The following is a 57,671-nucleotide window of genomic DNA, read 5'->3' as shown; positions in this document are numbered from 1 at the left end:
GCCCGTCGTCGCGGAGGCGAGCGGAGAGGCGAGGTACGTGACCATGTTGGCGATCTCCTCCGGCTCGACGAGCCGCTGGAGCAGCGACTGCGGTCGGTGCAACCGCATGAACTCCCGCTGGGCCTCCTCCCACGGGAGGCTGTCGCCCACGAGATCGGCGACGAGGTCCTCCACGCCGCCGGTGTGGGTCGGCCCGGCGAGCACCGAGTTGACGGTCACGCCGGTGCCGGCCGCGGCCTTCGCGAACCCGCGCGAGACGCCGAGCAGGGCGGTCTTCGAGACGCCGTAGTGGATCATCTCGGCGGGGATGACGACGGCCGAGTCACTGGCGATGTACTGCACCCGTCCCCAACCGCGGTCCATCATCGCCGGCAGGTAGGCGCGGGTCAGCCGGACACCGGCCAGCACGTTCACCTCGAAGTAGCGACGCCACTCGTCGTCCGAGATCTCCAACGGCTCGGTCGGTCCGAAGATGCCGAGGTTGTTGACCAGGATGTCGACGCTGGGCAGCAGGTCGAGCGTGCGAGCCGTACCCTCGTCGGTCGACACGTCCGCGTCCACCTCGACGACCTCCGCGCCGGGGACCTCGTCGCGCAGCGCCTTCGCCGCGCGCTCCACGCTGGCGGCGGTACGGCCGTTCACGGCCACCCGCGCCCCCGCCCGCGCGAGCCCGAGGGTGATGGCCGCGCCGATGCCCTGGGTCGAGCCGGTGACCAGCGCGGTCTTACCGGCGAGGTCGATCTGAACCGTCATGTCGCGTCCCCGTCCTTGCGCACCGCACCTGCTTACCGCAGCCTCGACCGTAACGGTGTCGGCCGCACCCGGCAGGGTGAGTCGGACAGATCACGCCCGACGGCCGCGGCCGGTGTCCGGTCCGAGCAGAAAACCGTAATGTGACCTGCCACCGCTCGTCTCCGATCAGGAGGCGGTCAGCGCGCACAGGCGCTGTTCGGACCGAGCGCACAAGGAGTGGAACCCATGTCGTCAGCCGGTCGGGCAGTTGCCGATCCCGGGTTGGTCGTCGCGGCGCGACAGGGCGACCGGCGCGCTCTCGACGACCTCGTGGCGGCCTCGCTTCCGCTGGTCTACAACATCGTCGGGCGCGCGCTGCACGGTCACGCCGACGTCGACGACGTCGTCCAGGAGACCCTGGTACGGGTGATCCGGCACCTGCCCACCCTCAACGACCCGGCGGCGTACCGGTCCTGGCTGGTGGCCATCACCATCCGGCAGGTGCGCGACTGGGACCAGCGCCGACGGCTCGCCCTCAACCGGGACGCCGGGCTGGACGCGATCCACAACGTGCCCGACCCCGCCTCCGACTTCGCCGGGATGACGATTCTCCGGCTCGGCCTCACCGACCAGCGACGTGAGGTCGCCGAGGCCACCCGGTGGCTCGATCCGGACGACCAGGACCTGCTGTCGCTGTGGTGGTTGGAGGAGACCGGCGAGCTGACGCGTACCGAGATCGCCGAGGCGGCCAATCTGTCGCCGGGGCACGTCGCGGTACGCATCCACCGGATGAAGGAGCAGATCCAGAGCGCCCGCGGGGTCGTCCGCGCGCTACACGAACGACCCGGGTGTCCGGACCTGCACGCCGTGACGGCCGAGTGGGACGGCAACCCGAGCCCGCTGTGGCGTAAGCGGTTGGGCCGCCACGTCCGTGACTGTGCGTTCTGCGGTCACCTGGGCGCCGCCTTCCTGCCGATCGACCGGCTGCTCGCGGGGATGTCGCTGCTGCCGTTGCCGGCCGGCCTCAGCGCCCACATCCCGCAGGCGACCGCGCCCATGACCGTCGCACCGGCTGTCGGGTCGTCGTCGAAGGTCGCCGGCCTGGCGGCGCACGCGCCCAGTGGCCTGCTGCCGTCCCTCGCGGCTTCGGTGGCGGTGGCGGTCACCGCGGTCACCGCGTTGGTGGTGCTCCTGCCGGCTGATCCGGCCGCCGCGCCACAGGCCACGCCCTCCTGGGCCGCAGCGCCGCCCGCCTCGCCCACTGTCGTCGCCTCGCCGAGCAAGGCTCCGTCACCGAGCGTTCGTCCGTCGCCCTCCAAGGCGCCGGTGGTGCCGGCGGTCAGCTCCGCGCGCAAGGGCGTCGGGGTGTGGAACTTCGCGGGCGCGAGTCAGGCGTTGGCCAACTCGATGGCCGGTTGGTACTACACCTGGGGCACCCAGCATCCCGGCATCACCACTCCCAAGGGGGCGGCGTTCGTTCCCATGATCCGCAGCGCGGAGAACGTCAACGCCGGAGAGCTGGCCCGGGCCCGGGCCGCCGGGCCCTACCTGCTCGGCTTCAACGAGCCGGACCTGCCCGAGCAGGCCAACATGACCGTCGACCAGGCACTGGACCTGTGGCCGCAGCTGATGGCGACCGGCAGCAAACTGAGCAGTCCGGCGGTCGCCTGGGGCGGCGCGGATCCGCAGGGTTGGCTGGGCAGGTTCATGGCCGGCGCCCAGGCCCGGGGTCACCGCGTCGACTTCATCGCCCTGCACTGGTACGGCGGCGACTTCACGACGGCCGCCGCCGTGGACCAGCTCCGGCAGTACCTGCAAGCCGTCTACCAGCGGTACAAGAAGCCGATCTGGCTGACCGAGTTCGCGCTGATCCGCTACGACGGCGGGGGTCAGGTGTTCCCCACCCAGGAGCAACAGGCCGCCTTCCTCACCGCGGCCACCAGCATGCTCGGCCAACTCTCGTACGTGCAGCGGTACGCCTGGTTCGGCCTGCCCGCGACCAACAAGGACAGATCCGGGTTGTTCAGCGACGGTTCCAAGGCGACGGCGGTCGGCCGCGCGTTCCAGGCCGCGCGCTGATGACCGGTTCCGCGCTCAAGACCCCCGCCTGGCGGATCGCCGGCGTCGCCGTGACCCTGGCCGCGACGACGCTGGCCGTCGGTCTGACCTGGAACGCGGGCCGTCCGGAGCAACCCGCCGCGCCCGCGTCATCGACTCCCGCGCCTGCCGCGTCGGTGCTGCTCAACGGCACCGACGACGCCTTCATCCAACTGCTGCTCCCGATGGACGATGGTGCCCTCGCGCTCATCGACCACGTCGACACCCGTCCGTCGGCCACCGACCCCGCGCTGCGCGCCATCCTCGGTGACATCCGGACGGCGCACCGGGCCGAGGCGTCGGAGCTGCGGCGCCTGCTGGCCGCCGGCAACGTCCCGGAACAGAACATCCACGAGGGGCATCAGATGCCCGGCATGGTGACGGACGACCGCCTCACCGAGCTGCGCGCCGCCCCCGACACCGAGGTGCCGTCCCGGGCCGTCGGTCTGCTCCGGGCGCACCTCGAGCAGACAGTCGTGCTGTGTCGAGGGGAGCAGAACGCCGGAGGCAGCCCGGAGGTGAGAGCGCTTGCCGGCCGGATCCAGGCGACGCGGGCTGCCGAGCTGAGCGCTCTGGCGGGTCGCCCCGGCGATGCGGACCACTGACCTGTACGACACCGTCGGCGGTCGGACGCGGGTGTCGCGGGCTGCCCATCGTGCCGCGACGACCGGGTACCCGGACAGCGTCCGGCGAGGTCGTACCGGTGGGGCAGTGCCGGCCGGCCGAGGTGCGGCGACCACACCGGCGGCGGGTTGGCGTGGTGGCCACCGCCGTGCCACGGGCCACCACACCCTGGTCGGAGCGAGCGCGCTGGTGGGCCTCGGGTGGCTCCTCGCGATCCTCGCCGCGCCGCACGTCACCCTCTCCCCGGGCGGGCGGATGCTCGCCCTCTTCTGTCACCTGACCAGCCTGGTGGTGGGCTTCGGCGCGGTGTTGACGGTGGACTGGTTCAGTCTGCGTTGGCTGCTGCGCCGCGAACCGCTCGACGCCGTGCTGAACGCGGCACGAGCAGCTCACCCGCTCATCTGGCTGGGCCTGGTCGGTCTCGTCGTCAGCGGCACGGCGTTGGGACCCGACACGTCCTCCGCGCTGGTGTGGGTCAAGCTCGTCGCGGTGCTCGTGGTCGGCGTCAACGGGCTCTTCCTCGGCCGGGTACGGGATCGACTCGTCGCGGTCCAGGACGACCCGCGCTGGTCCGCTCTGCTGCCCGGTGTCGCCGCCGCCCTCACCTCGCAGCTCGGCTGGTGGGCCGCGACACTGATCGGCTTCCTCAGCGCGAACCGCTGATCCGGTGGTCAGGCGGCCGGGTGGTCGGCCTCGAAGCGGGACCGGGTGAGGAACGCGAGCTGGGCGCGCTTGTCCGGCATGTCGATCTCGGCATCGAAGGTGAACCCCTCCAGCACGAGGCGGCGCAGCGCGAGGCGGTTGCGGACGTCCGGCTCGACGACGATCCGCTGCGCGGTCGGGTCGCGGAACAGGAACCGCGCCAGGGCCGGACCGACCGCGTCGGTGAGGCCACGGGCGAGGTGTCGGGCCGGGCTGAGCAGCAGGTGCATCCCGATGTCGCCGGGCTGTACGGCGTACCGCTCGCCGACCGGGTCGGCGTCGGGTTGGTAGGTCTGGAACAGGCCGACCGGCTCCCCGTCGATGCGGATCAGGTACGCGTGGTGCGTGGGCAGGCCGTCGACGAAGGTGTAGATCTCGTGGACCTGGTCGAGGGTGTGCGACACCATCCCCCAGAACGAGTTCCGGGGCAGCGTGACCCACCGGTGCAGGAGCGCCGCGTCCCGGTCGGGTGCGACGGGTGTCAGGGTGAACTCGCCGAGGCCGGTGATCTTCTCCTGGTATGTCATGTCGTGCTCCTTTGCTGCTGCGGGCTGGGGTGACGCGAGGGGGACACGCGTTCCGCCTGCGGCGAGGGTAGGTTAGCCTGCCCTAACGAAGGCTCGCCTTACCTGGAGGGGTGCGTGAAGCGGAACTGGGAAGCCCTGGTCCTCAAGGCCATGGGAGGCCGGGACTTTCAGTTGACGGTGCGGGCCACCGAGTCGGTGGACGGGCATTACCAGCGGCTGCTCCTGGACGACGGCGGCCTGCTGGCGGCGTGCGGCGTCCACCCCACGATGTGGGTACGACTGTGGTTCGACAACGACGGGCGGGCGCACCAGCGGGCGTACACGCTCGTCGACCCCGACCCGGCCACCGGCCGGCTCAGTCTCGAATTCGCCCTCCACGACGGCTGCGCCGCCCGCTGGGCGACGTCGGCGCGGGTGGGCGACACCATCGTCGCCACCGTGCAGGGCAGCGCCTTCGCACTGCCCGACCCCGCGCCGGAGCACCTCTACCTCGTCGGCGACGCGGCTTCCCTGCCGGCGGTCAACAGCCTGCTCGACGCCGGCGCCGACATCCCGGCGACGGTCTGGATCGAGTACGCCCACGAGGGCGAGAAGGCCCTCGCGCCGCGCGCCCGGGCACACCACGACGTCACCTGGGTGCCCCGGGACGCCGACGGCCAGCACCTCGTCGACACCGTCCGCTCCGATCTGCCCGCCAACGACGCGGCCCACTACTGGGTCGCCTGCGAGGCGGCCACCACCCGGGGCATCACCCGGCACATCCGCCGGACGTTGGGCGTGGACAAGGACCGGCTGACCTCGCTCGGCTACTGGAGAGCCCCGTGAGAGGCCGGCTCGGCACCCTCACCGCGCTGTACGTCACCCAGTACCTCGGCATCGGCTTCATCACCGTCGGCCTCACCGCCATCCTGCGCGACGGCGGCACGTCGCTGGACACGCTGGCGCTGCTCCAGGTCGTCGGCGTGATCTGGCCCGTCAAGTTCCTCTGGGCGCCCATCCTCGACCGGTACGGCTCGCGTCGTCGTGGCCACTACCGGTCCTGGCTGCTCGTCCTCCAGAGCGCCCTGGTGCTGGCCCTGTTGGCCCTGCTGCCGTTTCCCCGTCCGGCCGACGCGCTCGGTCCGGTCATCGCCATCTGCGCCGCGTACGTCTTCTTCTCCGCCACCCAGGACATCGCCGTGGACGCCGTCGCCGTCCGGATGCTCCAGGAGGCGGACCGGGGGACCGGCAACGGCATCCAGGTGGCGGCGAGCTACCTCGGCAACCTGCTCGGCGGCGGCGCCTGCGTACTGGTCTACGACCGGTTCGGCTGGGTGCCGGCGGTCGGCCTGCTGGCCGCGATGACCGCGGTCGGGCTGCTGGTGGTGTGGCGGTTCTCCGAGCCGGCCCGTACCGATCGGGTCGACCGCGTCGGTACCGCCTACCGGGCGCTGCTGTCGGTGTTCGGCCAGCCCGGTTGCCGACGGTGGACCTTCGGCGTCGTGCCACTGGTCTACGTCGGCGCGGGCATGGCGTACGCGCTGGTCACGCCCGCCCTGGTGGACGCGGGATGGTCGCTGGGCCGGATCGGGGTGGTCACCGGCGTGGTGACCAGCGCGCCGGCCATCGTGGCCGGTCTGGTCGCCGGGTTCGGCATCGGGCGGTTCGGTCGCGGCACGATGCTCGTGGCCGGCGGGGTGGCCCTCGTGGTGTCGACGACGATGCTGCTGCCACTGCTGAACGGCCGGGCCCCACTGGGCGGGACCGTCACCGCGCTCTGCTGCTTCATGGTGGCCTACACGATCGCCAACGTCGTGCTCTACACGGTGAACATGGACTACTCGCGTCCGGGAACCGGCGGCACGGACTTCACCGTCCTGTCGTCGTTCGGCCTGGTGTGCTCATTCGTGGCCTCCTCGGTGGGCCTGGCGGCCGCGGACCGGGTCGGCTACCCGCCGGTGGCGGTCGCCGCCGTCGTGCTGGTGGCCGCCGGGGTCGCCCTGGGTCTGGCGCACCAGCGTCGGTTCCCGCGTACACCCCATGCCGTTTCCGAGGCGGCGACCGCGCGCAGTTCGACCGGCGTACGGGCGTCCGTGTGACGCTCACCCAGCCGGTCGCCGTTCCCACGGCGTCGGTCCGACCACCACACCGCTGGCTCGTCCTGGCCGTGCTCTGCGTCGCCCAGCTCGTCGTGGTGCTGGACAACACGGTGCTGACCGTGGCGGTGCCGGTGCTCACCAGCGAGTTGGGCGCCAGCACGGCCGACGCGCAGTGGATGATCAACGCGTACGCCCTGGCCCTGTCGGGGCTGCTGCTCACGGCCGGCGCGGCCGCGGACCGGTACGGCCGACGCCGGATGCTGCTCGCCGGGCTCGTCCTGTTCGGACTCGGCTCGCTGGCGGCGGGCCTCGCGAGCAGCAGCGGTCAGTTGATCGCCGCTCGGGCGGGGATGGGCGTCGGCGGGGCGCTGCTGGTCACGTCGACGCTCGCGGTGGCGATGCAGGTCTTCGACGGGCCCGAACGCTCCCGGGCCATCGGCATCTGGGCCGCCACCAGCGCGTTCGGCTTCGCGGTCGGGCCGCCGATCGGTGGCACCATCCTGGCCCACCTGCCGTGGGGCGCCATCTTCCTGCTGAACGTCCCCATCGTGCTCGTCTGCCTGCTCGTCGGGCGGGCACTCGTGCCGGAGTCCCGCGGCACGGCCGGGGGCCGCCTCGACGTGTGGGGCGCCGCGCTCTCCACCGCGGGGCTGACCGCGGTCGTCTTCGCGATCATCGCCGGGCCGGAACGGGGCTGGGCCTCGATCGAGGTGGTCGGCACGGCCGGTGCCGGCGTACTCCTGCTCGGCTGGTTCGTCCGCTGGGAGCGACGGATCGCCCACCCCATGCTGGACATGCACTTCTTCCGGAACCGGCAGTTCGTCGGCGCGGTGTCCGGGGTCGTCCTGGTCACCTTCGGGGCGACCGGCGCGCTGTTCCTGCTGACCCAGCACCTCCAGTTCGTCCGTGGCTATCCGGCCTGGGAGGCGGGCCTGCGCATGGCACCCTTCGCGCTGTCCATCGTGCTGCTCAACGTCAGTGGGGTGGCGGCCGCCGTGATCCGCCGTCTCGGGCTGGCCGCCGCGATCGCCGTCGGCATGACCCTGCTCGCGGCCGGCCTCGCGGCGGTGACCCTCCGGTCCGACGACGGGTACGGGGTGCTGCTCGCCGGTCTGCTCGTCATGGGCGTCGGCTGCGCACTGGCCAACCCGGCGATCGTGGAGGCGGTGATGAGCGCGATCCCGGCCGAGAAGGCCGGTGCCGGCGCCGGCGTGGACGGGACCATGACCGAGGTCGGCAGCAGCCTCGGCATTGCCGTACTCGGCGCCGTTCTGAACGCTCGGTTCGCGGCGCTGCTGCCCGCCGCGCTGGTCGGCGCGGACTCGTTCCCGGCGGCGCTCGCCGCCGCGCGGGAGGGACCGCAGCGGACGGCCGTGACCAGCGCGTTCGCCTCGGCGCTGGAGACCGGGCAACTGGTCGGCGCCGCCGCGGTGCTGGCCGGTGGTCTGCTCGCCGCCGCGCTGCTGCGCCGCGCGGGCACCGCCCGGACGTCGACGGCCGGCGGCTAGGCCGGCGGCTCGACCGCCTCGGCGAGCACCTCCAGCACGTGCCGGTACGGCTGCCCGGTGGCCCGACTCATGCCCATCTCGCAGGTGCGGTTGCAGGAGGCGTACGCGTCGTGCTGGCGCTGGTTGACCTCGGCGGCCTGGGCGGCGGTCGCGCCGGCAGTGACCTCGGGGTGCAGCAGTCCCCGGTCACCCGCGAAGGCGCAGCAGCCCCAACTGTCCGGCACGGTCACCGTGTCGGCGACCGCCCGGGCCACCGTGCGCAGGTCGTCGACGCCGTCGAGGTGCACGGTCGAGCAGGTGGGGTGCAGCGCGAGCGAACCGAGTCGCCGGGGCTCGGGCAGCGCCGGCAGCAGGTGCTGCGCGGTGAAGGTGACGCTGTCGACGAAGCGCGGCCCGGCGTACCGCGCCCGGTCTTCCTCGGCGAGCGCGGCGGTCAATCGGGTGAGGCCGTGGGTGCAGGACGACGCGTCGCACACGACGGGCAGCCGGCCCTGATCGCTGGCGGCCCAGAGCACGGCCAGGGTGCGCTCGGCCATCTCGCGCTGCCCGGCCGGGTAGCCCTTGGACTGCCAGGGCGTCCCGCAGCACAGACCCGCCGTGTCGGCCGGTACGACCACCGGCACCCCGGCCAGCTCACACAGGCGCAGGAACGCCGCCGCCGAGCCGCCGGACGGACCGTCCTGGGCCGCGAAGACGCTGCCGATACAGGCCGCGAAGAACACCGCCTGGGCGTCCGGCGCGCTGCGCGGCGTCGGACGGGACGCGCCGGCCCGGGGGATGTCGTCGCTCCACTGTGGTACGAGTTCGGTGCCGCCGAGGGACCGGATCACCCCGGTGGCGGCGCGGACCACCGGCGTCGGGGTGACGTGCGCGGCGTTCAGCCCGACCCGGACGCCGGTCACGGCGGCCTTCCAGTGCCGCGCGACACCGGCGGCGGTGCGCTGCGCGCGCGGGCTGTGCCGCTCGGCGCGTAGCCGCTTCATCGCCGCCCCGGTGTCGATGCCGACCGGGCAGGCGGTGACGCAGAGGCTGTCGGCGGCGCAGGTGTCCACCGCCGCGTACGCGTAGTCGTCGGTCAACTCTCGGCGGCGCTCCTCGTCACCGGCGGCGGTGGCCAGGGCGATCTGCCGTTGCAGCACGATGCGCTGCCGGGGCGTGGTGGTGACGTCGGCGGTGGGGCAGACCGGCTCGCAGTAGCCGCACTCCACGCAGGCGTCCAACTCCTCGTCGACCGTCGGGACGGCCTTGAGCTGCCGCAGGTGCACGCTCGGATCGTCGTTGAGCAGCACGCCCGGGTTGAGCAGGCCGGTCGGGTCGCACAGCCGCTTGAGTTCGCGCATGACGTCGTACAGCTCGTCGCCGTACTGCCGGCGGACGAAGGGTGCCATGGCCCGGCCGGTGCCGTGTTCGGCCTTGAGGGTGCCGCCCTCGGCGAGCACGAGATCGACCATGTCGTCGGTGAACCGCGCGTAGCGGTCGATCTCGGCCGGTGTGTCGAAGGACTGGGTGAGCATGAAGTGCAGGTTGCCGTCGCGCGCGTGTCCGAAGATCACCGCGTCGGCGTACCCGTGCCGCTCGAACAGGTCGATCAGGCCGTCGCAGGTGCCGGTCAGGCGGGGCATCGGCACCGCGATGTCCTCGAGCAGGGCCGTGGTGCCGGGCGGGCGGGCCCCGGCCACCGCCGTGTAGAGGCCCTTGCGCAGGTGCCAGAGCTTGGCCCGCTCGCGCGGGTCACGGGTCAGCTCGGTGTCGGTGACGGCCGGCAGCCGGTCGAGCACTGCACGGGCGTCGGCGAGCGTCGCGGCCAGGTGCTCCGCGCTGTCCTCGGCGAACTCCACCAGCAGCGCCGCGTGACCGGTGACGGTCAGCCCGCGCAGGGTCGCGCTCGCGCCGGGGTCGCGCTGGCTGACCCGCAGCGCGGCCGCGTCCAGCAGCTCGGCGGTACGCGCGCCTGCGGAGAGCAGGGCGGGCAGCGCGTCGGTGGCGTCGGTGAGACCGGGCAGGATGAGCAGCCCGGTGGCGGCATGGGGGTGGATCTCGACGGTGCGGAAGACGGCCTCGGCCACGAAGCCGAGCGTGCCCTCGCTGCCGATCATCAGGTGAGCGAGCATGTCGACCGGGTTGCTGTGGTCGAGCAGCGAGTTCAGCCCGTACCCCATCGTGTTCTTCATCGCGAACAGCCGCTCGACGGTGGCCCGCGAGCCGGGGTCGGACCGCACCCGGTCGCGCAGCCGCAGCAGCCCGGCGTGCAGCTCGGGTTCGGCGGCCCGCAGCCGCTCGTCGGCGTCGCGGGCGGCGGAGTCGACGACCGTGCCGGACGGCAGCACGAAACGCAGCGACTCCATCGTGCGGTACGCGTTGTCGGTGGTGCCGCAGTTCATGCCGCTGGAGTTGTTGGCGACCATGCCACCCACGGTGCAGGCGGCCTCGCTGGCCGGGTCCGGGCCGAGCCGACGGCCGTAGCGGGCCAGCCGGGCGTTGGCCTGCCGGATCGTCAGCCCCGGTTGGAGCCGGATGCGCCGCCCGTCGTCGAGCACCTCCGCGTCGCGCCAGTCGGTGCGCACGTCGACCAGGACCCCCGCGCCGCCGGCCTGCCCGGCGAGGCTGGTGCCGCCGCCGCGCAGGGTCAGCGGCACCCCGGCCTCCCGCGCGCCGGCCATCAGCGCGCCCACCTCGGCCGCCGAGGCGGCGCGGACCACCGCCTGCGGCTCGAACAGGTAGGGCGAGGCGTCGTGCGCCGCCGCGAGCCGCCGGGGCAGCTCGGCGCTGGCCCGGCTCGGGTCGTCGAGCCGGGAGCGCAGCAGGTCGGCGACCTCGCGGGCGCGGACGCCGGCGGCGGTCGGCGCGGGTACGACGGTGCTCATGGGCGGATCCTCCCGTGCGGGTGAGGTCAGTCGGACGCGACGATCAGCAGCCTGGTCGAGGCGGTGCCGCCCGGCGCGGGCAGCCGCAGCGGCTCGCGGCCGGGGGTGATGCTGCCGAGCACCGAGGCGTGCCGCGCGCCGGTGCCCGAGGGCAGGGTGCCCGGCAGACCGTGCACGGTCAGGTAGCCCAGCAGCGCGAACGCCAGCGCCTCCTTGGCGTCCGACGGGACACCCACCTCGTCGCTGGACGTCAGGTCGACGCCCGGCAGCTCGTCGACGAGCATGCCCATCAGCGTCGGGTTGTGCGCCCCGCCGCCCGAGACCACGAGCCGCGTGACACCGTGCGCGCGGCAGGCGTCGGCCACCGTGACCGCCGTCAGCCGGGTGAGCGTGGCCAGCACGTCCCGCGAATCCGGGGTGGGCACGTCGGCCAGGGCGGCGAGCAGGTACGGCAGGTGGAACAGCTCCTTGCCGGTGCTCTTCGGGCCGGGCAGCCGGTAGTACGGCTCGTCGAGCAGCCGCCGCAGCAGCGCCGGGCTCACCTGCCCGGCGGCTGCCCCGCGCCCGTCCCGGTCGTACTCCTCGACGCCGCCGCTGAAGTGGCGTACGGCGGCGTCGAGAAGCGCGTTGGCCGGCCCGGTGTCGAACGCGAGCGGGTCGGCGTCCGGCGCGACGACCGTGATGTTGGCGATCCCGCCCAGGTTGAGGGCGGCCGGGATGCCCGGCAGACCGCGTAGCAGCAGCGTGTCGAAGAGGGCGACGAGCGGTGCGCCCTGTCCACCGGCCGCGACGTCGCGGCTGCGCAGATCGGCCACGACCGGAAGCCCGGTTGCCTCGGCGATCCAGGCCGGCTGACCCAGTTGGAGGGTGCCCCGGACCACGCCGCCCTCAACCCAGTGGTGCATGGTCTGGCCGTGCGAGACGACCAGGTCGGCCCGCCCCTCGCACAGCTCGGCGAGGGCTCGCGTGCCGGCCTCGGCGAACGCCTGGCCGATGCCGGCGTCCAGCACGCAGATCGCCTCGGTGGTGGTCGGCGCGGGTGGCAGGGCGGCGGCGATCCGGGCGCGCAGCTCATCCGGGTACGGGTGGCTGAGCCGGCCCAGCGGGCGCATCCGCAGGGTGTCGCCGTTCAGCTCGAACTCGGCGGCGGCGGCTTCGATGCCGTCGTAGGAGGTGCCGGACATCAGGCCGATCACGCGCATCGCGGTCTCCTTCATGCCCGGCCCACGGGTGCCGCCGTCGTCTCGTCGTCATCGTCGACGCGGCTGTGGTCGTACGGCGTCGGGGCCGGGTGGAACCAGCTCGACACCACGCCGACGGCCAGGGTGATCAGGACGCCGATCGGCACCAGCCACTGGGCGGCGATGGCGGTCGCGGTGGTGGTGCCGGCCGTCGTCACATCGATCTTGACGTAGCGGACGATGTAGGTCATCACCGCGATCGTGACGAGGAAGGCGATCACCGCGTCGATCTGGTTGGCCCGCTTCACCAGGCGGCCGAGCAGGAACGCGCCGAGCAGCGCTCCGTAGGTGTAGCCGGCGATGGTCAGACCGGTCAGGTAGACGTTTCCGGTGCTGGAGCTGAACGCGCAGGCGAAGATCGCCATGAACACCGCCCAGACCAGGGTCATCACCCGGGCCAGTCGGAGCATGACGTCGTCCGACGGCGCCTTCTTGAAGAAGCTGTGGATGAAGTCCGCGACGGTGGAGTTCGACATCGAGTTCAGCGCCGACGACAGCGATCCCATCGCCGCGCCGAGGATGCCGGCGACCAGCAGGCCCGAGATGCCCACCGGCAGGGCGTGCAGGATGAAGTTCGGGTACAGGTTGTCGGTGCTGTTCAGGCCCAGTTCCTTGAAGGTCTGGCCCTTGTTGTACGACCACAGCAGCGCCCCGACCAGCGAGAACGCCGCGAACTGGATGACCACGAAGATGCCCGAGGAGACCATCGCGAGCTGACCCTCGCGCAGCGTGCGGGTCGACAGGATGCGCTGGACGATGAGCTGGTCCGAGCCGTGGCTGGCCATCGCGAAGATGGCGCCACCGATGATCGCGGTCGGCAGGGCGAACGGGCTGGTGAGCACGTGCGCGAGGTCGAAGTTGGTGTCGAAGAGCTGGAACTTGCCGGCGTCCAACGCCTGCGAGTAGCCGTCGAACCCGATGGCGTGGCTGAGCACCGCGACGGCCAGGATCGCCCCGCCGAGGTAGAGGCCCATCTGGATGGCGTCGGTCCAGATGACCGCCTTGATGCCACCGAGGTAGGTGTAGACCACCGTGATCAGCGTCAGCACGACGATGATCGCCTGGTAGCCGACGTTCAGCCCGAACTCGTCGAGGAGCAGCTTGATCGGGATGGCCGAGGCGAACAGTCGTACGCCCTCGGCGAGCAGGCGGGTGAAGACGAAGGTGATCGACGCCAGGCCCTGGAGTTTCAGGCCGAACCGCTCACCGAGGTACTGGTAGGCGCTGACGAAGCCACCGCGCTTGTAGAGCGGGATGAGCACCGCGGCCACGATCACGCGGCCGATCACGTAACCGAGAGCCAGTTCGACGTTGCCGAAGCCCTGACTGCTGTACGCGCCGCCGGGCACGCTGATCACGGTCAGCACGCTGGTCTCGGTGGCGACCACGGAGAACGACACGGTCCACCACGGCAGTTTTCCCTCGCCCACGAAGTAGTCCTTGGACGACTTCTGTTTACCGGACAGGCGTAGTCCGACGGCGGCGATCACCACGAGGTACAGCACGATCACGACAAGGTCGAGTTGACGCACGGTTCACTCCCAACCAGCGGGGTTGTCAATAAGTGACGTTGGCCCACACTAACCCGAAACTTTTTGCCAGTGCCCGTCCGGTCTGGTTACGCTGTGGTCTCAGCCTGCCGATACGGGCGGACGCGAGGCCCAAACGGTGCGTTGCCGGCGGATTCTCAACGATCTGGCGCGCGTCGCCGAACTGGTCAGGGAGCACTCGCCCGGTCGGCGACTGAGTCACCAGCGAGAGGAACGAACACCCCGTGGACCTCAGCACCCTCGGCACCGAGACCCGCAACGACAACACCACCGACCTCGACCGCATGTCGCCCACCGAGATGCTCCTCGCCATGAACGACGAGGACCACACGGTCGCGGACGCCGTCCGCCGGGCCGTGCCGGACATCGCGGCCGCCGTCGACGTCGTCGTGGCATCGCTGCGCCGAGGCGGTCGGTTGATCTACCTGGGCGCCGGCACCAGCGGCCGGATCGGCATGCTCGACGCCGTCGAGTGCCCACCGACCTTCGGTACGCCGCCCGAGCGGGTCGTCGGTCTGCTCGCCGGCGGGGCGGGCGCGTTCGGCGTCGCCGTCGAGGGCGCGGAGGACGACCCGGACCGTGCCGTCGCCGATCTCGACGCGATCGGCGTCAGCGACCGCGACACGGTGGTGGGGCTCGCGGCCAGCGGTCGTACCCCGTATGTGGTGGGTGGGTTGGCACACGCCCGCGCGCGGGGAGCGAGCACCGTCTCCGTCGCCTGCAACACCGACGCGGTGATCAGCCGGCACGCCGACGTCGCCATCGAGGTGCCCACCGGCCCCGAGGTGCTCACCGGCTCGACCCGCCTCAAGGCCGGCACCGCCGAGAAGCTCGTCTGCAACATGCTCTCGACCGCCACGATGGCCCGGCTCGGCAAGGTCTACGGCAACCTGATGGTCGACATGAACGCCACCAACGCCAAGCTCGTCGACCGCGCGCGTCGCATCGTCGCCGAGGCCGCCGACACCGATCTCGACACGGCCGCGGGGGCGTTGGCCGCGGCGGGCGGCCACGCCAAGACGGCCATCGTGCTGCTGCTCGCGCACTGCACCGCCGAGGAGGCCGCGGCACGGCTGCGCGAGGCCAACGACGACGTCCGGGCGGCCGTCGCGGCCTGACCGGCCATCGCGCCGGCGCGGTCAGCGGTTGACGTACGCGGCGAGGCCGCCGAGCTCCTCGCTGGCGATGAACACCGACCGCACGTTGAGGATGGCCTCCTCCACGTGCGTGTCGCAGCCCCAGGCCGAGTCGCCCCACGAATCGGCGATCTTGATCCTGGCGGGTGCTGAGCAGCCCTGAACCCCGCCGAGCTGGCAGTGCTCCGGATGCGGTCGGGCGGCCTGGGCGGCCGCGGCGTTACGCATCCGCTCGGTGAGCTCCGCGGCGGCGGCCGCACGCTGCTCCGCCTCGGCGCGCAACTGCCGCTCCGCGCGTACCGCCTTCGCCAGCTCCTCGTGGGCTGCCCTGGCGCGCGCCTCGGCGGCCGTCTTCGCCTGCTCGACATGGTGACGCTCGATGGCCAGGGCCGCGGTGTCGGCGAAGACCCGGGCCAGGGCCAGGTCGGTGTCCTGCGGCACGCGCGGCGCGCGGTGGTACATGGCGAAGGTGCCCAACAGGCCGCCGTCGCGGGCCAGGATCGGCATCGACCAGCAGGCGGCGAGGCCGGCCCGCCCCGCCAGATCCCGGAAGTCCGCCCAGAAGGGGTCGGTGGCGATGTCGGTGACGATGACCGGCTCCCGCCGGTACGCGGCGGTGCCGCACGAGCCGACACCCTCGCCGGTGGCGATCCCGTCGATGGCCTCGTTGTAGAACTCGGGCAGGCTCGGCGCGGCCCCGTGGCGCAGGTGCCGGCCGTCCTCGTCAGCGAGTAGTACGGACACGAGCACCTGCTCGGGCGTCAGATCCTCGATGCAGCGGGCCATCCCGTCCAGCACCTCGGTCAGCGGCGCCTGACGGGCGATCTGCTCCAGCAGGGCGCGGTGCTCGGCCATCAACCGCTGGGCGTGCTTGACCTGGGTGATCTCCACGCCGATCACCCGGATGCCGGTCACCGTGCCGTCGGCGTCGCGGCGCGGCTCGTAGGTGAAGTCGAAGAACGCCTCCCGCGCGTGCGGCCCGACACCCAGCATGATCCGGGCGTCCCGACCGGTGTACGGCTCACCCGTGCGGTAGACCTCGTCCAGCAGGTCGAGGAAGCCCTGACCGGCCAACTCGGGCAGCATCTCGGCGACCGTGATCCCGGTGCGCGCGCGTTCGGAACCGATGGCGGCGAAGAACGCCGGGTTCGCCGCCTCCACCACGTGCGTGGGCCCCACAAGGGACGCGAACACCGCGATGGACTGCCCGAACAGCGTCCGCAGATCCTCCTGCGCCGCCTGCCCGGCGTCCGGAGCCCGTACGGCGGTCGCCCGCTGGTCTGGTACCGCCGTCATGCTTCGGTCGCCCCTCTCCGACACGCCTTCCGCCGCCGCACCGCTGGATCGCGGTCCGCTCACCCTGGCCAGGATACGAAAAGGGCCGCGAAGCCGCCGGGTAGGGCGTGGGTCAGGCGCTCTCGTCCACGAACTTGTAGTAGCTCATGCGGAACCGTTGCAGCAACGCGCGCATGAACTCCGGGCCGGCCTCCGGCGACACCCGCTGCGCGCCGACCGGCACGCCGTTGTCGTAGAAGTCCTGTGCGAGCGCCCCCCACTCCGGATCGAGGACGGTCAGCGACACCGGTTGGCCGGGCTGCCAATTGAACTCGGCCACCCGACGATTGGTGTGCTGGGCGAACGTGTACAGCGCCACCCTGGTCGCCGCCTGCTCGGTCATGCCTGCCTCCTGGTTCACCACGGCCCACTCACCACGGGCTCGGCGGGCGGAAGGCGTTCCACGCCTCGCCCGTGATCGTGCCCCGGGCACGGATCTCGCTGAAGCGGTCCATCGCACCGGACAACGCCTGCTCGCTCAGGCCGGTGCCGCGCAGCCGGTCGGCCAGCACCGCCGGGTCGGTGTCCTGGAGCCGGGCCATCGTCTCCGGGCTCAACGGCCGGTTCATCTGCTGTGTCACGAAGTCCGAGCGCAACGGTTCGGCGTTCGACTCGGGGAACGAGTAACCGTGGTCGATGGCGACCAGCCGGCCGTCCGGCCCGGTCAGGTAGTTACCCATGTGCCGGTCGGTGTTGCCGCTGATGTAGTCGAGGACCGCCATCCGTTCGCCCTCGGCGGCCGAATAGGCGTTGGTGGGGCGGCCCGGGCTCGCGTTCTCCACGAACTCCTGCATCGACCCGGCCCCGTGCGGCCCGTCCCAGCGCGCCGTCGTCGGCACCAGGCCGAAGCCCAGATCCTCGTCCAGGCGCGAGGCGGCGACCTCACGCGCGGCCAACTCGTTCTCCGGGATGGTGGAACGCACCTGGACGAACTCGTTCTCCGGCACGTTCGGCTTGTAGACGCCGTGCGTACCGTCGGTGAACGTGACGTCGTACGCGTCGTTGACGTGTCCGCCGGGGTCGAGTTCGGTCATGCTGTGCACCTCTCTGCCGAGCAGCCGCAACTCGGCCTCGCTCGCATGATCGGGCATCAGTGGATCGGCGTTGGAGCCGGAGTCCGGTGCGGCACTCCCGTCGGGGTCCGTCGGCTCTTCACCACCGTGCGACGTGCCACCGTCGTGCGACGTGCCGCCATCGTGGCCCGACCCGCCACCGCCTGGTCCGCCGCCGCCGGGCCCGCCGCCGCCGGGCCCGCCGCCGCCGGGCCCGCCGCCGCCGGGCCCGCCACCGCCTGGTCCGCCGCCGCCCGGCCCTGGCCCGCGGTCGACGTCGGGTGGCCAGTCGTCCTGCCGGGCCCATGGCGGCTGGCCGCCGCCCGCCGGGTCGGTGTAGCCGCGCGCGCCCGGACCGGGGGCCGGCATGTCGGTGGAGCGCGACCCGCCCGGGGTACGCCGCAGGCCCCGCAACGCCGTGCGCAGAGCGTCGAGCAGTTCGCCGAGCTTGGAGAGGATCGGCCGCAGGCGGCTGACGCTGCGGGCCAGCGCCGTGAGGAGCCCGGCAACCTTGGCGGCCCACTTGGCGACCAGCGAGGAGACCTGCGCCGCCACCAGGGGAGTGGCCGCGCCCAGGGTCAGTCCGGCCTCGGCCAGCCACACCCACAGCCGGACGGCGAGGACCGAGACGAAGTCGGCGATGAGTTCCCGGACCAGTTCCCGGACCAGCGCCACCAGCAGGCCCGCGCCCTCGACGACGGTGCCGATCAGATCGGTGGCGTCGGCCAGGCCGGCGAGGTGACGCAGGTGCTGGTCGCTGTAGCGGCGGTATGCCTCGGACGCGGGGCCCGTCCAGGTGGCGATCTCGGTGCGGACCGCCTCGGACAGGGCGAGGGCCTGGTCGTTGACCTGCCGGGAGACGTTGTGCCACGTCTGCGCGTACGCGGTGATCTGGTCCGGGTCGCCGGCCAGCCAGTCGAGGGCGTCGGAGAGCGGCTTGACGTGCTCGATGAGCCAGGCCACGCCCCACGAGACGATCGACCCGATCGGGTCGACGCAGGTCGCCAGCACCTCCATCGACGTACCGAAGCCGCCGATGGTCAGGTCGACCCAGGAGCCGCTCTCGATGCCATTGCGCAGGTCGACCAGGCTCTCGACGAGACCGAGGCCGCTGTACGAGGTGGTGGTGTCCTGCCGGGCCGCGATCAGCGGGTTCGCCACGTCGGTGCTCACCGGTGCATCTGCCCGAGGGAGGCGGAGATCGTCGCGTCGGTGTCGTGGTAGGCGTCCGCCGTCTCGTCGAGCGCCCCGGCCGCGCTGTGCAACGCCTCCTGCGCCGCCGCGAGCGCCTCGGTGGCCGGGCCCTGGAGGAAGTCCAGCAGGAAGGGGAGCGCCTGACAGACGGGCAGGTGCCCGTACGCGCCGGCACCCATCCGGACGTACGCCGCCGCGTCGTGTGCGACGCCGATCCCCGTGGAGATCCGATCGACGGAACGGGCGTGGGTGGTCACCGCCGCCGTGGTGACCTCGAAGCCGGCTGCCTCAGCGCCCACGGTCACCCCACGGGCCGTACCCCTGCTCGTCCTCCTCGGGCACCTCCGGGAAGCGCGACTCGTAGCTGCCCACGACGGCGCGGGCGGTCTCGGAGTCGGCGCCGACGGTCTCGGCAGCCGCCTCGGCCACCTGCGGCGCCAACCGGCCCTGCGCCCGGCGCATCACGGCCAGCACCTCGGCGGCGATCTCGTCCGCCCGCCAGCGCAGCACCCGGTCGTCGAGCCGCAGGTCGGTCATGGCGCCGGACGCGGCGACGGTGACCTGGACCGCGCCGTCCGCGCCTTCGGCGGTCGCCGACATCGCCGCCACGCGCTCGGACAACTCGTGCGCACGGGCGGCCCGCTCGGAGATGCCCGCCGTCCAGGAAGCGACGAAGTCTTCGGTCGCCGCGCCGAAGTCCGCGTTCGGGAACTGCGCCATCAGACCTCCCCCGTGTGACGGCCGCCGGCCGCACCCGGGATGGGCCCGAGGCGGCGCAGCCAGCACACGATACGCCCTCACCCTCCGACGTGGAGCCCGCGCCGGCCGCCCGAACGGCGACTCCCGGCCGCTCGGGTGAGCGGCCGGGAGCCATCGATCGGGGGTACGGGTCTCGCGTGGACCCGCTACCCGCTCAGCCGCGGATCCACTGCTGGTTGCTGCCGCCGGTGCACGTCCAGATCTGCACGGCGGTGCCGTTGGCCGTGCCCGCGCCGTTGACGTCCAGGCAGAGCCCCGAGGCGACGCCGGTGATCGTGCCGTCGCTGTTGACGCGCCACTGCTGGCCGCCGCCGCCGTTGCAGGTCATGATCCGCGCGCGGCTCCCCGTCGAGCTGCTGGCCACGTCGAGGCACTTGTTGCCGTAGACGGTGAGCTGGTTGCTGCTGGTGAGCGTCCACTGCTGGTTGGCGCCGCTGTTGCAGTCCCAGATCTGCACGACCGAGCCGTCGGCCTGGCTCTGGCCGTTGACGTCCAGGCACCGGTTGGAGCCCGCGCCTCGGATGGTCCCGGTCGGGGCCGGCTCACCGGAGTTGCCGACCGGCGTGACGGAGAGGTTGTCGAACTGGGCGCTGACTCCCTGACCCGTGCCGTAACCGATCTGGCCGGCGACCCAGGTCGAGTCGGAGGCCGTGCCGACGGTGGTGCCGTCGATGCTCGCCGTGAGGGTGCTCCCGATGAGCGTCAACGCCAGGGTGTGCCAGCGCCCGGTGCCCAGCGCCGAGGTGTTTCCGCTGGCCAGCGTGCGCCAGTTGCCGCTGGTGTTGTTGCTCCGGATCGACCACGCGCCACCGTCGGTCACCCGGAAGTAGTAGCCGTTCAGGTTCTGCGGCCCCTGGTGGTTGTACGTGTTCGCCCGCCCGATGAGCTGCGCGTAGCCGGACTTCTCCAGCATGACGTCGGAGGAGAGCGTGTAGTTGCGCCAGCTCAGGTCACCCAACAGCGTGTACGGCTCGGCCTGGCCGGACGTCCAGAAGATCGGCGTCTGCTCGGACATCTGCCGGACGCACCGGCCCGAGTGGCCGCCCCCGCAGGTGGCGATCTCGAACGAACCCTGCTGGTCCATGAGGTACTTGGCCTCACGCCCGACGTCGTAGCTGTCGAACGTGTCGCTGTACGGCAGCTTCAGGGTGCCCTGCGCCGGGCTGGTCGCCGTGCCCTTGCCCTGCCCGCTGGTGGTGGTGATGCTGTAGACGTAGCCGGGCTGGACGGTGAGCGAGAAGCGGCCCCCGCTCGGCGTGAGGTCGCTGCCCCGGACGAAGTGGTCGGCGGTGTTGTTCGACCTGACGTTCGTCGACCAGACGCGGACGGTGCCGGTGGACAGTCCGCCGGTGACGGTGAAGTCGAGGGTCTGCGCCGATCCGGCGTCCATCGTCTCGATGATGGTGCTGTAGTCGCTGTTGTTGGTGGACTTGAGCGACACATAGCTGCCGTTGTTGCGGTTGCCGCCGAGGTAGCCGCTCGATCCGTCGAGGTAGCGCCAGCCCGGTGCGGTGAACTGCGTGGTCTGTGCCATGACCCAGGCGCTCTTGCCGATCGAGTAGGCGCCGGACCAGGGCTGCTGGGCCACCGCGACGCCCGTGGTCGCCCACGGGATGTTGGGGGTGATGGCGGCGATGGCGGGCCAGTTGATGTAGCCGGTCATCTTGCCGTCGATGTAGCCACGGTTGATGCCCCGGGCGAGCGCCTGCGCTCCGGCGTTGTAGTCGTCGGAGCCGTTCTCGCTGGCCCAGAGCGCCTTGCCGGTGGAGATCGCGTTGTTCGAGCTGGGGCAGCTGGACTGGGCGCTGCGGTAGCCGCAGACGTAGTGGCTGCCGAAGACCTGTACGGCGTTGGCGAACGCCGGGTCGCGCAGCGACTCGTCGGCGGCACCCCAGCCGAAGTCGTCCGAGGCCACGATCTTGACGTTGCTGTAGCCACGGGAGTTGAGGGTGGACCGCAGGTTCTTGTACCAGGTGGCGTTGTAGCCCTTTTCGTTCCACCCGCCGAGGTAGTTGATGGTCAGCCCGTGGGTGCCCGCGCAGTCCAGCCAGGCGACCAGGTACTCGATCGAGTCGTTAGACCAGAAGTTGCCGTTGCCGATCCAGCCCGGTGCTCCCCAGGCCAGGCCCGCCAGGGCGATGTTGGGGTTGCGCGTCCGCGCCTGCTCCATCAGCCACCACTCGTAGCCCCGGTTGCAGTTGATGCTGCCCCGGGTGTGCTCGTGGCTGGGCTCGGCGCCGGAGGTGGAGTTGGTGTCGCCGCCGATCTCCGTCTTGAGCAGCTGCATCGCAGCGCCACGGCCCGGCTTGAACAGGTAGTCCAGGATGTCACTGCGCTGCGGCTCCGGGTAGTCGATCAGCAGCCTGCTGTTGCCACCGCCGCCGCTGACCGCGCCGATCCCGTCGAGGGCCCGTCCGCCGGATCCGCCGTTGATCGTGATGGCGGTCGCCGCCTGAGCGGGGGAGGCGACGGCGGTCAGCACGGCTGCCGCCCCCATGAGCGCCCCCACCAGCGCGGCGGTTAACCGACGTGGACGCCGTGTGTGTCGCCATGACCGGCGTCGTGCCGCCTCGCCAGCACCGCGCTGACGACTCTCTCTACCGAACATCTGATTCGCCTCCCGGACCGTCCCGACACCCGAAGCCGTACGGCAGGTTGTCGAGCTGTCGCAAGGCACTGGGGCCGATGATCGAAGATCGTTGATGAGCAGACGTCATATGTTAAGCACCGCATAGATCGACGGTCAATGCCGCAGCCACGCCCAATTACCGCCATTTGCATCGACGGACTTCGAGTAGCGGTCGAAAAAGATTTGATGAATGCGGTCTGTTGAGGAGAGTGCCCGGGTGACCCGGCGGCGGAGCAGTCAGGCTCCGCCGCCGGGTCGGACCGTGGTGCGGCAGCACCACGGTCCTACCGTCGCGCGACCGCCGGGCTCAGCTCCGGGTCCACCGCTGGTTGGCGGCGCCGTTGCAGTCCCGGATCTCGGCGCGCGTGCCGTTGGCGGTCCCGTTGTTGACCAGGGCGAGGCACCGACCGGACCCGACCCCGGTGATCGAGCCGTCGGAGTTGAACCGCCAATGCTGGTTGGACTGGCCATTGCAGTCCCAGATGATCACCGAGCTGCCGTTCGCCGTGGCGGCGCCGTTGACGTCGAGACACTTGCCGCCGAACACCCGCAGTTCCTGCGACGCCGTCGAGGTCCAGCTCTGGTTGCTCTGGCCGTGGCAGTCCCAGATGATCGCCGCCGAGCCGTTCGTCTGCGAAGCGCCGTTGACGTCCAGGCAGCGGCCGGAGGCGGTGTTGCGCACCGCCGACGTGCTGCTCGGTGGCGGGGTGGTCGGTGGCGGGGTGGTCGGATTGCCGGTGGGCGACACGGTCGGGCTCGGCGTCGGGTCGGTGCTGCTGAACTGCGTGAAGAACCGCCACACCTCGCCCTTGGTCCAGGTCCGCGCGCCGCTGTCCCCGCCGCCGTCCACCGGGCCGGGGGTGTGCCCGCCGTCGAAGGCGGCCCAGACCACCGGATAGCCGGACCGGCAGCCGGAGTACGTGGTGGTGATGTGGGTCAGGCTGCCCGCTCTCGGCTCGGGAGGGCTCTGTGCCGTACATCCGTTGTTCCGCACGAACGTGTCGCGCAGGGAACGTCCGGCGGAGACGTTGAGCACCGGGTCCCCGATGCCGTGGATGCCCATGTACGCGATCGGCTGGGTGCCGCCGCCGCAACCGCTGAGCTGGCCGCCGGAGTAGACGGCGACAGCGCGGAAGACGTTGGCGCGGGAGCAGGCCAGCGAGTAGCTCATGCCTCCGCCGTAGCTGAAGCCGAGCGCGAAGAGCTGCGACGTGTCGACGCAGAGGTCGGCCTCGATCTGGCTGATCATGTTGTCGACGAAGGTGACGTCCTGGCCGCCAGGGTTGGCCCAGCCGTTTCCGTTGCCCTGGGGGGCGACGAAGATCGTGCTGTTGTTGGCCTGCTGGCGCAGGCCGTAGTAGGACCAGGCCGCACCGTCCGACCCGCCGCCGTCGACGTCGTTCATGGTGCCGCCGTTCCAGTGGAATCCGAAGATCAGCCGGTACGGGTGGTTCCGGTCGTAGTTGTCGGGGATCCGCAGGATGAAACTACGGTTCTGACCGCTGCTCTGGATGGACCGTTGACCGCTGGTCAGCGTGGGCGCCTTGCCGCACCCGGCGGTTGCTGCGGCCGCTGCGACGTTCGCGGCCGACGCGGTGGTGCTCACGCCACCGGTCACTATCGCCGCACCCACGGTCGCGACGACGAGCGCCGCCGTCGCAAGAGAACCGAGGATGGGTCTACGTCCTGTCATGATGGGCTCCCGCCAATCGGCACGAAGTGATAGGTGAGGGGATCCACGGCGACCACGACACGCCACCGCTCACCGCTGCCGACGCCGCTCGGCGCGGACGAAACCCCGATGCGGTGTGCCCACGGACCGACCGGCTCGTCGTCACGGGTCTGCACCGCTGGTTCCGCCGCCCAAGCGGGACCAGAGGGTCGTCGAATCGTCGGTGGCCACGTCGTACGCCCGAACGCCACGCCCGGCCGTCGATCGGAGCACCCGGTCCACGGCCGAATCGATTCGGCCCCGACGCTAGATCTGGCAGTGAAATATGTCAATGCCGTGTCGAGTGGGTTGCGGCCCGACGCGAGGGGTCGGCGCTACGGCGCTGCTCGTACCTCGCCGAGGTTCTTGGTGATGCGCAGCAGCACCTGGTCCGGTGGCCCGTCGACGAAGGTGGCCACGTCGGAGAGCGCGGCGATCAGCGGTAGTCCACGGCCGCCGATGGTCAGCGGCGCGGGAAGGTCGGCGTCGAGTTTGGCGGCGTCCGGGGTGCTGCCCCGGTTGCCGACTTCGAGGACACAGACGTCGCCGTCGATGCTGATCGTGAGGTCGACGGCGCTGCTGGGATCGGCGTGGATCACCGCGTTCGAGCACGCCTCGCTGATCACGACCGCCAGGTTGGCGCGAACGTCATCGCCGATGTCGGTCAGGCTCAGCAGGGTGGCGAGTAGGTGCCGGGCTCGGGCCACCGCCGACGGCTGGCGCGGGAGCGACACTGTCAGGTCCACCCGCATCGCTCAGCCCCCTCGCAGACCCGTGCGTCGCCAGCCCGGATCACCCTGTCATACCCACGGCCGGGGGCCCCGATACCCGTGCCGCCACGACGGATCGGGAACCTTGGAAGGCGTTCGGCGTCGGCATCTGGCACGGTAGGGGGCGAGCAGGCACCGCGCAGCGGGTCGGCGCACGTGAGGGGGAGTGGTGGAGTTCGCGTTGGCAACCCGGCGAGGGCGCGTCGGCACGGTGGTGGAGGTCGCCGGCGATCTGGACATGAGCACGACACCGCGTCTGCGGGACGGGCTGCTGGAGGCGGTCGAGAGCGGCGCCGGGGTGGTGGTGGTCGACCTCGCCGCCGTCGGGTTCATGGACTCCAGCGGCCTGGGCGCGCTCGTGATCGCCTACAAGGCGATGCGGGCGCGGGACGGCTGGCTCCGCCTGGCCGGAGCTCAGCCGCCGGTACGCAAGGTGCTGTCGATCACATCGGTGGATCGGGTCATCGAATCCTTCGACACCGTCGAGGCGGCCGAGGAGGCTTCTTCGGCGGCGTCCTGAGCGTCGTTTCAGTCCGCGCTGGCGCGGGTGATGTCAGCGCCGGCGGCGGTACGGCGTGGCCCGTGGCCGTCGTACCAGTCGATGATGAGCAGGGTCGCGTCGTCGGTCAGCACCGGGCCGGCGATCGCCAACACCCGGTCCGAGAGCGCCCGGACGGCCTCGCGCGGATGCAGGTGGGCGATCTCGACCAGCGCCGCAACCAGGTCAAGGTCGGCGGCGTTGCGTTCGCGCATCCCGTCGGTGACGATCACCAGCCGGTCGCCGGGGAGCAGGGAGACCTCCCCGCTGCGGTAGCGCTCCTCGGGAAACATGCCCAGCGGGAAGTTTCTGGGCAGCTCCACCGGTACGACCCGGTCGCCCCGGACCAGCAGCGGCGGGACGTGCCCGGCGTTGAGCAGTTCGCAGTGACCGGTACGCAGGTCCATCCGGCCGAGCACGGCGGTCACGTACGCGCCGGGCACGTTGGCGTTGTCCGCGATGGCCCGGCTGGCCTGGTCGGCCTGCGCGACGAGGCTGTCGCCACGACGGCGGGTGTTCCGCAGGCTGCCCACCCCGAGGGTGGCGGTCAGCGCGCTGGCCACGCCGTGCCCCATCGCGTCGGTGACGCTGACGTGCAGCAGGTCCCGGGCCAGGCTGTAGTCGAAGGTGTCGCCACCGACACTGGCCGCCGGTTCCAGCCATCCGGACAGCGCGAAGGCGCCGGCCTCGCAGGTGAACGCGGCGGGCAGCAGCCGACGCTGGATCTCCGCGGAGAGGGTGAACGGGCTGCTGCGCTGACCCCACTCGAACAGGTCGGTGTGCCGGCGGTTGGCGATGACCACGAACGCCAGCGCGTGCGCGGTCCGGGCGATCTGCGTGATGACCGACTCGTCCGGCTCCTCCGGAAGGGCGATCTCCAGCAGACCGATGGCCTCGCCGCGTTCGGTGACCGGCGCCAGCACGGTCCACCGGCCGTCGCCCGTGAGCACCTGGGTGCCCTGCTGACGAAGGACCTGCTCGTAGGGGCCGCCGTCGAACGGCAGGACCTCGGCGGCCTCCTCGTCCTGGCGACGGCCCGGACTGTCGGTGGTCGGTTGGTGGGTCAGCCGGACCAGCGCGCGACCGCTGAGGTCGGCGATCAGCAGCGAGACACTGGACGCGTGCAGCGCCGCGGCGATGGTGCCCGTGACGGCCTCGACCGCCTCCACCGGGGCGGCGTCCTCGGCCGCCTGCAACACCCCGGTCAGTATCGCCCGTCCGCTGTCGTCCACCCGTCGAGCATAGGCACTCGCGGCGGCGATCAGCTCCCGGCCGGCGGACGTGACGGTGACATCGCACGGTAGTCACACAACTACTTGTCCAGCCCATGCAACTTCCCGGTACGGCGATTCCGTTCTACCTCCGGCACGAGGAGGCAGTCGACGTGAAAGCCGAAGACGAGCAGGCATTCCGCGAGTTTGTGACGTCAGAGATGGCGTCACTGCGCAAGCTGGCGTACGTGACCTGCGGCGACTGGCACACGGCAGAGGACGCCGTCGCCAACGCGCTGATCAAGCTCTACCCACGGTGGCGTGGGCTGGACCGTCCCGATCTGTACGTCAAGACCATGGTCTACCGGGCCGCGATCGACGAGACCCGTCGGCCGTGGCGGCGCGAGCGACCGACCGGTGATGCCATGCCGGACGTGGTGGTGCGGGATCCGGCCGCCGCGACGGACGAGCGGATGCGCCTGCGGGTGGCGCTCGACGCGGTGCCGGCCCGGCAGCGGGCCGCGGTCGTGCTCCGGCACTACCTGGGTCTGAGCCTGGAGGACACGGCCGGCGTCCTCAACTGCACGGTCGGCGCGGCCAAGAGTCAGGCCTCGCGGGGGCTGGCGAAGCTGCGCGAGTCACTCGCCGGCGAACGCGTCAATCTCACCGGGAAGCCGATGGAGGAGTGGACCAATGCAGTTGCGTGACCTGGTGGACACGGTGACGGGCGACGAACCGCCGATGGCCCGTACCGTCGACGACATCATCGCGTCGGGGCGGCGGGCCGAGCGGCGTCGCCGGGCGGGGTTCGCGTCGGCCGGCGCGGCGGGCCTGGTCGCGGTCGCGGTCGCCGGCGTGCTCGTCCTGCCCGCACTGAGCGCCGAACAGAACACCACTCCGGCTCCGGGACCGGCCGCCGCGACGATGTCCAAGCCCGGCCCGGCCGCGTGGTCCGACGCCGAGCCGTTCACCTTCACCTTCACCGGGTACGACGCCGGCACGCTGCACGTGCAGGACCCGATCGTCGCGTCCACCGCGTACCAGATCGCCTCCGTCTACTCCGGCCGTCACGACTCGAACGACAGGCCGGTGAGCGAGGAGGAGGCGGGCGTTGGCACCGAGATGGAGAGCAAGAAGGGGGCCGCCGACGACAAGCCGAACCTGTGGGCCTACCTGACCGTCTACCGACCGGGCGCTTTCGACGCCGCCGGCATCAAGGGCGGCACGAACGTCACCGTGGCGGGGCGCAAGGCCGTGCGGGCGACCCTGCCGGTCGGCCTCGACCCGCGCAACGAGCCGGACACGCGCAACAAGCTGTTCGCCTGGGAGTACACCGACAACGCCTGGGCCGCTGTCACGTCGGTCTCCTCGGACGAGGCCACGCCAACCTTCGAGGACCTGAGCGGCCTGGTCGAGGGCCTGAAGCCGAGCAGGCCGACGCCGGCCCTGGTGCCGTTCACGGTGGGCTACGTTCCGGCCGGCTACCAGCCGCTGCAGATCGGCACGCACGCGATGCCCGGCCTCGACGGCATCGCGGCGGCCCGCGCCGGTGACTACGGGGGCGCGACGTACACCAAGCCCGCCGCGCCCACCTCGGGTCTGACCGCGCCCTACGACTCGGCCGAGGACGGCATCGAGAACGGGTTCAACATCTTCGTCACCCCGAACACCAGCTCGAACCAGTCGCCCGAGCCCGGTGCCACCAGGTGCTACGCCGCGTCCGACCGAGGCGGCCGCAACGCCGGCGGTGGCTTCTGCAACATCTGGAGCGCCGACGGCACGGTCGTCCTCCAGGTCAGCTCCGGGGGTCTCGGTGACCAGCTGCCCCAGGCCGAGCTGAAGAAGATCGCCAAGGGGATCACGGTGGCCGACGTCCGCAACGAGTCGACCTGGACCCCCGCCGCGGCGGCCCTCCGCCCGTAGCCCTGGTTCCGCTGTGCCCCGGCGGTGACCGCACCCTCGGGCGCGGTCACCGCCGGGGTCGGCTCGCATCAGGCGTCGGGTACGTCCCGGGCCTGGCGCTGGACCGCTCCTACCGGTGTTCGACGTGGTAGGCGCCGTCGCCGCGCGCCGCGCGTTCGCCGAGGTCCTTCCAGGCGGCGCCGTCGAGCCCGAAAACATCCAGGAGGTACGCGGAGACGGCGTCGGCGACGAGCGCTACGCGCGCCGGGTCCTCGTCGGTGGTCTCGGCGACACTCTCGCCGGCGATGCCACCGAGCGTGTGTTGACCTTCGGCGATGGTCAGCATGCTCTTGGGCGCGGGGCTCAAGTGATAGGCGTCGGTGAACCAGTCTGGCCCGCGGGTCGACATCGCCGATTTGTCCTCGCCACCTGTGATGACGAGGGCCTGCGTGGTCATGGTGGAGTAGTCAGGTCGCATGAACGGCAGGTGCTCGGCCGCGAACGGGGTGAGACTGTCGCCGGTGCCGGTCGCCGCGATGAGGACCCCGGCCCTGACCGCGTGGTGCGAGAAGTCCTCGCCCGGCGTGCCGCCGGTGTCGAGCACGCGAGCGCCCAGAAGGGTGCCCACGGTCTGGCCGCCCCAGGAGTGCCCGACGGCGGCTACCCGTCCCTCGTCGACGCGGCCGCGCAGGCCCGCCTGGTCGAGGATGTCCCCGAGGTTGTCGAGGATCGCGTGCAGGTCGGCGATCCGTACGCGCCAGATCGTGCCGAACCGTGGGTCGTCGAACCCGATGCCGTTGCGCCGGGAGTCGAGGTGGGTCGGCTGGACGACGACGAAGCCGGCTGCCGCCCAGCGGTCGACGAGGGGTTCGTAGCCGTCCATCGACCAGGCGTTGCCGTGCGAGAAGACGATCAGCGGTAGGTCCCGGCCGGACTCCGGCGTGGTGACCTTGACCTGGAGGTCGATGCCGCGTCCCTCAGTGGGCACTCGGATGGGCTTGATCGCGACGAGTCGCTGTAGGGCCTGTTCGGTACGCATGGTGCGGTGCTTCCTCTGCGGTGAGGTCGGTCTGCCATAGTTGCGGAACACTGTTCCGGTAACCGTAGCGGAACAATGTTCCGCCAACAAGGAAGGGCTGGTCGATTGCCGCCGCTGGCCCTGGCTGGTGCGTCACTTGACCGTTTTGGCTAATGCCACTAGCCATAATGCTATGGCTGATAGCCGAGGCTCCGTCGAGATTAAAGCGTTGACCGGCGGGTCGGGGTTGCGAGGCGTGATTCGTGGGTTCGGGCTCCTCTTGGTCTTGCTCCTGGAGTTGACCGTGCTCGCCATCGGCGCCCGCTGGGGGTGGGCGCTGGACGCGCCCGCGGCGGCCCGGCTGCTCACCGCGGTCGCGGTGCCGTTGCTGCTCGCCGGGCTCTGGGGCGTGCTCGGTTCGCCGCGTGCCCGGGTGGCGCTCCGTCCACCGGTCAAGCGGGCGTTCCAGGCTGGGTGGTTCGTGCTCGGCGGCGGGATGCTCGCACTGCTCGGGCAGCCGTGGTTCGGCGTCTGGCTGGTCGCCGCCTGGGTCGCCGTCGCCATCCTGCTGCGCCGCGAGGCGCGAGGCGTGAGGCGGCACCCGCGTCCGGCCAGGAACGCCCGCCGGTGGCCGGACACCGGAAGTTTCGCGCACCTTGGCAGCGGCGCGCGCCTCCGCTACCTTCATGGGAACGCTCCCATGAACTTAGATACATCGATGTGATCAGGAGGAAACACGACGTGGCTATCCTCTCCCTCCGGCGACGCAGATCCACGGCCCTCAGCGTGGCCGCGGTCGCGGGCGCTGCCGCCGCCGGCGTATGCCTCGCCGTCAGCAGCGCGTCTGCCGGCACCATCTCCGGCCCGCTCTACCGCGACCCGAGTTCGGCGGTCGTACGCTGGGTCGCCGCAAACCCCGGCGACTCGCGCGCAGGCGTCATCCGCGACAAGATCGCGAGCCAGCCGCAGACCCGCTGGTTCGCCAACTTCAACATCTCGACCGCGCAGTCCGAGGCAGCCGCGTACGTGGGCGCCGCCAACGCCGCGCAGCAGATCCCGGTGATCGCGGTGTACCAGATCACCAACCGGGACTGCGGCGGCGCCAGCGCCGGTGGCGCGCCGGACCTCAACCAGTACCAGAGCTGGGTGTCCAACTTCTCCCGGGGGCTGGGCAACCAGACCGTGATCATCATCCTGGAGACCGACTCGCTCGCCCTGCTGACCTGCCTGAACACCAACGAGATCAACGCCCGTAGCCAGGCGATCTCGACGGCCACGCGCACCATCAAGTCGGCCAACCCCAACGCCAAGGTCTACCTCGACGCCGGCCACTCCACCTGGAACAGTGCGGGTGAGACCGCCAACCGGCTGCGGGCAGCCGGCGTGCAGTACGCCGACGGCTTCTTCAGCAACGTGTCGAACTACAACTCGACCTCCAACGAGGCCAACTTCGGTCGAGCGGTCATCTCCTCCCTCAACGGCATGGGCATCTCGGGCAAGCGCCAGGTGATCGACACCAGCCGCAACGGTGGCGCCAGCGGAGACTGGTGCGGCGACGACAACACCGACCGGCGTATCGGTATGTACCCGACGACGAACACCGGCGACAGCAACATCGACGCGTACCTCTGGGTTAAGCCTCCGGGCGAGGCGGACGGCTGCCGCTACACCGCCGGTTCGTTCCAGCCCGACCTGGCCTACAGCCTGGCCAACGGCGTGCCCAACCCGCCCACGACGGCCCCGCCGACGACCCCGCCGCCGACGTCCACCCCGCCGACCACGCCGCCTCCGACCACGCCTCCGCCGACGACCCCGCCGCCCACCACGCCCCCGCCCACCACGCCCCCGCCCACCACGCCCCCGCCCACCACGCCTCCGCCGACTGGTAACGGCTGCTCCGCGTCGGTGGCGCTCAACCAGTGGTCCGGTGGCTTCACCGCGAGCGTGACGGTCACCGCCGGTTCTGCGGACATCAACGGCTGGACCGTGACGATCACGCTGCCCAGCGGCGCCGCGGTCACCGGCGTCTGGAACGCGCAGGCCAGCGGCACGAGCGGAACCGTCCGGTACACCAACGTGGGCTACAACGGACACGTGGGCGCCGGGCAGTCGACCAACTTCGGCTTCCAGGGCACCGGCACCGGCCCGGGTGCGACGGCCAGCTGCGCGGCCGCCTGACCCGGACCGAATTCACGGCCCGGCGCGGAGGACCACCTCCGCGCCGGGCCAGCACCATCGGGGGTACGGGCCGGACCGGCCAGCGGCGGAGTGACGAGTCAGCGACCGACACCGTACGGCGGCTCGCCGCCCGCAGACTCAAGCGTGAGCTGCGGACTGTCCGATCGGTTGCGGGTCGGGATCGCGACGGGCCGTTCCGTTCGCTCGGCTTCGCCGACGGGACATCTCGTGGCCGGCGAGCAATGCCAACGCGACGGCCGAGCGCCGCCGGGCAGCCCGATCCTCGCCCTCGTAGACATCGGGCGACTTCCTCTAGCCGCGCCGCTGATCCGGCCCCGTCAGTCAGACCGCGCCACGGTCGACCAGACTGAACGTGGTGTCGATCGGGGCGTCACCGAGCTGCTCGACGTAGATCGCTTTCTTCGTCGGGCTCCACTGCACGACTCCGTACTCGTCGCTGATGATCGAGTAGGAGGTACGTCCCTTGTCGTCCTTGCCCTCGCGGGACAGCGCGAACACGGTTGCGGCGGAGGCGTAACACTCGGCTCCCACCAACGACGCGTACTGTTTTGAATCGATCTTGACTCCGAGGCACGGTCGGTGGGAGACGTCCGGATTCAATGACTTGATCATGAAGTCGACGCCGACCGGTTCGAGCACGAAGAGCGCGTCCTTGCCGGTGCCGTCGCCGGCCTCGAGCTCACCGTGGAACGGCAGCTTGAGGTCACGGTCGATCTCCACCAGGTGCAGCAGGATTCGCCGCTGACCGGTCAGGATCGCCCGGGTCGGGTCCGTGCTCCTCGACGGTGACGCGGTGGGCGTACCCGATGTGGCCGCGGACACGGTGGTCGCCGGTGCGCTCGGTGCCGGGCTGCCGGTCGACGTCGAGCCAACGTGATCCGGTTCGGACCCGCTGTTGAGCAGTCGCGGGCCGAAAAGGGAGGTGGACACCAACACCGCGATCACCGCTGCGGCTGCCCCGCCCGCCGTGAGCCAGCGACGCCGGCCCCAGCCCGGGCGACCGGCAGTGACGAGACCGGATGGCGTCGACCGCCCGTCCCGGTCAGCACCACCCGCGGCCGGCAGCGCACTCGCCGCCGGCGTCGCGCCCGGAAGCTGGGCCGACTCTCCAGCACCTTTCGCGTACCCTGCCGTCAACAACCCATCGAGCAGGTCTCGGGCGATGGGACGAGCAGCGGGATCCTTCTCCAACGCCCGGGAGACCAACTCCCGCAACGGCCCATCGAGCCCGGTCAGATCCGGCGGTTGAGTCAGGATCCGCATCGCGGTGGCGGTAGCGGAGTCGCCTCCGAACGGGTTGCGGCCGGTGGCGGCATGGGCGACCAGGGCACCCCAGGCGAAGATGTCCGCAGCCGGGCCCACCGGATGACCGGACGCGGTGTCCAACCGCTCGGGAGCCATGTACGAGACGGTTCCAACCATCTGGTCGGTCCGGGTGTGCTGGCTCGTCGCCTCGAAAGCTCGGGCGATACCGAAGTCGATGACCTTGATCCCGCCCAGCGCCACCAGGACATTCGCCGGCTTCAGGTCCCGGTGGATGACCCCGGCGCTGTGGATGGCGGTGAGCGCGGTAGCCACCCCGACCGCGATGCTGTGTAGCTGCGCCGCCCCCAGCGGCCCCCGCTCCCGGAGCACCTGGGCCAGGCTGGGGCCCTCGACGTACTCCACCACCAGGTATGGCGGGTTGTGGTCCGGGTCCGCGTCCAGGACCTCGGCGGTGCAGAACGGCGGGACCTGGCGCGCGCGGTTCACCTCGCTACGGAATCGGCCCCGGAACTCGTCGTCGTGCGAAAGTTCCGGACGGACGACCTTGACCGCCACCCGCCGTCCCTGCGGCGAGCGGGCCAGGAAGACAGTTCCCATGCCACCGTCGCCGAGCCGGTCCAACACGTCGTATCCGCCGAGGCGGGTCGGGTCACCGGGGCGCAGCCCGTTGTTCACGCCCGATGCCCGCAGACCGCGACCACCACGTGAACTGTTCCGCCTATCACCCGTTCCCCTTAGGTCAGTCGGACGCCGACCGCAGCCTATCGTCCGCCCACCCAACGTCGTCGATGCCATCCACGTACGGGCGCGCGTTGATCGACGGGTCCCAACGAGTAGCTGTGGTCACCTCTTGGGGTCGCGCTCCCTGCCGGACGTGGGTGGCCGGAGTGCTCCCCGGCCACCCACCACCCGTCAGATGACGATGTTCACCAGCTTCGGTGCGCGCACAACAACCTTGCGCACCTCGGCGTCCCCGAGCGAGGAGACCACCGCCGGCTCGGCGAGGGCGAGTTTGCGCAGCTCTTCCTCGTCGATCTCGGGGGCCACCTCGAGCCGGGCCTTGACCTTGCCCCGGATCTGCACCACACAGGTGACCGTGGGCTGGCGCAGGTATGCCGGGTCCGCCACGGGGAACGGCTGACGAGCCAACGACGTGGGGTATCCCAGCCGCTGCCAGAGCTCCTCGGCGATGTGCGGGGCCAGCGGAGCCACGAGCAGCACCGCCTGCTCGGCCACCGCGCGCGGCGTGCTGCCCCGCTTGACCAGGAAGTTGACCAGTTCGATGGCCTTGGCGACCGCGGTGTTGAAGCGCAGCCCCGACAGGTCGGCCGCGATCCCGTTGATGGCCCGGTGCAGGGCCCGCAGGGTCTCGGTGTCGGGCTCCTCGTCGGTGACCACGAGATCGCCGGTGTGCTCGTCCACGATGGTGCGCCACAGCCGCTGGAGGAACCGGTGGGACCCGACGATGGCTCGGGAGTCCCAGGGGCGGGAGGCGTCCAGGGGGCCGGTCGCCATCTCGTACAGCCGCAGCGTGTCGGCGCCGTACTCCTCGCGGATCTCATCCGGCGAGACCGCGTTCCGCAGCGACTTGCCCATCTTGCCAGCTTCTCGGCTGACCTGTTCGCCCTTCCAGTACCAACCGCCGTCGCGCTCCTCGACCTCCGCCGCCGGGACCGGGAAGCCCCGGCTGTCCCGGTAGACGTGGGCGGTGACCATGCCCTGGTTGTAGAGCCGGTGGAACGGCTCGTCGGACGAGACGTGCCCGAGGTCGAAGAGGATCTTCTGCCAGAAGCGCGCGTACAGCAGATGCAGGACGGCCTGCTCGGAGCCGCCCACGTACAGATCAACTCCGCCGTGCGGCTTGTGCTCCGTCGGCTCCATCCAGTAACGGTCGTTCGCGGGGTCGACCATGGCCTGCTGGTTGTCAGGATCGATGTAACGGAACTGGTACCAGCTCGAGCCCGCCCAGTTCGGCATGGTGTTGGTCTCACGCCGGTAGCGGCGCCGCCCGTCCCCCCGGCCCAGATCAAGCTCGACCTCGACCCAGCCGACGGACCGGGACAGTGGCGTCTCCGGGGTGCTGCTCAGGTCTTGGGGGTCATAGGTGCGCGGAGCGTAGTCGTCGATCTCCGGCAGACGGACGGGCAGCATCGATTCCGGCAGCGCATGCGCGACGCCGTCCTCGTCGTAGACGATCGGGAAAGGCTCCCCCCAGTACCGCTGCCGGCTGAACAGCCAGTCCCGCAACCGGAAGTTGACCATGCCTTCGCCGGGACCCTGCTCGGTCAGCCAGGCCGTGATGCGCTTCTTGGCCTCGGCGACGGTGAGCCCGTCCAGGGACACCGACGTGTTGGCGGAGTTCACGAGTCGTGCGTCATGGGAGACCATGGCATCGGGCCACTCGGCCGCGTCCGTGCCGCGTCCGTCCTTGGGCTCCACCACGCAGCGGATCGGCAGTGCGAAGGCGCGGGCGAACTCGAAGTCACGCTGGTCATGCGCCGGTACGGCCATGATGGCGCCGGTGCCGTAACCCATCAGTACGTAGTCGGCCACGAAGATGGGCAGCAGTTCCCCATTAACCGGGTTGCGAGCATATTTGCCGACGAACACGCCGGTCTTGGCGCGATCCTCAGCCATTCGCTCCAGTTCCGACCTGCTGGCGGCCTGCCTCCGGTAGGCAGCGACAGCCTCGGCGGGTGTGGCGTACCCGCCGGTCCAGGTGTCCGGAAGCGAGGACTGTTCCGGCCACGTCGCGGGCACCAGTTCGTCCACCATGTCGTGCTCGGGCGCCAGCACCAGATACGTGGCACCGAACAGTGTGTCGGGACGGGTGGTGAAGACGTCGATCGATCGCTCGACACCGTCGACGGCGAACTCGACGCGTGCGCCCTCGGAACGACCGATCCAGTTGCGCTGCTGCAGCTTGATCGCTTCGGGCCAGTCCAGCCCTTCCAGGTCGTCCAGGAGGCGATTACCGTACGAGGTGATGCGCATCATCCACTGACGCAGCCGGGTGCGGAAGACCGGGAAGTTGCCACGCTCGGAACGCCCGTCGGCGGTGACCTCCTCGTTCGACAGCACGGTGCCCAGCCCCGGACACCAGTTGACCGGCGCTTCCTTGGAGTAGGCGAGCCGGTACTCGCTGAGCACCTCATCCTTGTCGAGCGGAGACAACTCCGCCCACGCCCGACCGCCCGGCACCGCGCGCTCACCGCGCTCGAACTGCTCCACCAGGGTGTCGATGGGCCTCGCCCGGTCGAGCTCCGAGTCGTACCAAGAATTGAAGATCTGCAGGAAGAGCCACTGCGTCCAGCGGTAGTAATCCGGTTCGATCGTCGTGATCGAGCGTCGGTAGTCGTAGGACATGCCCAGCGAACGAAGCTGGTCGCGGTAGCGCTCGATATTGGCTTCGGTCGTCACCCGCGGATGGGTGCCCGTCTGAATGGCATGTTGTTCGGCGGGCAGCCCGAAGGCGTCGTACCCCATGGTGTAGAGGACGTTGTGGCCGTTCATCCGCATGAAGCGCGCGTAGATGTCGGTCGCGATGAACCCGAGAGGGTGCCCGACATGTAGGCCCGAACCGGACGGGTACGGGAACATGTCCATGACGAAGCTGCGCTTGGGACCGGCAAGACCTGCCAGGTTCCCGGTGGGGTTGGCGGCGTAGAAGGTGCCTTCCTTCTCCCAGCGCTGCTGCCATTCCAGCTCGATACGGCCGGCCAATGCGGCCGAATAGCGGAACGGCGGCGTACCGTCGTTCTCCGGGTGCTCATGACTGTTCGAAGTCATGTCGCTCATCGTCCTGTATCTCCATCTGGTCCGGTCGGGCCTGGCCCCGACTCGCGTGGACGCGGAAACGCGTGCGGGCTGCGCTCGGAAAGGGAGAAGAGCAGGCCCCGGTGCCCGGAGGTCTAGCCGCACCTGCTCCGGGGGCTGTCATTCAATTGCTCCGGGACTGCTCGGCGCTGCTCGGGAAGACGCAGTCGCGACGTATCCATCTGGAGAGACTAGCCTAGTACCTCAGCCCGAGTCGTCGACGTTAGCTGATCTGCCGGCCCGATGCGCTGCGCGGACCAGGACGCTGACTGTCGAGCATGGATGGTCCGGAGGCGCCCCGCGAGTCAGACGCGGCGGCCCCGGTCCGCCGCCGATGACCAGCGCTTCTCGGCGGTCACGGTGAGTCATGCAGGTTGGTAGGACCGCCGTACGAGGTGCTGGCCCACAAGATCCGGGGTGGGGGCGCGCAGGACCCGCAGCGACCCGCGAGTAGGGCGACCATGTACGGCGTGAGCACCGCGGATGATGTCGGTCAGCCGTTGCGTCGCGCCGTCGGCGAGCAACCTGTCGGCTCGGCGGAGCAGCTCGGGCAGGTCTTTGCGAGGGTCGTCGACCGGGTACCAGCGGGAGTAGTCCTCCACGAGAAGCGCCGCCCTGGCCTGCCCCGGCACCCAGAGCACCGGTGCCAACGCGCCGGCGGGCACCGGTCTGCGGTCCACCCGGCAGCGCAGCCCGATGTCCGTGCTCTCCGCGCGGGGGTCTTCGCCGCGAACATGGACGTGCAGGGGCGCGACCGTACTTGCGAAGGCCGCGGCGAGACCGGTCTGCAGCTGGGCCAGGAAGGCGAGCAGACGTCCCGAAATTCCGATCTCGAGGACTGCGGTGTCCGGGGCGTCGAGGTGAGCGAGGAACTCCGGCCCGAGTTCGTAGGCCAGCGACCACGGTTCGAGCGAGTCCCGCGGATCGGGCATGAGGGCCGCGAGGCACCGGTCGGCGTAGTGCGGCGGCGGAGGCTGCTCGACGAGCAGCAGGGGAGCGCCGACTGCGGCAGCGATGCCCGCGAGGATGTCCTCGACGGCCGCCCACCCCTCGGTCAACTGGTCGCGAGGCACGACGACGTGCATCGCCATGAACGGCGCGATGTACTCGTCGCGGATCAGGGGCTCGGTGCGCGCGACCGGTCGGTAGATCCCACTCGCGGACACGACGGCACGGGCGGTCCGATCCAGGGCTGCCGCTCGAAGCCAGCGCAGGTGCGCGAGGTTGAGATCGAAGAGTACGGGTCGGCCGTCCTCCAGCAGGTAACAGTCGAAGTTCTCGGACATTCCACGGGCGGTGTCGAGTCTCGTCCGGTCGCTCATCACCGCGTCGTGCGCCACCCAGTCCACGGACCAGTGCGCGGCGACGAGGTCATGGAAGGTCGCCATCAGCCGCTCGGCCAGGTCGAGACCGTCGCCGGTGAGGTTGGTGTAGCCGGCGCCGATGTGATGGCGGCTGAGATAACCGGCCGCGATCAGTCGTCGCCGGTATGCGGGGATCTTCCGGCTCACGTCGGGGATCATCGGGCAATCCTCACTCCGCAGGTCCGGACCCGCCGCAACACCGACGTCAGGTCGGTGGTCTCGTGCGCGACCTGCCATCCGGAGGAGGCGAGAACGGTCATGAGGTCATCGCTCGCGGAGTGCTCGGGCCGCGACCATTCCTCGGCGAGCAGCACGTCGTGCTCGATGCTGCCGTCGGTCCGGAGAGCATCGCCCACGGAGTACACCGCCAGGGGAAGCCGCTGTCGGCGCAGGCGCTCCCCGGGCACGAGCTGGAAGTCGAGACCCACGGTGCGCACCGAGAAGGCGCCGGTGGCGCCGGCCGCGGTCGTGAAGTGTTGACGGGGCCCCAGGCGCGAGCCCGCCGAGACCGGGATGCCGACGAAGGTGCACCGGTTGTCCGACCATGGCGCGATCAGCGGAGCCGACAGGCGGTCCCAGCTCGCCGACCTGAGCGTCTCGTGCATGGCCCGCAGGCTCGCCCACTCCTGCGGATCGACCCGTCGCAGGCCCATCGCACGGGCTTCGGCGTACGGAGCGGGCCGGTTCACGGTCGCCTCGTGTCGGCCGTGCCGTCCGGTGCGTCGAGCCCGAGTTCGCGCGCGGCCCAGTTGAGTGAGATCTTCCCGAGATCGCGCTGGAGCACCCGACGACCCGAGGGCGGGTCCGTGTCGGGAAGGCCCATCTGGGAGCACCAGTAGCCGGCGAGCACGGCAGCGAACTCGCCCTGCCCGGCCAGCACCTGGTCCGGCAACGGGCCGCCTTCCCTTCGTAGGCTCGGGAGCCAGGCACAGATGTCGAAGACCGGATTGCCGATCGCGGCCCAGTTCCAGTCGACGATCCGGACACCTCCGGATGTGAAGCACAGGTTGTCGCTGCGGATGTCGAGGTGCAGCAGAGAGGTTCCGTCGACCGACGCCGCGGCCGACGCTTTGCTCAGTGAAGGCAGGGCCCGGTCCAGCCAGCCGGCGGACACCAGCCCGGTCGCGAGGAACGGGTTTCTGTCCTGCGCCACCACGTCCCAACCACCAAGTAGCTCGACGTCGTCCCGCAGGAGCGGAAGCGGGAAGTCAGGTTCGATGGCATGGACCGCGTCGAGAGTTTCCAATATCAGCTTGATCATGGTGGCGTCCCAGGGCGGGGGCCACTGCGCCTCGTGCAGTCCTTCGAGAACGAGGATCGGGTGACGGCCTCCGCCCGCGTCCCATGCGATCGCCTCCGGCAACCACGGCGCATCGACGCGTTCGTAGATCACCGCCTCGTCCCGGAGCCAACGGGCCGTGAGCTCGTCCGTGGCCGCCTTGACGAACCGGGGGTTGCCGTCGTCGCCGACCACCAGCCATCGTTCGGCCCCGGTGAAGCCGCGCACCACCTTCTGCCAGTCCCGGACGGGACCGAGGAGCAGCTCCACCCGACGAACCAGATCAGCCGGTGGGCGGTCCTGGGCCAGTTCACTTCTCATGTCGGTCCTTGTCGGTCTCCGGCACTAGACGGCCGCGTTCAACGACGCGAGCAGCTCACCGGCGAGCTGGCGACGAGCGGGGTCCGGGTCGTGCACAGCCATCCGTTGGAGCGACGAGATCGCTCGGCTGTCGCCGCGCCTCGCGTACTCGATCGCCTGTCGGTTGCGCTCTTCCTCGTAGCGGAAGTCGAACGAGACGGTCCGAAGCTCCGGCCGATCCCAGTGGTACTTCAACGACTCGTTCTCCCAGGCGGAGTAAAGCGCGTCCCAGGCGAGCGCGGAGGTCGACGGTGCGAGGCTGCGGTCACAGATGGGCTCGGTGAACGGCTGGAACCGGAAGTCGGTCGATATCCGGAAACGATCGGAGCGATTCGGCAATCCGCGATGGACCGTCAGCGAATTGAAGATGACGACGTCACCGCGGGTGAACTCGCCGCTGCGCCAGTCTTCGTCCGGGACATCCTCGATCACCGTGCCGCCGGTGCCGCGGGCAGGGACACTCGGTCGTACGCCGGTCAGGTGCGAGCCCTCGGCGACGGCCAACGGCCCGTCCTCCCAGGAGACGTCGTGCAGGGGCACCCAACAGGTGTACGCGTTGGTCGTGCCCTGCACGGACACGAAGTCCTGATGGGCCGGCGTGGTGAAGTCCATGTTGCGAGGAGCGCTGGAGGCCGGAAAGACGATGCGGCCGATGGGGCGAGGATGAATGAGCGCGGCCTCGCCCAGGAGCGGCTCCAGGAGACTGTCCCGTACCGAGTGACCCACGCTGTGGAACGCCTCCGACCGGTACGCCTGGTGGTAGACGCGCCGGTAGTTCTCCTGCGGCTCGACGGTGAACTTGGCCGGATCGGCTCGCCGGTCGGCGGGATCACCGAGGAACCAGCCGCTCTCGCTGATCGGACGGGTGAAGTCGGCGAGTACGCGTTCGAGCAGCTCGGGATCCACGACCTGACGTAGGAAGAGGTAGCCGTCCCGGCGCAATCTGCCGAGCAGCGTCCCAGGATCGTCGAGATCCGGCGTGGAGTCATGGAAAGCGGTGATCTGTTGCTTGTCTTCTGTCACCGGCCCTACCCCCTCGGGATGATGTGATTTCCGGACTGGAATTCGTGCGGCTCAAGGATCAGCCGTCATCGAGGCCTGGGGATCTCGATGACCGCGCCCGACAGATGGTGGAACTCCGGCGTCGTCAGCGCGACGATCGTCCGGGCGACATCCCCCACGTCCAGGGCGGTCGCGGGATCTCGGCCAGGGAATGCGGTGCGGAACATGTCGGTGTCCATCGCCCCCGGACTCACGTAGTTGAATCGAATCCCGTCTGGCTCCAGCTCCATGGCCAGGCATTGCGTGAGGAACCCCGATGCCGCCTTCGCCGTTCCGTACCCGTAGCCGTGCGGCCGTGGGCGGCTGCCCATCCGTGACAGGACCACAATCACGTGACCGTTAGCGGCGGCCAGCTGCGGACGGAACTGCCGGACCAGGCGATAGGTCCCGACCACGTGCTCGTCGAGCATCGTGAGGAACGTGGTTGGCTCCAGCTCGGTCATGCCACCCAGCGATGCGCTCCCGGCACTGATCATGAGGAGATCCAACGTCCTGCCGCGCGACGCCTGGGCGTGGGCGAGACGCGCCACCGAGCTGTCGTCACGGAGATCGAGTGGCTCGTAGTCGCGAGCACGGCCGTCCGCGGATTCGAGGTCCGCCCGTGAACGTCCGGTGCGCAGAACGGACCAACCTGCCTGCTCCAGTTGCTCGGCCACCTCCCGGCCGAGTCCGCGCCGGCCGCCCACAACGAGTGCGGAACTCATCGGAGTGCCTCGGCGGGCCGGGGTGCCAGCACGAGTTCCCGCGCGTCGGCGTCCAGCGATGCCTGATGGCCGATCGGCAAGGTCAGCATCGGATCGGTGTGCCCGATGTCGACGTTGAGGACGACCGGTATCCCGCTGCCACCGTGTCGGCGGACCATCGCCTTCTCGATCTCGGTGGAGAGCTCGGGCGGTGCACGGAAGGTGCGGCCGACGACCACGCCGGCGAGGTCGTCGAGCGCGCCGGCCTGTTCCAGATGATCCAGCGAGCGCTCGATGAGGCCGAGCGACGTGTTACAGGTCTCCCAGAACAGGATCGCACCGTTCAGACTCGGGAAATAGGCGGTGCCGAGCAGCGCCTCGAGGGTCTCGAGGTTGCCGCCGATCAGCGGCCCGGACGCGCTCCCGGCGCCAAGCCAACGCTGCTCCGGCCCGGACGCCTTCGTGCGGGGCCGGACATCGTCCTGATCCCATTGGAGGAACTCATCCGTCCACGCGGGCACGTGGGGAAGAGGGCCCTCCCAGGGCCCGGACAAGAAGCGCAGCAGTTCCTGTTCCGAAACGGGCTGCGGCGCCGGGAATTCCGCCAACTCCGGCAGCAGCGTCGGCCCATGCAACGAGACAACTCCGGCCCGGGTGAGGATCCCCAGGTGAAGAGCGGTTATGTCGCTGTAGCCGACGAGGAACTTCGGGTCTCGACGCAGCGCGTCGAAATCCAGCATCGGTAGGAGGGCGTTGCTGTTGTAGCCACCGATGCTGGCGATGATCGCGCGCACGGAAGAATCAATGAGCAGAGCGTTGAGCTCTTCCGCGCGTTGCGCCGGGGATCGAGGCTCTGACCTGGCTGCTCCTTCAGGCACACGAACCTCGAACCCCGACGCACGGAGAAAGGCGACACCACGACGAAACCGCGCAGGGGTTGGTGGCGGTTGGCTCGACGGAGAAGCGATGGCAACCGTGTCACCGGGCCGCAGTGGCGAAGGGTAGAGCAGCTTATGGGTCATTCCTTGACCAGGACCAGGCAGCGTCGCATGGTATCCGGCGTCACGGCGTTGTCGGTGTAGTCGTCGAGATCCTCCAGAACCCGGAATCCCGACTCCGCACAGGCTGTTTCGAGTTCGTTCTCGGTGAACCACCGCTGCCGGTGATACTCGGTCGCCCGGCTGAAGCTCGCGCCATCGCTGCGCGTGAACAAGGTGATCAGGAACTCGATGCTCCGGGTCGCCGCATCGTAACGATTGCGCCAGACATAGGCGAAGTCATCGAGGTCGTCGCCGAAGTGCGAGGAGCCGAAAACCTGCTCGATCTTCCGCTGGGTGTTCACGTCGAAGATGAAGACACCCCCGGGCCGCAGGGCGGTAGCCACACCGCGAAGCAGCTCGGCGAGCTCGCCGTCCGCCGCCATGTAGTTGACGCTGTCGAACGTGCACAACGCGGCGTCGTACGCGCCGCCGAGATCGGCGGACGGGAGGGTCCGCAGTAGGTAGTCCGCCCCCTCGCCGTCGATCGCACGGGCCTGCGCGAGCATCTCCTCGGACCCGTCGATCCCCTTGACGTCGAAGCCTCGCCCGCGAAGCAGCCGCGTCAGGCGTCCCGTGCCGCAGCACAGGTCCACGACGCGCCGGGCGTCGTGCTGCTTCAGCCGTCGCTCCACGAAGTCGGCCCACCGGTCGTACGGGTTCTCGGCCGTCCACCGGTCATAGATGGGAGCCAGTTGCGCGTATGGCATCTCGACACCGGCCCCTGCGTCAGGCATCGGCGGGCTTTCGGACGTGGACCATCAGGTTGACCCCGCGGTCGGCCCATTCCGGGCGTTCCGAGGCCTTCAGCTCCGCTGCCAGCGCCGCGTTGAAGAACTCCCGGTCCTGAAGCGCGTTCGACACGAAGCCGAGCTTTTCGTAGGGGTAGCCGAAGTCCTCGGGGCCCGGGTAGGTGAGCAGCGGGACACCGTACACGCGGGGAACCTCGAAGCCGGCCCCTTCGCCGAGCTTCCGCAGGTCGGACGCGGAGTACACGCGCAGCGGCGGAACGTGCTCGGCCCAGCGCACGATCTGGTCGTTCAGGAGGGTGTCGAGTTCCTCCGGGGTGACGCCGTCCCGGCTCAGCTTCGAGTGCAGCGCGTTGGAGAGCGAGTGGGACATGAACATGCCCTGGGCGCCCGGCTTGAGCACGCGTGCCAGGGTGTCGAAGGCCGCCGCCGGCTGGTCCAGGAAGCTGAGTACCCCGTAGGTCGAGATGGCGGCGTCGAACGACTCGTCCGCCAGCATGGGAGCGTCCTCGAGGTCGCACAGCACCACGGTGACGCGTTCGCCGAAGGGCGACTTGGCGACGTTCTGGAGCGCTTCCTCCACCATCTTCTCCGACTTGTCGGCGACGGTGACGTCCACATCGAAGTGCTCGGCGGCCCAGAGCGCCCAACGGGCGGTGCCACCTCCGGCGTCCAGGATGTGCTGACCGGCCTGGACGCCCAGATGTTTGTCCATGAGTGCACGCACCAGCGCGTCGGAGAAGGCCCAGAAAGGTGCCTCGTAGAATCCTTGCACATTGGGGGCGTAGGGCTCGAAGAACTTTTCGAACTGTTCAGTGCTCATGAGTGACATAGCTACGTGGCCTCACTGTCGAGAGTGAACGAGCATTGATTGACGAAAAATGTGTATAGGCGCGGATGCTTGAGGCAAATGTGTGGTTCGGTCGTTAGCGGGCATCTCGGTGCGTAGGAACTCGTTGCGTCACCTCGGTGGGGTTGAAGCGGCAGTTCTCGATATCTAAAAAACCTACCGGACGACGGTGACGTGCGACAAGGGGCTTCTGATCAATTGATCGACGGCGTATTCAGGGGTTTTGGGCAGCCACGTACACGCCCTCGGAACTCGGTGTTTCGCACCCGGTTCGGTGGCTGATCATTGGCCGGTAAGCCCTTTGTGCGTTGGGTTGGAGTGCGGTCGTGGCGTGAAGTGTGGAGTGGGCGAAAAGCGGATTCAACGCTGTCTGACAGCCCGCGCCGACACGTTGCTCGGGATCACCGTCACCTTGCTCGGCATTGACGGGAGAATCGGCAGGCGGTCATCCGGCGGCGGTCTGCTCTGGAAGCGGACTGACCGTGTAGACCAGGGCGTCGCGCACCGCGGCTGCGCGAGCTCGCAGGGTCGCCACGTCCGGTGCGGCCAGAAGAAAGTGAGCGAAGAAGTTCTCCTGGTCGATCGACTCGGCCCGGTAGGGGGAGAGGACGAGACCATCGACGACGCCCGGCAGGCCCAGCAGGTCGGCCACCGCACTGTGGCACGTGACGATTCCTGCCTCGTCCGCCTGGATCGGAAGCGCGCCCCACAGTTGGGCCTCGACCGGATGAGGTTGTCGAGCCGGCTCCCTCGGCTTCCGCTCGTCGGGGTGGAAGAGCGCCATGTCGATCAGGGTGTCGATCGGGTTCAGCCCGGTGAGTTGCGTGACGGCGTGCAGGTTCACGCCGCCGCCCACGCGCGGGTTGATCTCGATCAGCTCCGCGACGCCGCCGGCGGCCCGGCCCTCGACGTGGAACCAGGCCTCGTCGACCCCGATGGACGCGCAGAGCTGCGACACCCGGTCGGCCAGGCGTCGGGCGGCCTCGTCGACCCCCTCCGACGTGGGCGGGGAGACGAGTAGCCCGGTGTCGTGAAAGCGCTGCCCGACGTGCGCGTCCTTCTCGAAGATGACCACCGGGGTGAACCGGGAACCGGTCACCGGACCGTCCATCGAGAACTCGGTGCCGGGGACGAACTCCTCGAGGATCATCTCGCAGTCCGCGCCGAAATCGTGGGCCGCTTCGAGCAGGTAGGCGGTCGCCTCCGCACGGTCGTGCAGCAGCCGTACGCTCCGGGACGCGCCGCTGCGTTGCGACGGTTTGCCGATTACCGGGAAGCCCGGCACGTCGTCCAGTGGGAACGACGCGGCCGGCCCGGCCGTGAACCGCAGGTCGGAGAGGCCGTGCTCCCGCATCGCCGATCTGACCTTCGCCTTGCTGAGAAGCGTGGCCAGACCGGGCGAAGCCCCATGCACGCCGAAGTGCTCCACGAGGTGGATCTGCCACGGGATCAGGGCTTCGACGAGATTGATGAGGGCAACCGGCGCGGGCGCCAGGGCAGCCACCTTGGCGGCAAGCTGAGACTCCGAGTCGTGCGCCCAGTCGACCAGGACGTGGCCGTCGCACAGCCCTCGATTGAGGTCGTCGGGCTCGTCGGACACGAGCACGGGCGAGTATGCCCGCTCCCGGAGGGCGTGCACGATGTAGCGCACTCCACCGGCGTTCAGCTCGGAAAGGATCAGGACCTGCCGTTGGACTTGGCGGGCGTCACTCATCTTCGGTCTCACCGTTCCTCGGGAACGATCGCGAACGCTCGTCCGCCGAGGTGGACGGCGCCGGACGCGATCACGATTACGCGACAGAAATGCTGGTGATAGGGGAAGGCGTCGTTGTTGACGTGCATTTGCGCTGACAGCAGGACATCGTCGGTGCTCCCGGGCGTCACCCGTACTTCACCGGGGTCCGGCACGTCGACGCCCTGGAAGTACTGCCCATGTAGGAACCAGCCGACGGTGAGGCGGTCGGTCCTCCAGCCGTCGGCGCCCGGACGCAGTCGAACCGTCCCGCGAACGTCCTCCCCGCGATGCCAGACCTCGGGTATGTCGATCAGCGGCACCTGTAGCTGAGGATCGGCCGGGGCGTCCCAGACGTGGCTGCATCGATGGCAGAACGCGGCCGTGCGGGAGGTCCAGGGTCGGTCCAGGCTGGTGCCGACCAGTTCCTCGACCGTCGCTTCGCAGTAGGGGCACGGCGTCCGCGCCGCGTGGGTCCGGGTGGCCAACACGGGCTCCCAGATGCTGTCGAACCCGGAGTAGGTGGCCGATGTGTAGTCGATGAGTTCGGCCGCTGCCGCCATCTGTGCCCGGGCCAGAAGGTCCGGGTCGGGTACGGACCGGGTTTCCAGCTCGGCCACGCGGGTTTCGAGGGCCGTCGAGTTTAGGCCGAGATCGAGCAGGCTCCGCAGCAGCTGTTGCGGGGTCGCTGCCGTGCCGGAACCGGATGCCAGGGCTGTCGTCGCGGGCGCGACCTCGGGATCGGCCGAGCGTGCGGCATCGGCCTCCCAACGCCTCAAGGTGGCCTCGTCGGCCGGTGCGACTCCACCGGCCACCAACCACGGGAACCCGAGCAGGGCGAAGTAGGGCAGTTCCGTCTCGGTCTCCCTCGCCCTGCCGTTGAGGGCTGCGACCACCTCACCCAGCGGGACTCCCGCGTCGCACAGACGGTGGAACGTCTCGGTGGCCCAGTCCGTCGTGTGGGAGGGGAACATGGGGCCGATGGCGGCCGCGGCGTAGCCGGAGCTGAGCGCGTTGGTCAGGAGGAACTGACGGGGCGCCCGGCCGCTGTGCGGGCGCCAGCTCAGGCAGGAGTTGGTGAAGACGACCTCGGCTCGGACCGATCTCGCCTCGATCACGTCGTCCAGGCTCACTCCGGGCAGGAAGCACGTGCCCTCGAACGCGCAGTGCGGAGCCCCACCACCCGCACCGAGCTCGAGCCACTGTCGGCGGGACTCGTGATCGCTGCCGCACAGGACGGTGTCGTTGAGCAGTACCGCGTGCTCCCGCCCGGACGACGTGATCGACAGGAACGTCGCGCTGCCGGCGACGACTGCCTGGTGGACCGATTCGCGGGTGACCTGCGCCCCGCTGAGGACCAACGCACCGGCGCTCAGCAGCGGACCATTGGGGAAGGGGCTCAGGAACACGTGCTTGCGAGTGGCCGGTTCACGATGCCCCGACGCCAGGTTCTTCAGGATCAGCCAGGAGAGCTGGTCCAGATCGCCTGCGGTCAGGAATCCGAGCCGGGGTACCCGCCCGCCCGGCCGGTCCCGGTACGCATTGACCCGATCGACGACGGCGAGGGCGTCATCGACGGACACCTCGTCGGCGAGGGCGATGACGAGTACGTGGGCGGCCTGATCATCGAGGACGAGGTGCTCGCCGAGGCCGCCGGACGGCAGCGTGACGACCGTTCCACCGAAGCGAGCCGCCAGCGCCTCGGCGACGCGGGCGACAGGCGAAGCTGAGACGCACACGACGCGAAGGTCGGCGACCGGTCGGGACCTGTCCGGCGTTCCCAGCGACGTGACGTCGACCGGTGCGCTCCTGCTCCGCAGCACCGGGAACGAGTCGGGGTCCGCGAGCTCGCGCACGTACGTGTCGAGGTCGTGGTGTTGCGAGAGCACGCTGGTCGGTGTCATCGGGCGACCGGCCTTTCGTGCTGCGGGGCGGCCGGGTCACTCACGTCGAGCCGTCCGTGGAGACGTCGCGAGGCTTCCTCTCCTCGGAAGACCGGCACGGCACAGACGGTCGCGGCGAGCAGCGCCACCGCGACGGCGGATACGACCACGACGAGGAGAGGGCTCGTGGCGGCAGCCACCGGCACGGCCAGCAGCAGGCCGAGAGGCCGGCACCCGTACGAGACGAACCCGTCGAGCGCCGACACCCGCCCGAGCATCTTGCCGGGCACGCGCTGCTGAACGGTGGTGCCCCAGAGGGTGTTGAAGATCGCGAGGGCTACGCCGTAGACGAACATGCCGGCCAGGGTGATGGGCAGGGGGGCACCCGTCGCGAGCAGGATCAGGCCGGGCGCGACCCCGAGCGCGGTCGCCGTGTACGCGGCCAGCAGCGGGCGCTTCGGAACGAAGCGGGTGGAGGCGAATCCGCCGGACAACATCCCGAGCGAGCTCGCGAGTAGCAGCGCGGACCAGCCGGCGACGCCGTCGTAGTGCTTGATCGCCAGTAGCGGGCCAAGCACCGGCAGCATGCCGAGCACGAGCATCTGGAACATTCCGGCGTTGGCGAGCCCGGCGGTCAGCCATGGCGTCCGTGCCACCTCTTTGACCCCGGTCACAAAGTCGGCAGCCCAGGAGCTGCCGGACTGGGCGACAGTTGCCGGGATCCCACGGATGCGGGTCAGGAGCAGGGCACTGGTGAGGAACGTCAGGGCATCGGCCAGCAACGCGACACCGGGCGAGGTCACCGACACCAGGAGGCCCGCCAGTGGGAACCCGAGGATTCCGACCGACGTGAAGGTCATGGACAGACCGGCGTTGGCGGTCTGGAGGTCGCGGCCGCTGGCGAGTCCAGCCAGGATCTTGCTCGTCGCCGGTATGTAGAGCGCGGCGGCTGCCCCGTTGACCGCGAACAACGCCACGAGCTGCCACGCCGAGGGGCTGCCGAAGACGATCAACACACCGATCGCGGCCTGGGTCCCGAAGGCCACGAGATCCGCGGCGATCATGAGAGGCCGAGGCGGGAAGCGGTCGACCGCGACGCTGCCGAGCAACAGCACCGCCACCTGGGCGATCGTGCGCGCGGCGAGGACGAGCCCGGTGAGGAATCCACTCTTGTCCAGCGCGAGCATCGCGAACGGAATTCCCACGAGGGCGAGGACATCGCCGAAGCCGCTGACACCCTGGGAGGTCAGCAGGAGGCGGAACTCGCGCTTCAGCCCCGGACGGCTCGGGGTCTGCTCCATCTCGTCGGTCACTTGACCCGCACCGGGAGGGAGGTGAAGCCGCGGATGAAGTTGGACTGCAGTCGCACGGGCTCACCGTCCGGGATCAGTCGCACGTCCTTCAGCGCTGCGACCGCGCGAAGGAGCGTTTCGAGCTCGACCAGCGCCGGCGTCGCCCCTACGCAGCGGTGAATGCCGATGCCGAAGGCCAGGTGGTTCGTTGCTTTGCGGTCGAGGCGTAGTTCCAAGGGATTCTCGAATTCTGATGGATCACGGTTGGCGGAGTAGATCCAGAGCAGCACGGTCTGCCCGGCCTTGATCGTCGTGCCGTGCATCGTCCGGTCACTGGTCGCCACCCGCTTGACGTAGGCGGCGACGGAGGTGAGCCGCAGCATCTCCGTGAGTGCGTTGGGCACCAGATCGGGGTTCTCGACCAGCGCGGTGTACGACCACGGCTCCTGCATCATGAGCAGCAACGACCCGGACGCCGTGTGGGCGGACGTCTCATTGCCCCCGAAGACGAGATTGACGAGGTTGTAGATCACCTCGTCGCGGGTGAGCGTGCCGGTGCGTTCGGCGGCGAGGAAGTGGCTGAGGGCGTCATCACGGGGCTGCGTGGCGTGTCGTGCCTCGAGAATCTCGTCGAGGAACCCGAGCAGCTCTATCTGTGCCACGGCCCGTCGGGTCTCCTCGGGCACAGAGAGGTCGGACAGCGTCTCGTCCCGGTAGCCGACCACGGCGTCGGTGAGGTCGACGACGTGATTGGCGGCGGACTCGTCGATGCCGAGCAGCGTCATCAGCGCGGCAACCGGCAGTTGACGCGAGATGGAACGCGCGAAGTCGCCACCGCCGTCGGCCAGGAGGACGCCGAGTTCGCGATCGAGCAAAGCCTGGAGCTGCTGGCGGATTCGCTGTGCCATCGCTGGGCCGAGAGCTCCGAGGAACACCCGGCGGAAGTACCGATGCTCAGGCAGGTCGCTCGCGACGAGCATCTTGCTCCTGGCGGAGTCCTGGTTCGAGTGGAAGGAGCTGCCCATGATGGCCCCGCCCAGCGAGCTCAACCAGTCATGGTCGCGGTAGCAGGCGGAGACGTCCGCGTAGCGGGAGAGGTTCCAGAAACCGTCTTCCGACCCACCGTCATTCCAGTAGACAGGCTGGTCCTTCCGCAGATGCGCGAACATCGCTTCGGGGGCGTTGGTGCGAAAGAGATTTGCGTCGCGCAGGTCGGGAATGGACTGCGTCATCGCGTCGCCCGCTCATCGATCAGGTCGGACAGCGCGGTGAGCGTCTTCTCCTGGAGTAGATCCTTGAAGCCGAGGTCGACCGACAGCTCAGCTTTGATCATTCTGTTCAGGCGGAACAGCAGGATCGAGTTGCCGCCGAGCCGGAAGAAGTCGTCATCGAGACCCACGGGGGAGACCCGCAGAAGCGTGCTCCACATGGCTCCGACCCGCTTCTGTGTCTCGGTGACCGGGGGAGTGAAGGCCGACAGGCGCGCGCTCTCGGCGAGAGCGAGCATGCGCATCTCACTCACGTCGCGCTTGCCGTGGTCGGTGGAAGGGATTCGATCCACGGTGACCAACGAGTGCGGGACCAGGTGCGCGGGGAGGCGCGACTCGGCGAACTCCCGCAGTTCGGCGACGCTCGCCCCCGAGCGCAGTACGACGATGGCGACCAGGGACGGCTCCACCGACTGCCGTTCCACGATCAGCACAGCGTCGTCGACGGACTCGTGATCGAGCAGAACACGCTCGATCTCGATCGGGTCCACCCGGTGCCCGCTGACCTTGACCATCCGGTCGCGCCGGCCCACGAACTCGAGCCAGCCATCGTGCTGCACCAGGATGTCTCCGGAGCGGTACGTCGCCACCTTGGCGTCCCCGATCACGGCCGTCCCGAAGACGGCAGCGTTCTCAACGGGGCTGTCCTGATAGCCCAGGCTCACGCCGGGCCCGGCGATGACGGCCTCGCCGGGCGTGCCGGGGGGCACCGGGTGACCCGCCTCGTCCACCAGCTCCATGGAGCAGCCGTCCAGGGTGCGACCCAGGGGGATGCTCGGCTCGTCCGCATCGGCCGGGCTGACGGTGTGGATCGTGCACGCAGTGGTGATCTCGGCGGGGCCGTAGAGGTTGTACAGCGTCCCAGCGAAGCCCCCGTCGTACAGCTTGCGCACCGCGGAGACGGCGAGCACGTCTCCACCGACACCCAACACGCGTACTCCGCTGAACGCCCGGGGATCCGCCTCGATGATGTGGTTGAACGCCATCGTCGGCACCAGAAGAGCGGTGATTCTCCGCGAGGTCAGCTGCCGCTCGATGTCGGTGGCGAGCATCTGGGGAATGTGCGGCAGGGTGACCAGCGTCGCACCGGTCGCCAGGGCACGCCAGATCTCGTAGTGAAAGGCGTCGAAGGACAGGCTCGAGATCTGGCCCATGCAGTCGTCGGTGCCCAGGTCCGGCAGCGCGTCGTTCAGGGCGAACCAGGTCAGGCCCGCCTGCCCGAGCACGATGGCCTTGGGCTGACCTGTCGATCCGGAGGTGAAGACCAGGCCGGCCGCGTCCGAGGGTGACGGCGGGGTGAGGTCGCCGGCAGACCCGGACGCCACCGGAAGGTCGCCGGCATCGAGTACGAGAAGCTTCGTTTCCCCGTCGACGCGGTGGACGAACGAACTCGACACCATGACGAGGGCCACCCCTGCCCGGGAGAACATCTCCTTGCGACGTTGGTCGGGATCCCGTGGGTCTGCGCACACGTAGACGCCTCGGGCCTTGAGGACGGCGAGGAGCGCGACCGGAACGATGGCCGAACGCTCGAGAAGCAGACCGATGCGATCGCCCGGCTCGGCGCCGGCCTCCACGAGGGCCAGCGCGAGGTCGGTCGAGAGCCGGTCCAGCTCGCGGTAGGTGAAGTCCGTCTGGTCGTCGCGGCACGCGCTGTGGTCGGGATAGGCAGCGGCAGTCGCGGACACGAGCTCGACAAGGGTCTGCGGTGCCGGCGGTGGCGCTATCTCAACGGCCGGGCGTGTCGATCTGTGGTCTACCACGGGCGCACCCTCGTTTCGATCTCAGGAATGTCTGGTTGAAAGGCGATGTGGTCGGTGCTGTTGGGCGTGGTCTTCGCTCCGGTCCGGTCATGCCGTCGCGATCCGGATCGTGGTGTGCGACGCCTGAAGGATCCGCAGTACGTCGTCGTGGGTTGCCGCAGCGCCGAGCAGGAGGACGGTCTCGCCAAAGGTCCCCATGTCGACCGACACGACATCTCCCGGATGTTTGAGCACCCGGATCGATTCGACTCCGGGGTGCCGTGCCATCTCCTCGATCCCCCGGATGCCGGCGACGGTCCCCTCCAGTTCGGGATAGAGGGAGATGTGATAGCTGACGGAGTCGGAACCGATCGACCCCAGTTCCTTCCGCGCCTCGTCCGAGCGGCCCAGCGCGATGGCATATCCAGCCCGGACGAGCGCTCCGGGACTGCGCTGACAGAGCAGGCCGTCGACGAGCCCGCCCAGCCGGCCGTTGACCTCGATGATGACGGGGCCATCGGACGTGAGCTTGAGTTCGGTGTGGCAGAGACCGTTCTCCACACCGAGGGCTTCGATCGCCTTCGTCGCCTCGGCGTACGCGTCGTCCCGGACGGCGTCCGGCAGATTGTCCGGGAAGACCATGCCCGTCTCCCGGAACGGGGGCGTGATGGGGAACCGTCCGGAGACGCCCACGTGAGTCGGCGAGCCTTCGATCACGGCCGACTCGACGGAGATGTAGTCGCCCCACTCTGCTCCGGCGACCGTGGTGTCACCCTGGAGGATCGACTCCAGGATGAAGGCCTCACCGGGTAGCCCTTGGGCGGCCAGACGGTCGAGGAGTGGACGCAGTGAGCCCGGGTCCTCGACCCGATAGGTGTGCCGGCTGCCATAGCCGGCCCTCGGCTTGATGATGGCGGGGAACTCGATGCTGTCGAGTCCTGGCGACGAGGCGCCGTCGACCGGGACGAGAAAATCGGGACCACGCGCGCCCATCGCACGCAGGCGTGAGCGCTGCAGGAACTTGTCCCGCAGGAGCCGCGCGGCCGACGTCCCGACCGAAGGGAGCGACAGCGCCTCGGCCAGCTGGGCCGCCGGAGCGATGCCGGGGTCCGCGAACGACACGATGCCGTCCGGCTGGCCGATCACATCCAGCAGGGCGAGCGGGTCACCCGGGGTGAACTCGTGAACCGGAGCGATCTCGTGTAGCAGGTCGAGATGAGCCTCCACCTCGTCGGAGCCCTTCGGCACCGCGAACGACAGCTCCGCCATACCCTCGGCGTTCGACAGGAGCTCGAGAGGCGATGCGGATCCGCCGTCGAAGACGACCACCAGATGAGGAAGTTTCACTGCGCCATCCACTCTGGAGTTTGTGCGCGTGCTCGATCGCCGGCCGACCCGGAAGTGTTCAGCGTGGCCACGGCGGCACCTCGATTCTTCCTCGATGGCGGTTGGTCGGCTGGGGGCCGTCAGGGGAGGATGGCAACGCCGTTCTCACGGACGAATACCTGGAAGTCGCGGATGTCCGTCTGCTGGGTGACCCACATGAGCAGTCGTTCGACCCCGAGGCCGAAGCCGCTGGTCAGCATCGGCGCGCTGTCCTTCATCGCGACGTACCACCCGTACTCGGTCTCAGGCACCTCGTGCAGGCGCAGCGCCGCGCGTACCGATTCGCCGTCGACGTGGCGCTCACCGGCACCGACGACTTCGCCGGGGCCGAAGAGCAGGTCGCCGTTGAGCGCATGTCCCTCGCCGTCGTTCGCCTGGTAGAACGGCACGGAGCGCTCGTCGAAATGGGTGATCCAGACGAACTCGCCGCACAGTTCCATGATCTTCCGCTCGCCCGCTCGGGTGAGCCCCCGGAAACCAAGGTCCGGATCGGTCTTGACCAGTTCCGGGTCGCCGTCGAGCATGTCGATCGCCTGATCGAGGGTGAGACTGCGGAAAGGCGTTGGATCATCGAGGCGGGCGAAGTGATCCAGTGATCCGCTGGCCCTCGCGATATCCGGGCCGCACTCCCTGCGAAGGCGCAGGAGGATGTGCCGAATGTATTCCTCGACGAGGACCTGGGTGTCGGCGAGGGTTCCGGGAATCTCGGCCTCGCTGTGGAAGAACTGGCACAGGTGGGTCGAGTCGGAGGCCTCCCCCCGGAACGACGGCATCATGTAGTAGGCGCCCGCCTCGCTGAGGCGGCAGAGGTATTCGAGCCCGAACTGCATAGAATCGGCGAGGTACGTCCGCACGTCGAACATCGACACCGACACGGGGGTCGAATCGCTACCCAGACCCATCGGTGACGAGATCGACCCGGTCGTGACCGGAAGGTGCCCGAAACGGACGCCGCGCGCACTCCAGAATTCAACCGTGGCTGAGGTGACGCAGTCCTGGAGCTTGACGACGAGGCGGTACCATCCGCCTTGGAGTGCCTTGAGGTAATGGGTCTCCGAGTCCTCCCAGGTGCGGGGAGGGGTGATGTTTTCGTCGGTCATGTCAGATTCTCCCGGACTGCGGGCGCCGGAGCTCCTGCGGAAGCTGGAGCTTGCAGATTGCAAGCACCTTGGTCTCATTCTCGAACGTCACCAAAATCTCCATCCTTCGGTGGTCTCGGGAATTGCGGCGACGTCGTCGTCGCACTGGCCGGACTGTACGGCGGTGCACCTCCTGCCAATCTGCGGCAGGAACGCTATGAAAACGTCTAGGCAGACCTAGGCGTTGGACTGCCGGCCGCTGATAAGGCAGGCTTGGCCCCGCCATGTGGGCGGCGCGGTCCAATTCACGCCGACCCGCCAAGGCGAGTTGACCGATGACACTTCTGCGTGATCTTGTCGGCAACCTCGCGTGAGCGGATCGACGGCCCTTGGATTATCCCGAGGTGAGACCGGGCCCGTGCGTTGACGAGCCCGGCAGCCTCAGCCCCGAGGGCGCCGGTGGATGAAGCCGACCCCGGAAGGTGCGGCGGCATTGGACAGCGCACCGACCATGCGTCACTCCTGGTGCTTGATCCACAACCGCAGGAGATGGCGCCGCTCTTCGGGGTTGGGGCTGTCGACGAAGCCTGTCCGGCCGTGGAAGATCGACGTGTTGTCGAGAAGGAACAGGTCCCCCGCTTGTAGTCTCAGCTCCGTCGCGAGCCCGGCGTCCTCGATCACCTTGGGGAGGCTGCGGATCAGTTCCTGATCCTCCGCCGTCACGGACCCGGGGTGGAAGTCTCGCCCACGGTCGAGCGCCCCGATACTGAAGCGAGCCACCAGTTTTCCGGAATAGTTTCTGAAGACGGAGTCTTCGACGAACGGGCCGTCTTTCAGCGTGGCCGTCGGCCGCCCGCCCCACCACCTCTTCTCGCACAGAATGCGGAGATAATCGGGGCGGTTGGCGGCTAGCCATTCGTAAACGGCGGGTGCGCTGGCAAGCACCGACCTGCCGCCGTCTGGTGCCTGCTTCATGCAGAGCAGCCCGAGGATGCCGATGTCCGGCCGACCGCCGGGCACCTCGCCTTCCTGGGCGCTGGCATTGTCCGTGTGCATGGGCTGCGCTTCGACGGAGAGGCTTGGTTCGGGTGCGGGCTCAGCGCCACTACGAACGGTGGCCAAGACTTTTGCGGTCATCGCCTGCGAGATCGTGCCAATGGCCCCGTCCCGGGCCGTCGGCTGTTCGAAAACCGGGCCCAATAACGGACTGACGGTTTTAATGACGCCCGCGTCGATGTCTTCGATTCCGGAAACCGGCCATCCTCGGAGAACGGCAAAACCACGTCCCGAGAGCACCCGTTCGTCTGCGACCCCGCGTAGGAAGCCTCCAACGCGCTGCAGCTTGTCTTCCGGAATGCGCGCCGCGTCGACACCGTGAGCTTCGACCTCTTTTTGAATGTCGAGCAAATCATCGACAATCGCGGAGGGTACGGTTACAAGCCAGTCGTCTTCTTCGATACTTTGCTGATCCCATACGCGCGAACGCGGATAGGTCACCCCGCTTACCATTCAGGTCTCCTATGGCATCCTTGCCGCCATGGCTGGCGGCGTCCATATCAACCGACCTGATCCCCCGTCGGCTGGCACCATCATAGACAGACGAGCCGCCAGACGAAAGAGGAACTTCGAAGTAAGGTGAGGCTTGCCTTAGTAATTAGAGGCCTGACGCAGATCATATCGGGCGGCGACACCAATATCAATGCCGGTCAACTTCGCGACATTTCCGGCCGAAAGTTGACCCTCCTCGTATCGTGGGTCTGAGTCGAAAATGAACCCCATTAAACCGGCTGATGATCGGGATGCCGTCGAACCGCGCTACTGCCGGCCGGCGGGTGCTGGACCCGGGGACGCGACATCGTGATCGTTGATGGAGTGCATGGTGTGCTCTCCCGGCGGATGCCAGGGCAGGTCGACCCATGCCAATGCGGGTAACCGAGGCCCACCGCCGGCCGCAGACCGGGTTCCGTGGGCTTCAGATGTGGCCCTGGGCTGGGCGAACAGGGGTGCGGGAACGTGGGTGAACGTGGGCCGCTCCCTGCCACCTCAGGTGAACCCAAGGTCGCTAGACTAGGCCCTCGCGCCCTCGTAGCTCAGGGGATAGAGCATCGGTTTCCTAAAACGCATGCGATTCTTAGTCGCAGGCTCATGACCTGCAGGTTCCACTTCTAAAGATCAAAGAATTGGTCGCATTGCGGCATTGCTGTGACCGCTTGCTGAAGATGTGCGGGTGCGGCGCCTAGCCTGTTCAGAGTGCCGATGGCGCGATGAACTGTGCCGACGCCAGCGATGTCCAGCTCCCGGCACGGACAATGGCAGCTCTCCAGCATCTGGAGGTCTCGCGCCACCAGTAGTTCAGTGGCCGGTGGCACACTGGATGCGTGCTGATCGGGTTGGGCGCGCTCGCCTTGGCGATATTCGGCGCGCTCGGCTGGTTCGTGGGCGAGATGGTGGGCGGGCACGGTGGGGCGGGCCTCGCCGTGGTGTACGGCCTCGGCGTCCTCCTATGGGCGCTGCTCGACGAGCACACCGGCGAGACGACCTTCATGGCGATTCTCGCCTTCGTCCTGGGCCTGCCGATCGTGTACGCCGTGGTCGTCGCGGTCAAGCTGCTCGTCCTGGCGTTCGGGCTCGCCCACCTGGGCACCCGTGATGTCCTGCTGTCGAGCCTGCTCAGCGCCCTGGCCGGCACGGGCATCAGCGTCGGGCTCTCGCTCGTCGGCGCGTTCAAGCGCAGCTTGGAGCCGTCGGTCAGCCCGGTCCGACAGAATCTGGAAGAGTCGTTCCTGTCCGGCCTGTCGTTCCGGATGCCGCTGGCGCTGCTCATCGCCGGCCTGATGGACCTGCCCGACACGCCCGCCGCTCGGGTCGTGACCGGCGCGGCATGGGGCGTTGCGGCCGCGGTCTGCGCACTGGTGTACGTCGGGGTCGTCGAGAAGGAACCGGTCCGTCGGGCGTGGTTCCACATCGTCGTGGTGCAGGTCCTCATCCTGGTCTGCGGCCTGTTCGCCGTCATCCAGAGCATCGGTGAGACCAACCTCGTCGACGAGGCCGTGCAACTCGCTGTCCCGGCCAGCCTGACGTGTGGCTTGACATACCTGCTTGCCCTCTTGGGCGCCACCGCCTGCGGATACAGCTCCGGAACGCGGCGAACATGAGTCCGAGTTCGTCTTTGCGCTGCTGGCCGTTACGGACAGCGGCGGCGCGTCTGACGCCGAAGCGGTAGCGGGAGCATCACCCGAGACTGGAGATACAGCCCGTCTTCATCGCGGAAGGCGATCACCCGCCACCCGTCCTTCTCCAGACTCGGAATGTCTCATGAGACATCTGGGTCAACAGTGGGGCTGCTCCCGCTGGCGTTGCATCATGCCGGGGTCTGTGGATCTAAAGGTGTTTCCGGCCTGACCTGCCGGGCGTTGTGCCTGGTGAGGAGGGTGCTGTGATGACCG

The 57,671-nt window shown here is 69.6% G+C and carries 46 protein-coding genes (1 of these 46 running past the window's edge); 13 read left to right on the top strand and 33 right to left on the bottom strand.

Annotation, left to right across the window (positions count from 1 at the left end; genetic code table 11):
* Positions 1-753 carry the 5' portion of an SDR family NAD(P)-dependent oxidoreductase gene (locus tag ACLQ25_RS05955; protein ID WP_425729856.1) on the bottom strand. Its footprint begins 48 nt before the window's first position, so only the first 753 of its 801 coding nucleotides appear in the window; the start codon lies at positions 751-753; its stop codon lies beyond the left edge, outside the window.
* A 225-nt stretch (positions 754-978) separates the two neighbouring features.
* On the opposite strand from ACLQ25_RS05955, the gene ACLQ25_RS05950 reads away from it, so the two are divergent.
* From ACLQ25_RS05950 to ACLQ25_RS05940, 3 genes are read left to right on the top strand one after another with little or no spacing between them, the layout of a single operon-like run.
* Positions 979-2,811, top strand: coding sequence for a sigma-70 family RNA polymerase sigma factor (locus ACLQ25_RS05950; RefSeq protein ID WP_425729853.1), 1,833 nt, complete (start codon positions 979-981; stop codon positions 2,809-2,811).
* Positions 2,811-3,434 (top strand): DUF305 domain-containing protein, encoded by a 624-nt coding sequence (locus ACLQ25_RS05945; protein WP_425729851.1) that lies wholly within the window; start codon positions 2,811-2,813, stop codon positions 3,432-3,434. The genes ACLQ25_RS05950 and ACLQ25_RS05945 overlap by 1 nt, the downstream gene beginning before the upstream one ends.
* On the top strand, positions 3,421-4,116 hold the full coding sequence (locus tag ACLQ25_RS05940) for a hypothetical protein (RefSeq protein WP_425729849.1): 696 nt from the start codon (positions 3,421-3,423) through the stop codon (positions 4,114-4,116). The genes ACLQ25_RS05945 and ACLQ25_RS05940 overlap by 14 nt, the downstream gene beginning before the upstream one ends.
* A gap of 8 nt (positions 4,117-4,124) precedes the next feature.
* Here ACLQ25_RS05940 and ACLQ25_RS05935 read toward each other — a convergent pair whose 3' ends face one another.
* Positions 4,125-4,682 carry a GNAT family N-acetyltransferase gene (locus ACLQ25_RS05935; RefSeq protein WP_425729847.1) on the bottom strand — a complete coding sequence of 186 codons (558 nt, stop codon included), beginning with the start codon at positions 4,680-4,682 and terminating at the stop codon, positions 4,125-4,127.
* 114 nt (positions 4,683-4,796) lie between these two features.
* Between ACLQ25_RS05935 and ACLQ25_RS05930 the strand changes: the two genes are divergently transcribed.
* From ACLQ25_RS05930 to ACLQ25_RS05920, 3 genes are read left to right on the top strand one after another with little or no spacing between them, the layout of a single operon-like run.
* Positions 4,797-5,507: a siderophore-interacting protein gene (locus ACLQ25_RS05930; protein WP_425729845.1), complete on the top strand. Its 711-nt coding sequence runs from the start codon at positions 4,797-4,799 to the stop codon at positions 5,505-5,507.
* Complete coding sequence (locus ACLQ25_RS05925) at positions 5,504-6,760, top strand: MFS transporter (protein WP_425729843.1); 1,257 nt, start codon at positions 5,504-5,506, stop codon at positions 6,758-6,760. Before ACLQ25_RS05930 ends, ACLQ25_RS05925 begins: the two co-directional genes overlap by 4 nt.
* The gene (locus tag ACLQ25_RS05920) at positions 6,757-8,268 is read left to right on the top strand and encodes an MFS transporter (RefSeq protein ID WP_425729841.1); all 1,512 of its coding nucleotides are present in this window, start codon (positions 6,757-6,759) and stop codon (positions 8,266-8,268) included. Before ACLQ25_RS05925 ends, ACLQ25_RS05920 begins: the two co-directional genes overlap by 4 nt.
* On the opposite strand, the gene ACLQ25_RS05915 is transcribed toward ACLQ25_RS05920, so the two are convergent.
* Genes ACLQ25_RS05915 through ACLQ25_RS05905 form a run of 3 tightly spaced genes read right to left on the bottom strand, consistent with a single transcriptional unit; the run spans position 8,265 to position 13,905 of the window.
* Complete coding sequence (locus ACLQ25_RS05915) at positions 8,265-11,132, bottom strand: FAD-binding and (Fe-S)-binding domain-containing protein (protein ID WP_425729839.1); 2,868 nt, start codon at positions 11,130-11,132, stop codon at positions 8,265-8,267. The genes ACLQ25_RS05920 and ACLQ25_RS05915 overlap by 4 nt on opposite strands.
* A gap of 26 nt (positions 11,133-11,158) precedes the next feature.
* Positions 11,159-12,334, bottom strand: coding sequence for an anhydro-N-acetylmuramic acid kinase (locus tag ACLQ25_RS05910; RefSeq protein ID WP_425729836.1), 1,176 nt, complete (start codon positions 12,332-12,334; stop codon positions 11,159-11,161).
* A gap of 11 nt (positions 12,335-12,345) precedes the next feature.
* A complete protein-coding gene (locus ACLQ25_RS05905; protein WP_425729834.1) occupies positions 12,346-13,905 on the bottom strand; it encodes a sodium:solute symporter in 1,560 nt (519 codons plus the stop codon).
* 242 nt (positions 13,906-14,147) lie between these two features.
* On the opposite strand from ACLQ25_RS05905, the gene murQ reads away from it, so the two are divergent.
* Entirely contained in the window at positions 14,148-15,041 is an 894-nt protein-coding gene (murQ, locus tag ACLQ25_RS05900) for an N-acetylmuramic acid 6-phosphate etherase (RefSeq protein WP_425729832.1), read from the top strand.
* Positions 15,042-15,062: 21 nt separating this feature from the next.
* Here murQ and ACLQ25_RS05895 read toward each other — a convergent pair whose 3' ends face one another.
* The 8 genes from ACLQ25_RS05895 to ACLQ25_RS05860 all read right to left on the bottom strand — a co-directional run bounded on the left by ACLQ25_RS05895 (position 15,063) and on the right by ACLQ25_RS05860 (position 24,491).
* Positions 15,063-16,355: a GAF domain-containing protein gene (locus tag ACLQ25_RS05895; protein WP_425729830.1), complete on the bottom strand. Its 1,293-nt coding sequence runs from the start codon at positions 16,353-16,355 to the stop codon at positions 15,063-15,065.
* A gap of 112 nt (positions 16,356-16,467) precedes the next feature.
* On the bottom strand, positions 16,468-16,737 hold the full coding sequence (locus tag ACLQ25_RS05890; RefSeq protein ID WP_396801175.1) for a hypothetical protein: 270 nt from the start codon (positions 16,735-16,737) through the stop codon (positions 16,468-16,470).
* 28 nt (positions 16,738-16,765) lie between these two features.
* Positions 16,766-18,619: a hypothetical protein gene (locus ACLQ25_RS05885; protein WP_425729827.1), complete on the bottom strand. Its 1,854-nt coding sequence runs from the start codon at positions 18,617-18,619 to the stop codon at positions 16,766-16,768.
* The gene (locus ACLQ25_RS05880; protein WP_425729825.1) at positions 18,616-18,939 is read right to left on the bottom strand and encodes a hypothetical protein; all 324 of its coding nucleotides are present in this window, start codon (positions 18,937-18,939) and stop codon (positions 18,616-18,618) included. The genes ACLQ25_RS05885 and ACLQ25_RS05880 overlap by 4 nt, the downstream gene beginning before the upstream one ends.
* Positions 18,929-19,360 carry a YbaB/EbfC family nucleoid-associated protein gene (locus tag ACLQ25_RS05875; protein WP_425729823.1) on the bottom strand — a complete coding sequence of 144 codons (432 nt, stop codon included), beginning with the start codon at positions 19,358-19,360 and terminating at the stop codon, positions 18,929-18,931. Before ACLQ25_RS05875 ends, ACLQ25_RS05880 begins: the two co-directional genes overlap by 11 nt.
* A 193-nt stretch (positions 19,361-19,553) precedes the next feature.
* A complete protein-coding gene (locus ACLQ25_RS05870) occupies positions 19,554-21,896 on the bottom strand; it encodes a ricin-type beta-trefoil lectin domain protein (RefSeq protein WP_425729821.1) in 2,343 nt (780 codons plus the stop codon).
* Between the two features lie 439 nt (positions 21,897-22,335).
* A complete protein-coding gene (locus ACLQ25_RS05865) occupies positions 22,336-23,721 on the bottom strand; it encodes a ricin-type beta-trefoil lectin domain protein (protein WP_425729819.1) in 1,386 nt (461 codons plus the stop codon).
* A gap of 353 nt (positions 23,722-24,074) precedes the next feature.
* Positions 24,075-24,491 (bottom strand): ATP-binding protein, encoded by a 417-nt coding sequence (locus tag ACLQ25_RS05860; RefSeq protein ID WP_425729817.1) that lies wholly within the window; start codon positions 24,489-24,491, stop codon positions 24,075-24,077.
* A 187-nt stretch (positions 24,492-24,678) separates the two neighbouring features.
* Here ACLQ25_RS05860 and ACLQ25_RS05855 point away from each other — a divergent pair, with 187 nt between their 5' ends.
* Positions 24,679-25,029 carry an STAS domain-containing protein gene (locus tag ACLQ25_RS05855; RefSeq protein WP_425729815.1) on the top strand — a complete coding sequence of 117 codons (351 nt, stop codon included), beginning with the start codon at positions 24,679-24,681 and terminating at the stop codon, positions 25,027-25,029.
* A gap of 8 nt (positions 25,030-25,037) precedes the next feature.
* Here ACLQ25_RS05855 and ACLQ25_RS05850 read toward each other — a convergent pair whose 3' ends face one another.
* Entirely contained in the window at positions 25,038-26,279 is a 1,242-nt protein-coding gene (locus ACLQ25_RS05850; protein ID WP_425729813.1) for a PP2C family protein-serine/threonine phosphatase, read from the bottom strand.
* Between the two features lie 152 nt (positions 26,280-26,431).
* On the opposite strand from ACLQ25_RS05850, the gene ACLQ25_RS05845 reads away from it, so the two are divergent.
* Both ACLQ25_RS05845 and ACLQ25_RS05840 read left to right on the top strand, forming a co-directional pair.
* Entirely contained in the window at positions 26,432-26,965 is a 534-nt protein-coding gene (locus ACLQ25_RS05845; protein ID WP_425729811.1) for a SigE family RNA polymerase sigma factor, read from the top strand.
* Positions 26,952-28,181, top strand: a complete 1,230-nt coding sequence (locus ACLQ25_RS05840) for a hypothetical protein (RefSeq protein WP_425729809.1) — start codon at positions 26,952-26,954, stop codon at positions 28,179-28,181. Before ACLQ25_RS05845 ends, ACLQ25_RS05840 begins: the two co-directional genes overlap by 14 nt.
* Before the next feature lie 109 nt (positions 28,182-28,290).
* On the opposite strand, the gene ACLQ25_RS05835 is transcribed toward ACLQ25_RS05840, so the two are convergent.
* A complete protein-coding gene (locus ACLQ25_RS05835; protein ID WP_425729807.1) occupies positions 28,291-29,199 on the bottom strand; it encodes an alpha/beta hydrolase family protein in 909 nt (302 codons plus the stop codon).
* A 265-nt stretch (positions 29,200-29,464) separates the two neighbouring features.
* Between ACLQ25_RS05835 and ACLQ25_RS05830 the strand changes: the two genes are divergently transcribed.
* Both ACLQ25_RS05830 and ACLQ25_RS05825 read left to right on the top strand, forming a co-directional pair.
* On the top strand, positions 29,465-29,902 hold the full coding sequence (locus ACLQ25_RS05830) for a YrdB family protein (RefSeq protein ID WP_425729805.1): 438 nt from the start codon (positions 29,465-29,467) through the stop codon (positions 29,900-29,902).
* 17 nt (positions 29,903-29,919) lie between these two features.
* Positions 29,920-31,356, top strand: coding sequence for a glycoside hydrolase family 6 protein (locus ACLQ25_RS05825; protein ID WP_425729803.1), 1,437 nt, complete (start codon positions 29,920-29,922; stop codon positions 31,354-31,356).
* A gap of 342 nt (positions 31,357-31,698) precedes the next feature.
* Here ACLQ25_RS05825 and ACLQ25_RS05820 read toward each other — a convergent pair whose 3' ends face one another.
* The 18 genes from ACLQ25_RS05820 to ACLQ25_RS05735 all read right to left on the bottom strand — a co-directional run bounded on the left by ACLQ25_RS05820 (position 31,699) and on the right by ACLQ25_RS05735 (position 55,722).
* Positions 31,699-33,318: a serine/threonine protein kinase gene (locus ACLQ25_RS05820; protein WP_425729801.1), complete on the bottom strand. Its 1,620-nt coding sequence runs from the start codon at positions 33,316-33,318 to the stop codon at positions 31,699-31,701.
* A gap of 237 nt (positions 33,319-33,555) precedes the next feature.
* The gene (gene leuS / locus ACLQ25_RS05815) at positions 33,556-36,432 is read right to left on the bottom strand and encodes a leucine--tRNA ligase (protein ID WP_425729799.1); all 2,877 of its coding nucleotides are present in this window, start codon (positions 36,430-36,432) and stop codon (positions 33,556-33,558) included.
* A gap of 392 nt (positions 36,433-36,824) precedes the next feature.
* On the bottom strand, positions 36,825-37,982 hold the full coding sequence (locus tag ACLQ25_RS05810) for a hypothetical protein (protein WP_425729797.1): 1,158 nt from the start codon (positions 37,980-37,982) through the stop codon (positions 36,825-36,827).
* Positions 37,979-38,512 carry a hypothetical protein gene (locus tag ACLQ25_RS05805; protein ID WP_425729795.1) on the bottom strand — a complete coding sequence of 178 codons (534 nt, stop codon included), beginning with the start codon at positions 38,510-38,512 and terminating at the stop codon, positions 37,979-37,981. The genes ACLQ25_RS05810 and ACLQ25_RS05805 overlap by 4 nt, the downstream gene beginning before the upstream one ends.
* Positions 38,509-39,330, bottom strand: coding sequence for a phosphotransferase (locus ACLQ25_RS05800; RefSeq protein WP_425729793.1), 822 nt, complete (start codon positions 39,328-39,330; stop codon positions 38,509-38,511). The genes ACLQ25_RS05805 and ACLQ25_RS05800 overlap by 4 nt, the downstream gene beginning before the upstream one ends.
* 117 nt (positions 39,331-39,447) lie before the next feature.
* Positions 39,448-40,485 (bottom strand): phytanoyl-CoA dioxygenase family protein, encoded by a 1,038-nt coding sequence (locus ACLQ25_RS05795; RefSeq protein ID WP_425729791.1) that lies wholly within the window; start codon positions 40,483-40,485, stop codon positions 39,448-39,450.
* 65 nt (positions 40,486-40,550) lie between these two features.
* A complete protein-coding gene (locus tag ACLQ25_RS05790; protein WP_425729789.1) occupies positions 40,551-41,228 on the bottom strand; it encodes an SDR family NAD(P)-dependent oxidoreductase in 678 nt (225 codons plus the stop codon).
* Positions 41,225-42,229, bottom strand: coding sequence for a S66 peptidase family protein (locus ACLQ25_RS05785; RefSeq protein ID WP_425729787.1), 1,005 nt, complete (start codon positions 42,227-42,229; stop codon positions 41,225-41,227). Before ACLQ25_RS05785 ends, ACLQ25_RS05790 begins: the two co-directional genes overlap by 4 nt.
* Complete coding sequence (locus tag ACLQ25_RS05780) at positions 42,226-42,981, bottom strand: class I SAM-dependent DNA methyltransferase (RefSeq protein ID WP_425729785.1); 756 nt, start codon at positions 42,979-42,981, stop codon at positions 42,226-42,228. Before ACLQ25_RS05780 ends, ACLQ25_RS05785 begins: the two co-directional genes overlap by 4 nt.
* Positions 42,974-43,825 carry a class I SAM-dependent methyltransferase gene (locus tag ACLQ25_RS05775; protein WP_425729783.1) on the bottom strand — a complete coding sequence of 284 codons (852 nt, stop codon included), beginning with the start codon at positions 43,823-43,825 and terminating at the stop codon, positions 42,974-42,976. The genes ACLQ25_RS05780 and ACLQ25_RS05775 overlap by 8 nt, the downstream gene beginning before the upstream one ends.
* Before the next feature lie 463 nt (positions 43,826-44,288).
* Positions 44,289-45,557, bottom strand: coding sequence for an ATP-grasp domain-containing protein (locus ACLQ25_RS05770; protein ID WP_425729781.1), 1,269 nt, complete (start codon positions 45,555-45,557; stop codon positions 44,289-44,291).
* Between the two features lie 8 nt (positions 45,558-45,565).
* A complete protein-coding gene (locus ACLQ25_RS05765) occupies positions 45,566-47,479 on the bottom strand; it encodes a hypothetical protein (protein ID WP_425729779.1) in 1,914 nt (637 codons plus the stop codon).
* Positions 47,476-48,771, bottom strand: a complete 1,296-nt coding sequence (locus ACLQ25_RS05760) for an MFS transporter (protein ID WP_425729777.1) — start codon at positions 48,769-48,771, stop codon at positions 47,476-47,478. Before ACLQ25_RS05760 ends, ACLQ25_RS05765 begins: the two co-directional genes overlap by 4 nt.
* Positions 48,768-49,982 carry a cytochrome P450 gene (locus tag ACLQ25_RS05755; RefSeq protein ID WP_425729775.1) on the bottom strand — a complete coding sequence of 405 codons (1,215 nt, stop codon included), beginning with the start codon at positions 49,980-49,982 and terminating at the stop codon, positions 48,768-48,770. The genes ACLQ25_RS05760 and ACLQ25_RS05755 overlap by 4 nt, the downstream gene beginning before the upstream one ends.
* Complete coding sequence (locus ACLQ25_RS05750; protein WP_425729772.1) at positions 49,979-51,706, bottom strand: non-ribosomal peptide synthetase; 1,728 nt, start codon at positions 51,704-51,706, stop codon at positions 49,979-49,981. The genes ACLQ25_RS05755 and ACLQ25_RS05750 overlap by 4 nt, the downstream gene beginning before the upstream one ends.
* 162 nt (positions 51,707-51,868) lie before the next feature.
* Entirely contained in the window at positions 51,869-53,107 is a 1,239-nt protein-coding gene (locus tag ACLQ25_RS05745; RefSeq protein ID WP_425729770.1) for an ATP-grasp domain-containing protein, read from the bottom strand.
* Positions 53,108-53,226: 119 nt separating this feature from the next.
* The gene (locus ACLQ25_RS05740; protein WP_425729768.1) at positions 53,227-54,246 is read right to left on the bottom strand and encodes an asparagine synthetase A; all 1,020 of its coding nucleotides are present in this window, start codon (positions 54,244-54,246) and stop codon (positions 53,227-53,229) included.
* Positions 54,247-54,741: 495 nt separating this feature from the next.
* On the bottom strand, positions 54,742-55,722 hold the full coding sequence (locus ACLQ25_RS05735; RefSeq protein WP_425729766.1) for a TauD/TfdA family dioxygenase: 981 nt from the start codon (positions 55,720-55,722) through the stop codon (positions 54,742-54,744).
* An 881-nt stretch (positions 55,723-56,603) separates the two neighbouring features.
* Here ACLQ25_RS05735 and ACLQ25_RS05730 point away from each other — a divergent pair.
* Positions 56,604-57,380 carry a hypothetical protein gene (locus ACLQ25_RS05730; protein ID WP_425729764.1) on the top strand — a complete coding sequence of 259 codons (777 nt, stop codon included), beginning with the start codon at positions 56,604-56,606 and terminating at the stop codon, positions 57,378-57,380.
* The last annotated feature ends 291 nt before the right edge of the window (positions 57,381-57,671 follow it).

Source organism: Micromonospora sp. DT44 (genome assembly GCF_049841635.1).
In the GTDB taxonomy this organism is placed as follows: Bacteria; Actinomycetota; Actinomycetes; order Mycobacteriales; family Micromonosporaceae; genus Micromonospora.
Note: the sequence above shows the minus strand (reverse complement) of the source record. Positions and strands in the feature narration are given on the sequence as shown.

What these genes read in the sequence shown, in the direction of transcription:
- ACLQ25_RS05895 (WP_425729830.1), bottom strand. Translation starts at nt 16,355, where the DNA reads ATGACGGCGGTACCAGACCAGCGGGCGACCGCCGTACGGGCTCCGGAC.
- leuS (WP_425729799.1), bottom strand. Translation starts at nt 36,432, where the DNA reads ATGACTTCGAACAGTCATGAGCACCCGGAGAACGACGGTACGCCGCCG.
- ACLQ25_RS05780 (WP_425729785.1), bottom strand. Translation starts at nt 42,981, where the DNA reads ATGCCTGACGCAGGGGCCGGTGTCGAGATGCCATACGCGCAACTGGCT.
- ACLQ25_RS05835 (WP_425729807.1), bottom strand. Translation starts at nt 29,199, where the DNA reads ATGCGTACCGAACAGGCCCTACAGCGACTCGTCGCGATCAAGCCCATC.
- ACLQ25_RS05790 (WP_425729789.1), bottom strand. Translation starts at nt 41,228, where the DNA reads ATGAGTTCCGCACTCGTTGTGGGCGGCCGGCGCGGACTCGGCCGGGAG.
- ACLQ25_RS05770 (WP_425729781.1), bottom strand. Translation starts at nt 45,557, where the DNA reads ATGAGTGACGCCCGCCAAGTCCAACGGCAGGTCCTGATCCTTTCCGAG.
- ACLQ25_RS05785 (WP_425729787.1), bottom strand. Translation starts at nt 42,229, where the DNA reads ATGACCCATAAGCTGCTCTACCCTTCGCCACTGCGGCCCGGTGACACG.
- ACLQ25_RS05940 (WP_425729849.1), top strand. Translation starts at nt 3,421, where the DNA reads ATGCGGACCACTGACCTGTACGACACCGTCGGCGGTCGGACGCGGGTG.
- ACLQ25_RS05775 (WP_425729783.1), bottom strand. Translation starts at nt 43,825, where the DNA reads ATGTCACTCATGAGCACTGAACAGTTCGAAAAGTTCTTCGAGCCCTAC.
- ACLQ25_RS05765 (WP_425729779.1), bottom strand. Translation starts at nt 47,479, where the DNA reads ATGACACCGACCAGCGTGCTCTCGCAACACCACGACCTCGACACGTAC.
- ACLQ25_RS05865 (WP_425729819.1), bottom strand. Translation starts at nt 23,721, where the DNA reads ATGACAGGACGTAGACCCATCCTCGGTTCTCTTGCGACGGCGGCGCTC.
- ACLQ25_RS05755 (WP_425729775.1), bottom strand. Translation starts at nt 49,982, where the DNA reads ATGACGCAGTCCATTCCCGACCTGCGCGACGCAAATCTCTTTCGCACC.
- ACLQ25_RS05740 (WP_425729768.1), bottom strand. Translation starts at nt 54,246, where the DNA reads ATGACCGACGAAAACATCACCCCTCCCCGCACCTGGGAGGACTCGGAG.
- ACLQ25_RS05950 (WP_425729853.1), top strand. Translation starts at nt 979, where the DNA reads ATGTCGTCAGCCGGTCGGGCAGTTGCCGATCCCGGGTTGGTCGTCGCG.
- ACLQ25_RS05915 (WP_425729839.1), bottom strand. Translation starts at nt 11,132, where the DNA reads ATGAGCACCGTCGTACCCGCGCCGACCGCCGCCGGCGTCCGCGCCCGC.
- ACLQ25_RS05890 (WP_396801175.1), bottom strand. Translation starts at nt 16,737, where the DNA reads ATGACCGAGCAGGCGGCGACCAGGGTGGCGCTGTACACGTTCGCCCAG.
- ACLQ25_RS05935 (WP_425729847.1), bottom strand. Translation starts at nt 4,682, where the DNA reads ATGACATACCAGGAGAAGATCACCGGCCTCGGCGAGTTCACCCTGACA.
- ACLQ25_RS05875 (WP_425729823.1), bottom strand. Translation starts at nt 19,360, where the DNA reads ATGGCGCAGTTCCCGAACGCGGACTTCGGCGCGGCGACCGAAGACTTC.
- ACLQ25_RS05860 (WP_425729817.1), bottom strand. Translation starts at nt 24,491, where the DNA reads ATGCGGGTGGACCTGACAGTGTCGCTCCCGCGCCAGCCGTCGGCGGTG.
- ACLQ25_RS05910 (WP_425729836.1), bottom strand. Translation starts at nt 12,334, where the DNA reads ATGCGCGTGATCGGCCTGATGTCCGGCACCTCCTACGACGGCATCGAA.
- ACLQ25_RS05945 (WP_425729851.1), top strand. Translation starts at nt 2,811, where the DNA reads ATGACCGGTTCCGCGCTCAAGACCCCCGCCTGGCGGATCGCCGGCGTC.
- ACLQ25_RS05840 (WP_425729809.1), top strand. Translation starts at nt 26,952, where the DNA reads ATGCAGTTGCGTGACCTGGTGGACACGGTGACGGGCGACGAACCGCCG.
- ACLQ25_RS05810 (WP_425729797.1), bottom strand. Translation starts at nt 37,982, where the DNA reads ATGATCCCCGACGTGAGCCGGAAGATCCCCGCATACCGGCGACGACTG.
- ACLQ25_RS05870 (WP_425729821.1), bottom strand. Translation starts at nt 21,896, where the DNA reads ATGGGGGCGGCAGCCGTGCTGACCGCCGTCGCCTCCCCCGCTCAGGCG.